This window comes from Bacillus sp. Bvel1 (assembly GCF_014872755.1).
Classification (GTDB): domain Bacteria; phylum Bacillota; class Bacilli; order Bacillales; family Bacillaceae; genus Bacillus; species Bacillus velezensis.
This window is the reverse complement of record NZ_JAAOBZ010000006.1, coordinates 284,425-340,756: the sequence shown is the minus strand read 5'-3', so window position 1 is coordinate 340,756 and position 56,332 is coordinate 284,425. Positions and strand designations below refer to the sequence as shown.

The following is a 56,332-nucleotide window of genomic DNA, read 5'->3' as shown; positions in this document are numbered from 1 at the left end:
CTCCGTTCACTTCAGAAAGCGTTTCCTTAATTGCCGCCAGCTCATTATTTTCACAGCCTAGCCCTAAAACCAGCACACCGCCCGCATTTGGATGGCGAATGGCGTTAATCAGCATTTGTTTCGTATTCTCATGATCATCGCCAAGCTGGGAGCAGCCGTATTGGTGCTTTAAAACCAGCACATTGTCAAAGGGGGCAATGTCTTTCGCCTCTTTTACGAAGCGCTGCAGGATTTTCTCAGCGACGCCGTTTACGCAGCCGACTGTAGGCACGATCCACAGTTCATTCCGGACGCCGGATGTACCGTTTTCTCTTTTGTAGCCTTTAAATGTCCGGTTCTCATTTGTAAAAGGATTGTCCTCGAAGCGCGGTGAATACGTGTATTCTTGCACATCGGATAAATTCGTTTGCAGATTATGGGTATGAATATGCTCGCCGGCCGAAATCCGCCTTGTCGCACGCCCGATTGAAAAACCGTATTTAATGATGCTGCCGTTTTCTTCAATGGTTTGCAGCGCGATTTTATGCCCCCGCTTTACAGGGTCCTTCACTTCAATCGCCAGTCCGTCTGTATACAGCCGCTCCCCTTTGTTAAAATGGCGCATAGCGAGAAGCACGTTATCGTTTTTATGGATTTTTATGACCTCTTTCATTCCACTTCCCCCTTATTGCCGCAGCATTCATGTAACGCATGCTTCATCCCCCGCTTATGAATGACAGAGAGAAAAAAAGCAGTTCGTTCAGTCAGCCCCGGAAGATGGTTCAGATTCTTTCCCCACAATCGCTCTTCTCCTAATATAGAAAATGCCGCTTGAAACATATCATCTTTGCAACGGGACCGCGCCATTTGAAAACGGTTCAGAACCTCCTCGCCGTCTGCCGGTTTGTTCGGCCCGTTCCAGTATGAATAGATCATGGCGCTGAATGAAAACACCAGCCTCTCAGGAAGCCTGCCCTCCTGTTCGATATAAGCCTTCAGCGTCGGCAGGTTTCTTGTTTTGAATTTCGCGGCGGCGTTAAGGGTGATGTTTTGCAGATAATGTTGGATATAAGGGTTTTTAAACCGCTGTAACACATCTGCCGCATACTGGGTGACACCCTCCATTTGCAGCACGGGAAGGATTTCTTCATTGATCAGCTCTTCGATGAATCTGCCCGTCACCTCGTGCTCAGCCGCTTCCCGGACGGTTTGGAGTCCGTATAATAAAGCCACTGGCGCCAATGCCGTATGAGCGCCGTTTAAGATTCTCACCTTTTTTGTCCTGTAAGGCGTAAGATCAGACGTGATCAGTGCGTTCAGCCCGGCATCAGCAAAAGGAAGCTCATTCTGTAGCTGTTCCGGCCCTTCTATCACCCACAAATAATAATGCTCTCCGACCACAAGCAGACGGTCTTCGTATCCGAGAAAATCGGTAAGTTCTTCCGCGGTATCAACAGGAAATCCCGGAACAATCCGATCCACGAGGGTATTGCAGAAGATGTTCGCATCATGAATCCATTGAGTAAAATCAGGCTCCAGCTCCCACAGCCCGGCATATTGAAGCACGGCAGCCTTCAGTTTCCGTCCGTTATCTTCGACCAGTTCACATGGAAGCACAATGCACCCTTTCTCGGCGTCACCCGCAAATGCCTTATAGCGGAAATAAAGGAACGCCGCTAATTTCCCGGGGAATGTTTTTTGAGGCCTATCCTCAAGCCGGTCGCCTTTCTCAAACGTAATTCCCGCTTCTGTCGTATTGGAGATGATAAAACGAAGATCCTCTTGTGCTGCCAGCCGTTTAAAGGAATCATAGTCAGAAAAAAGATCAATGCCGCGGCTGATGGATTTGACAATCGTGTGTTCTTCAGCCGGTTTTCCGTCCTTTATCCCCTGCAAAAAAAGCGTAAACAAACCGTCCTGTTCGTTTAAACGTTTTATTTTCTCAGAGCCTCTCGGCTGTACAGCGACAACGCTTCCGTTAAAATCCGTCAATTGATTCAATTGATCGATCTGCCAATCTGCAAAGGCCCGCAAAAAGTTGCCTTCGCCGAACTGAAGGACTTTTTCAGGATATTGAATGTATTCACCGCACATCTTTTTATTCAGCTGCCGCAAGCTGTCCGCCTCCTTCTGCATTTATGCACACGTTAACATTTTTCCGTACGAAAACCCGGATAGTCAGACGGGCCGTTATGTGAGTTTTTTAATTGAATCTCTTATCATCACCTCGGTGTTTTCGTATATTTTTTCCGCCGCCGTATCCGGGTCGGTGATAAGCGCCAAAATTTTCTCTGCGCCGAGTATGCTGATTTTTTCAACCGGGCGTTTTACTGTCGAAAGCCTCGGCGTCATGTATTGGGAAATGCCGATGTCATCAAACCCGATAACGGATATATCTTCCGGAACGTTCAGGCCTTTGGCGAAAATGGTATTCATCGCCCCGATCGCCATATCATCGTTTGAACAAAAAACAGCCGTAGGCGGTGATTGAAGCGCCAAAAGTTTTTCCATCGCCTGACTGCCGCTTTCCATATCATAGCGGCCTTTTACACTGTATTCATGCTTAATCGGGATAGAATGATCAATTAAAGATGTCAAATAGCCTTCTTTCCGCTGAGAAGCTGACCTGAATCCTTCCTTTCCCTCAATGATCGCGATATCTCTGTGTCCGTTTGCGATCAGGCAGTCGACCGCCTGTCTGGAGCCTTCTTTATCGTTTGACAGGATATTCGTGATGCTCCGGTCATCAATGTCCCGGTTCAGCACGACGAGCGGGATGTTTTTCTCGCGGATATGATAAATAAATGAATTATCACTGTCGCTTTGGCTCATTAAAATGATTCCGTCATATCTCATGGGCGTAATGGTTTCAAAGCTTTTCAGATCGTCAATCGCGCGGACGAACAAATTGTATTCCTCACTGATTGTGCGGTTTACACCTTTGATGGTATCGGAAAAAAAGCTGTGTGAGGTTCCGTTTGTGATGCTTGTAAAAAACAGTCCGATCGTATGGGACTTTTGCATGGCAAGGCTTTTTGCATTTACATTCGGTGTGTAATTCAGCTGTGAAGCGAGCTCTAATATTTTTTGTTTTGTATGCTCTTTAATGTAGGGGCTGCCGTTAAGTGCTCGGGATACGGTTGTGTGGGATACGTTGGCGAGTTTTGCGATATCTTTTATGGTTACCATCGTTTTTCCTTTCTTTCTGTATGCTGTCATTTATTTCTATTGTATCATTAACGGACAGTCCATAAAATCACTAAAGTTGAGGTTTTGCATGATGTAAGTCCTGAACGAGCTCGGCATGCTGCCGGTCCGTCAGTTTATACATTAAACCGATAATCAGCATGGCGCACGCTAAAGCGAAAGCCGGGTACAGCAGCAGAAGCCCTTTAATCCCGATTAACGTGCCTTTTGTCTGAGACGCATTCGGGATATAGCCGATAACGCTCAGCCCGATGCCTGAAAGAAAACCTGATAAAGATTGGGCGAGTTTTCTGGAGAAGTTGAAAAGCGAATATGTCGTCGCCTCCTTCCGTTCACCCGTCTTCCACTCTCCGTAATCAATAATGTCCGACACAAGCGCCCACGTAATGCCGTTTGGTATACTGATCCCGATAAAAGCAATGCTCGCTAACGCCGTAAAGATATATACATTTGACGGGAGACAGAAATTCAGCGCATCAGCCGCGGCGCTGACGGCAAAACCGATCATCACCGTTTGCTTTTTTCCGAAGCGTTTGACGAGTTTCGGCATAAACAACACACCTAAAAATGAAGAGCCGATGATGATAAAACTCATGTAGGACATCAGCTCCGCATTGTTGAGATTGTATTGGGCGAAGTAAACAAGCATAGCGGATTTAATGTTGTATGCCGATATTGAGAAAATCGTCATGAAAACGACAGTCAGAAGCGGTTTGTTGCCGATAAAGCATTTGAAAACCGACATGACGGACAGCTTTTCTTTCGGCGCTTCACGGACGATAATTCTTTCTTTGCAGTTTCGGTAGCAGATCATAAATCCCGCGATTCCGATTACGGCCATCATTCCCATGACTGCCGGGTAGCCGATGTGAACGTTATCAAAATGAACGAGAATCGGGATGACGATGACACTTGTAATGAGCAGCGCGCCGAGAGAGCCGATCTGGCGGAATGCGGAAAGCGCCGTTCTGTCCTCCGCATCCTGTGTAATGGCTGCGCCGAGGGAGCCGTACGGAATATTGACAAAAGAATAAGCGCCCCCCCACAGCATGTAAGAAGCATAGGCGTACACAAGTTTCCAGGTGACGCTCACGTCCGGTGACACAAAAATCAATACGGTCATGACCGCAAGAATAATACTTCCGAATAATAAGTACGGCCTGAATTTCCCTCGGGGTCCGATCTTTTTTCTGTAGTCAATGGCCGAGCCGACAATCGGATCAGTCAAAGCCGCAAACAGCTTGCTGACCAAAAAAATACTGCCGGCGAACGCTGCCGGAATGCCTGCGACATCTGTGAAAAACTTCAGCAAATAGATCTGCCCGAGATCAAACATAAATCCGTTCCCAAAATCTCCGAAACCATAGGATACTTTTTCTTTCAGACTCAGCTTATGCTCCTTCACTTTTGCGGCAGGTGCTGTCACGACAGGCACATTACTCATAGGCCACCTCTTTCATTCCATTTTTTAAAAGCGGAAATATTCCTCAGCATTCCGGTAACAAATTCCCTCGACAATCCTCCCTAAAAGCTCCATATCACAGGGCGCTTCGCCTTGTTCCGCCCAGCCGCCGATCAGCGTGCAGACAAGCCGCCTGAAGTATTCATGGCGGGGATAGGACAGGAAACTCCTTGAATCCGTCAGCATCCCGATAAACCGGCTGAACAGACCTGCGTTTGATAACGCTTTCATTTGTTGAAGCATTCCATCTTTCGTGTCATTAAACCACCAGGCTGTGCCGAATTGAATTTTCCCCGGTGTTTTCCCATCCTGAAAGCTGTTGATCATGCTGGCGATAGTATAGTTGTCATTCGGATTCAGAGAATACAAAATCGTTTTAGGCAATTGCCGCTTTTTTTCGGCGGAATCTAACAGCCGGGCAAGCGGTTTTGCGATACGTTCATCATTAATCGAGTCATATCCCGTATCAGGACCGAGGCTGCTGAACTTATTTGTATTGGTATTTCTTAACGCGTTAATATGGAACTGCATCGCCCAGTCCAGTTCGGCGTAAAGACCGCAAAGATATTGCAGCGTCCGTGTTTTGAATTTCTTTTCATCTTCAAAAGACACATGCTCTCCGCTTAATCCGGCGGCAAAAATCCGGGCCGCTTCCTCTTCGGTCGTCTCGGCATAAACCATTTGATCTAATGCGTGATCCGACACTCTTCCCCCGGCATTGTGAAAAAAGCGGACGCGGGATTCCAACGCATCCAAATACGATTGGTAGGTGGTGACAGCCATTCCGGAAGCGCTCTCCAGCGACCGGACCCAATCGGCAAAACCCGGGCTGCTGATGTCCAGACCTTTGTCAGGCCGAAATCCGGGCAGCACTTGAACCGGAAAATCACTTTCTTTCAACAGTTCATGGTATGTCAGCGCATCGGCAGGATCATCGGTTGTGCAAATGACTTTGACATTTGATTTCAGAATGAGATCCCTTGCGCCAAACCCGTCTCCCTGCAGGAGCTCATTCGTATTTTTCCAAATTGCCGCGGCCGTTTTTTCATTCAATACGTCATAAATGCCGAACCAGCGCTGCAGCTCTAAATGCGTCCAGCTGTACAGCGGATTGCCTATCGCCATCGGCACCGTTTTTGCCCAGGCGAAAAACTTCTCTTCATCTGAAGCGTTTCCGGTAATGCAGCGCTCTTCAATGCCGTTGGCCCTCATGATCCGCCACTTGTAGTGGTCACCGTAAAGCCATGCCTCCGTAATGGTTGCGAAGGTTTTATTTTCATAGATTTCCTTTGGGCTTAAGTGACAGTGATAATCAATGATCGGCATGTTTTCAGCGTATTCCCGGTACAGCTTTACGGCCGTTTTACTATCCAGTAAAAAGTCATCACCCATAAAAGCTTTCACACTCTCATCCTCCCTCTTAAAAAATGTTAACGTTAACAAAATGGTTCTTTTTTATTTTAGCTTCCTCTTTCTCACATATCAATCATTTTTATTTTATTTTTCAGAAAATTGTATCCATTGACATTTTTATGCAAAAAAAAAGACATTGCCGAGAAAAGTCCGGCAATGTCTTCTGTATGATCTTAAGGATTAGTAAGCGAGGCTGAATAATCCTTTGATATGTGTTAAATAACGTACGTTACTTGCTTCTTTCATTAAAGATGCCGGAAGGCCTTTCAGCGGAGTAGAGTTCGCTCCGATGATGGCAACCGCGTCTTTACGTCCGAGGCTTGCAAGCGTACCAGAGTTTACAGGCTTGAATGTTTCAAGCGTTTTTCCTTCTAAGTAAGCGAACAGGTTGTAACCGACAAGTTCACCCATCTGCCAAGCGATTTGCGCTGTCGGCGGGTACGGACGGCCGTCCGGCGCAAAGTATACAGCGCTGTCTCCGACAACGAATACATCTTCGTGAGAAGTAGATTGTAAGAAATCGTTAACCGTCGCACGGCCGCGGTTCACTTCAAGGCCGGATTCGCCGACTAACGGGTTGCCTTGTACGCCGCCTGTCCATACAAATGTGTTGGCAACGACTTTTGAACCGTCTTTCAGATCAATAACGTTTCCTTCAACATTTGTAACAGGAAGACCTGTTAAGAACTCAACGCCGCGTTTTTCAAGACTTTTTGTCGCGCGTTCGATAAGGTCATCAGGAAGAACAGGTAGAATTTTCGGACCTGCTTCTACTAATTTCAGTTTGATTTCTTTCGGGTCTACGCCGTATTTTTTCGTAAGGTTCGGCATGATGTCAGCAAGCTCACCGACAAGCTCTACGCCTGTTAAGCCACCGCCGCCGATAAGGATCGTTGCATCAGCTTCGTTTTTCGTTTTAGAGTATTCACGCACACGGTCTTCCACGTGTTTGTATACTTTGTTGGCATCAGCAGCAGATTTCAGCACCATGCTGTTTTCTTCGAGTCCAGGAATGCCGAAATAAGCCGTAACAGAACCAAGTCCGACAACAAGCGCGTCATAAGTCAGCTTAGAACCGTCAGAAAGGGCAACTTCTTTCTTATCAACTGAGAAAGAATTGACTTCTGCGATTTTAATGTCAACGTCTTTTCCTTTCAGAAGTTTTTCCAGCGGCATAGCAACAGCCTGTTCAGACACGTTGCCGGCTGCAAGGCGGTGCAGTTCCGTAATGATTTGGTGAGTCGGGTATTTGTTCACAACGGTTACGCGTGCTTCATCTTTACTGTAATGTTTGCGAACGGTTAAAGCAGAAAGAACTCCGCCGTAACCAGCGCCTAAAATGACAATATGTTTTGACATCGTATATCCTCCGTCCTTTATATCAATTTGAATCTGAGATTATTTTTGTTTTTCGTTCATGATTTCAAGATAGCTGTTAGCAAAACGGAACAGCTTTTGAGCTTGAGGATCTTTCAGCATGCGCAGCAGGCCGAAAAGTCCGATCGTTTCATTGCTTGCATCCGCGCGGTCTTTTGCTTCGATGGCAGTAGCCGCAACTTCTTTCGCTGTTTCTTTCACCGGCTCAAGAATTTCTGTAAGCGCACCCACTGTATCGCTCTTCAATACTTCGTCTGTCGCTACAGACTGTGCAAAATCATAAGACTTCGTTAAAATATTTACTAACTCAGTCAGTTTTGGAAGCTGATCCACTAAAACAGTCAGTGATTCTTGAACTTCAGGTTTTAGCAGCTGATCAATAAGATCGCGTTGGCCTTGGCTGACAGATGCATTTGTTTGATCGATTGTTTCTGGCATATCCGATTCTCCTTTACTATAAGCAGTATGCTGATTTTTTTTGGAAAGGGTAGCCTTTCCCCCTTCATGCAGAAAAGCACGAAAAAGCAAGATTGTGAATTCATGCACAATCATTTACAAAAATAAATGTTTACTACCCAGTTTTTCACTTTGCCATATCCAGTATTATTTTTATATCAACAAAAACAATTGAATAAGTCAAAATTTCTTTTTCCTCTCTGAAAATAGCAAACATAAAAAACCCCAATTTGATTTACTCTTATATAATAACACTTTTTGAACAAAATTTGAACGTGAATTGTTTCGTTTATGAAATTATTTATATGGCGGGGGTGTAATAACGTTTCTTTTAGGCTATTTTTTTACAGACCGTCCGCTTTTCCCCTGTCATTTTTCCCACAGTTTTAAAAGCGGGCCCGTTTTTCCCGTAAAGGGGTCACATTCCGGGAGCGGGACACGGCTGATTTCTTCTGAAGTTCTATCATTTTTCTCCGTTTTTGTATCGTACTGCCGGCCGCCCGGATAAGCCCCGATCACGGTAAAATCAGAACTGCCCGACAGTTTTTTATGTCCGGTGCCGGCCGGAATGACCGCTGCGTCTCCCGTTTGAAGAACGGCGTCCGCCCCTTGTTCCCCGCCGAACCTCAAAACCGCGGTTCCTTTTACCGCGACAAGAACTTCGTGCGTGGTGCTGTGAAAATGATGATACGGAAATACTCCGCCCGTCCAGCTGTTCGACCAATCGTGCCGGCTGAGGACGGACTCTGCTTTCTGTACCGTTTCTTCATTAAATACCGCTTTATAAATAACAAGCGGAAGATTCGGGTTATTCGGAATGCGGCCGTCATCTTCGAAATAAAGCACTTGAATATCTTCTTTCTGCATTGTGTTCACCTCCGTATATGTCTGTTTCCCATTCATCATTTATTAAAACGCTATTTTCTCATATTCCATTGCGAAGCCTGCCGGTGAATAGTATAGTATAAAAAAATATGTGTCAAAATGAGGGATTTAATGAAAGCCATCGTGATCGGAATATTGGCATCTCTGTTTTTTGCAGTCACATTTATTTTAAACAGGGCGATGGAGCTTTCCGGCGGAAGCTGGATGTGGAGCTCTTCCCTGCGTTTTCTTTTTATGATTCCGTTTTTATTTTTGATCGTTTATGCGAAAGGAAAATGGGCGCCGCTCTGGCATGAAATCCGGAAAAAACCGTTTTTTTGGCTGAAGTGGAGTTTTACCGGGTTCGTGCTTTTTTATGCCCCGATTACGTTTGCGGCGGCATATGGGCCTGGCTGGCTGATCGCCGGCACGTGGCAGATTACAATTGTCGCGGGTGTGCTTCTGTCGCCGTTTTTCTGCGAAACAAAAAATTCACCGGCGGGCCCGGTTTCCGTCAGACAAAAGATCCCGCTGATTTCGCTGGTTACTTCCGTCGTCATCCTGATCGGAGCCGGGCTGATTCAGCTTCAGCATGCGGGTTCTCTGTCCGGCCGCACGATACTATTCAGCGTGGCGCCGGTCGTCGTCGCGGCGTTTGCCTATCCGCTCGGCAACCGCAAAATGCTGGAACAATACGGCGGAAAACTCGATACGTTTCAGCGGGTGCTCGGCATGACGCTCGCAAGCCTTCCGTTTTGGCTTTTGATCGCCGCTTTCGGCTGGTATAGAGACGGGCTTCCCTCAATGGGACAGACATTCCAATCCTTTATCGTCGCACTCAGCTCGGGCGTTATCGCAACAGTATTATTTTTCCGCGCCACCGATATGGTGAGGAATGAGCCGCAGAAGCTCGCTGCTGTTGAAGCGACGCAATCCGGAGAGGTTCTTTTTGCACTGATCGGCGAAATCGTCTTTTTATCCGCGGCGTTTCCGTCACTTCTTTCATTTGCCGGACTGTTCATTATTATTGCGGGAATGGTCATGCATACATTCGCTTCCCGGCAGACAGACCAGAAAAAGGCGGAGCAAACGTCAGCCAATTTCACCGGTTCCTGATTTTTTACGAAAGGTGTCATCCTATATGAAAGAAGAAATTCCGGCAATATCTTTTCTGTCAGCCGGCAAACGCTTTGAACAAAACAATACGTCCTTTGATGTCCTAAGCCGTGTAACCGGACATATTCAAAAAGGTTCTATCACGGCGTTGATAGGGCCTTCCGGCGCGGGAAAAAGCACATTGCTGTCACTTTGCAATCTGATGAATACGCCTGATGAAGGGGAAGTGCTTGTATTCGGAAAAGAAATAAGGCGCTGGGATATCAGGGAGCTCAGAAAAACCGCGGGCCTTGCATTTCAATCAGCTCCCGTCACGGAGGGCACGGTGCGGGACAACCTTCTGCTCGCAGAAAAACTCCACGGGGCGCAGCACTATACCCCTGAAGAGCTCGCAGATTTTACAGACCTTCCGCGCGGGCTTCTGGATCGGAATGCGAAAGAATTATCCGGAGGTCAGCGGCAGAAACTCTCATTAGCGCGAACTCTCGCCGGACTGCCGTCCATCCTGCTGCTGGATGAAATCACCTCGGCGCTCGACCCCTCATCCGTTCTCACCATTGAGAAACTGATTACGAAACTCCATCGGCAAAAACAGCTGACGGTCCTGTGGATCACTCATAACCTTGAACAAGCGGAACGATTATCCGATACGGTATGGTTTATGGCTGAGGGACGGCTTTTAGAGACCGCGGAAACGAAAACGTTCTTTAAGGAACCGAAACACGAAAAAGCCCGGGCGCTTTTACAAGGGAGCGGGAGCGGGTGCTGATATGAATGATCTTTCACTGTTACTAACAAGTATATTTGTCATTATCGCTGTATTCCTGTCTAAATCTTTTAAAGCCGGCGTCGAAAAGGATATGACCGTCGCAACCGTCAGGGCCGTCATTCAGCTTCTCATCATCGGCTATGTGCTGTCGCTGATTTTTCGCGGTGATCACCCGATATTTATCATATTAATGGTGCTTCTCATGCTCACGGCCGCTTCGCACAATGTCGCCAAACGGAAAAAAATGCGGATCGGCTCATTTTGGCGCGTTTTTCTGACACTGGCAATCGCGGAAACCGTGACGCAGGGACTTTTACTGACCCTTCACATCATTCCGTTCACTTCAAGATATGTCATTCCGATAAGCGGCATGGTCATCGGAAACTCCATGGTGCTCTCAAGTCTGTTTTTAAGCCGGCTCAGTTCGGAAGCAGACCTGCGGAAAGAAGAAATCCAGCTGATTCTCTCTCTCGGAGGAACGCCTAAGCAGGCCGTCCGGCAGATATTGACGTCCAGTATGAAACTCAGTATGATCCCGACGCTAGAAAGCCAGAAAACATTGGGTCTCGTTCAGCTTCCCGGCATGATGACGGGGCAGATTTTAGCGGGGGCTGATCCGATACAGGCGGTGCGCTTTCAGCTGCTGATCGTTTTTACAACGATGGCCTCCGCTCTTCTTACATGCATCATACTCAGCGCCTTGACATATCCTTCCCTTTTCACGGAACACTGGCAATTAAAAAAATTCAGCAGGGAAGCGTAAGCTTTTTTCCCTGCTGAATGGTGGTTTATGACAAGGTCAGAGATTCATAGTAACGGGATAATTCAATTATCATCGCTCCCATCCGCTCAATGTCCGGAGCAAGGACCCTCTTTACCCCTTCATCCCGGATCGCTTCAGCCGTCACTTTGCCGACTGCGGCGGCAAGCACATGTTTTTCGAATGCCTGCTGCAATTCTTTTGCGGATCCTTTTTCTTTTGCATAATCAAAGAGAGAGCGCACTTGAATGGCTGTCGTAAAACATACGGCATCGACCTCTCCGTTTAACAGCTCTCCCATCAGTTTGTCGACCGTCTCCCTTTCAGGCGGAATATGCTGATACGGCAGAACAGGGAACACCTCCGCTCCGTTTTTCTCAAGGAACTCCGTTAAAACCGGCGCTTTTTCGCCATGAAGCTGTATCATGACTTTTTTATCTTTAAAGTCAAATCGTTCCAAGGAGCGGATCAGCCCTCTTGTTGTACCGTCTTCATCTGAGGCATGCGGCGTGATGCCGAGCTTTTTTAAGGCCGCATATGTTTTATAGCCTCTGCAGCCGATTTTCGCTTCATGAACGGCCGCTAAAAATTCTTCTTTCAGACCGATTTTTTCCGATACCGACAATAACGTTTCCGTACCGATGCCTGTGGTGAATATCACCCAGTCGGCTTTTTGCTCGGCAAATGTTCTTACGTCGGGTTCCATTTGATCCTCCGCCAGGTATACGGTTCCTTGGAGGGAACGGATGACCGCCGTTCCGCCCTGCTTTTCTATTAATTTTGTGATCTCTTCTGTTTTCCGCGAACCGCCGATGGCAATCCGTTTCCCGTTCAATCCTTTTCCCATCGCTGTTTTCTTCTTCCCTTCAGATGCCGGGCGCCCTATGGCAGGCCGTCATTTATTTCTATTATTGTTACGCAATCAGCCGGGAAAATCAAGCTATGCTCCCGTTGAATCCCCCGTGCAGTTGCTGTATCATTAACCGGGCAGAACGATTTGATTCGCGGAGGGACTTTCAATCATGGAAACAAAAAAAGAGTTCGAGACAAAAGGATACGATACTTCGGTCATTTATGAGTTCAATGAATATCCTGATGTTCACAGCGGCCGATGTGACAATTGCGACTACACGCTGTTTAAAAGCTCAGTGAAGGGCGGAAAATTTTTGAGGGAATGCCGGAGATGCGGCATGAAGAAAAACATATAACAAAACAGGCAGCCGTCCGGTGCTGCCTGTTTTCCTAATCAATTTTCGACGGACGCCTCTTTCAAAAATTCTTCAATGGCGCAAACAGCCTGTTTTGGACCGCCGGTTTCTTTTATTTTCTGCTGCATGCTTTTCACGCGGCTGAGAATGTTTTTATCGCCGTATACGTTCTGAACGTCTTTTTGCAGACGGGCCACAGTGACTTCTTTCGGCGGCAGATGCACGCCAAGCCCCAATTCATCCACACGCTTTGCGGTGACCTCTTGTTCGTGCATTTGCGGAACGACAACGAGCGGAACACCCGCATTCATCGCCTCCATTGTACTGTTCATCCCGCCGTGAGATACGAACAGCTTTGCTTTCTCCAGCACATCAAGCTGCGGAACGTGCTGGCGGATGATAAAGTGATCGGGGACATCCGAAAAACTTTCCGGATCAATTGTTGTGCCGACTGACATAATAACCCGCCAGTCCGAGTCCCGAAACGCGTCAATACACATCCGGTAAAATTCAGGCCAGGCGTTAAACGCCGTTCCCAGTGAGATGAGCATAAGCGGACGGTCATCGGCTGCATCAATTTCCAGACTTCCCGTATTTGTGCGTTCCCCAAGAGACGGACCCGCAAAACAGAATCGTTCATCAAAGGTTTCCTGTTTCGGCTGAAAGGCCCTTGGCATAAAGACGATATTCAATTTTTCAGGCATGAAAAATTCTTCCATTGTCATCCGTTTCACTTGTTCATTTTCAATTTTCTCCTGATATTCTTCTATCGCCTGTTTGGCCGCTTCCATCGTTTCTTCGTCTCTTCCTAATTGAAAATACTCATTCATCGCATAGCTCGGGCAGAACTTTACGGCCGGGATGCCGCCATTATCCGCAAACAATTTTCCGGCAAGCGCTAAAAAATCAAACAGGACGATGTCAGGAAGGTCGTCTTTGTACAGCTCTTCCAGCTGCGGAAGCACTTCAACCGCTTCTTCCAGAAACATCACAAACGCGTCACTTTTGTTTACCCGTTCTTTTATCGTCTTCGGGTCCGCCTTTATGCTTGTGCGGTATAAAACGGGAATGGCACCCGTTTTGGCAACGGAAGCTTCAAATTCCTCAGTCGTAGCGAATGTCACTTTATACCCGCGATTGACAAGTTCCTCGGCTACAGGCAGCGTGGGATTGACATGACCGTGAGCGGCCACATTAATAATGGCGATGTGTGTTTTTCTCATCTTTTTTCTTCTCCCTCATTTTCGTTTATCTCGGCTTCTAAAGACTCCAGCCCGTACATGACACTGTTTCGGATCGGCTCAATCCGGACGGGCTCAAGGTGTGAAAAGGCTTTTACAATTCCTTTCAGTGCGGCTTCCGCTTCAAGTCTGGCAAGCGGAGCGCCTAAGCAGAAGTGTACGCCGAATCCGAAGGAAAGGTGCGGATTCGATTGGCGATGAATATCAAATACGCCCGCCTTCTCAAATTTGTTTTCATCACGGTTGGCAGATGCAACGTAGCAGAGAACGATCTCTCCGCTTTTCAAGCGACGGCCGCGCAGTTCAGTGTCGTGCCGGACCGTCCTTCTGACAAACGGAGCGGGAGCGCGAAAACGCAGCGTTTCTTCCACTGTTTGCGCGATGAGAGAAGGGTCCTGTCTCAGCTCTTCATAAAGGCCGGGCGTCTCTAATATGCTGTAAACCGCATTTGAAATGAGATTAGTCGTTGTTTCATTTCCCGCCACTAAAAGCAGATTGCAAAACGGGATCAGATCTTCTGGCGTGAGCTTCTCCCCCTCTTCTTCCTCTTTTATCAAAATAGAAATAATATCTTGGCCGGGCTGTTTTCGTTTGCTTTCTATTATTCCCGCAAAAAACGCCGCCAGCTCCGCCTCACATTGGTCACGTTCCTGCTGATTTTTCTCCGCCGCTTCAGGACTCGCATCTTTCGGCATGCTGACGAGAATGTCCGACCATTTTTTAAACTGATCCATACGTTCGGACGGAACGCCTAATAATTCTGAAATCACCATGACCGGCAAAGGGTAAGAGAGATCTTTAACGATATCAATCCGCCCTTTGTTCTTTGCCTGTTTCAGGAGATGATCGGTAATGTCTTTAATTCTCGGCTCCCATTCCTTCAAGACGCGGGGAGTGAAAGCGCGATTGACGGCAGATCTGATTTGGGTATGTTTCGGCGGGTCCATATTCAGCATGGACTTTGCAATCGAGCTTTTCACATCAGTCATGCGGCTTGAGAACGTCTCTTTATCACTGATGACTTTTTTGACATCATCGTATAAAAACACACTCCAAACCTTCGTTTCTTCATCAAAGTATATAGGGCTTTCCCGTCTCATTTTTTCATACCAAGGAAAAGGGTTGTATACGTCCAGGCCGTTTTTTCCTTTCATCAGGGTTCTTTGGATGGCTTGTCTCGTGCTCCTCAGCTTACTCATGTTACATCACTCCTGATTGTTTCATATTTGAATAGTTGACGTACCTTGAATTTTATCCTAGCACATATTTTCAATTTTTTTCTATTCATAGCCTTAACTATTAACATAACACAACAAAAGTCATGAATCCGGAGGTGAAATTTCTCCCAAGAAAACAGCAGAAGCGCACAAAAAACCCGAGCCTTCAGCCAGGCTCGGGAGAAATGTTCACTCATTCGTCTGCGGTTTCTGATGCTGCTTTTGGTCTTCAGGAGGCTGCGTATTTCTTTCCATATCGTCCGTATCAGTGCCCATGCCTTTCAGGAAAGAAAACAGCAGAGTGACGGCCTTGTTGATTTCCGGGTCTTTTAAAGCGCGGACGATATCAAAATACCCTGTCTTCCTGCCGCTGTCTTTTTCTTCGACGGCCTTTGTGACGCCCGCATTGATTTTAACGATAAACGGCTCAAGCTGTTTTACATCGAGCATGCCGAGAACGCCGCTTAACAGCAGGAGATTTTTCAGCATATTGGCCGTTTCCGGCGTATTCGCCTTCTTCACGAGGATATCCATCACTTTGTCTCCTTGGCCGAAGAGCCCGCGCAGAAGCGCCAAAACGCCGCGCTCGTTCATGTGTTGAAGAATGTGCAGAGATTCCAAAATCGCGTCTTTATTTCGTAAAAGAGCCGTCTCGATCTCTTCTAAGTCCTTTTTTCGTTTGTCTTCTTCTGTGACGGTCTGTTTTCGGATGCCGCTGATTGCTTTAGCCATTCTGCTGTTTCCCCCTTTTTACGGCGTCTCCCGGAAATACATAATCTTGACGCGCCCATTTCCGATCAACCCGGACACCGATCTGCGGCTGCGGGTTTCCGTAACGGAAATTGATTTTCGGAAGCGGATTAACGCCTTCTTTTTTCAAAATCTCCATCTTCGCTGATGTTTCTTTATATGCCGGTGTATCGGTATCCTTATCCGCATAGCTGCTTGTCAAAAGGTTAATGGCAGCGTCTTTTGAATCGTTCATCGGGAGATAGACTTGTTTGCCTTTTACCCTGTCTGTGATGACGCATTTGACTTTCACATTTCCGTACGGTGATGTCAGACGGACAAGCGTTCCGTCTTCCAGCCCTCTTTCTTCGGCGAGTTCGGGAGAGACCTCAAGGAACACACTCGGTGTTTTTTCGGATATTCCTTTTGATCGGTAAGTCAGATTCCCTTCGTGAAAATGCTCGAGCAGCCGCCCGTTATTCACATGGATATCATATTCTTCATCAAATTCTTTCGGCTCGGTCCACTGAACGGGATATAGAATCGCTTTGCCGTCTGAAAACGGAAACTTGTCCGTAAATAAAAGCGGTGAATCGGTTCCGTCCGCTGCTACCGGCCATTGCAGTGAATTGTAGCCTTCGATACGTTCGTAAGTGACGCCTGCGTAGAGCGGCGAAAGCATTGCCGCTTCTTCCATAATGTCTGCCGGATGTTCATAGCGCCAATCAGCGCCCAGCCGGTTGGCGATGTCCGTAATGATCTGCCAATCAGGCTTTGAATCGCCCAGCGGTTCAAACACTTCGTAAAGGCGCTGCACCCTCCGTTCCGTATTCGTAAACGTCCCTTCTTTTTCAAGGCTCGGGCTTGCCGGGAGCACCACATCGGCGAACTCGGCCGTCCGCGAGAGAAAAATATCCTGCACAACGAAGAAATCAAGCTTTTCAAATGCGGCATGAACATGGTTGATATTGGAGTCGACAAGCCCCATTTCTTCCCCTTTTACATACATACACTTCAGTTTTCCCGAGTGGATGCCCTCGATCATTTCATGATTTGTCATTCCGATTTCTTTCGGCAGGTCTGTTCCCCAGCCCTGTTCATACTTTTTGCGGGCTTTTTCATCCGTTACTTTTTCATAGCCGGGGAAGCTGTCAGGCATACTGCCGAAATCACTGGCTCCCTGCACGTTATTATGGCCCCGAAGCGGATATGAGCCTGCGCCGGGCTTGCCGTAATTTCCGGTCACAAGAAGCATGTTGGAAATGGCCGTGCTCGTATCACTTCCTCCGATATGCTGGGTGACCCCCATCGCCCACAGTGCGCATACGCTTTTGGCTTCATGAATCATCCGGGCCACTTTAATTAAGGTATCCTTGTCCACACCGGTATGTTTTTCCGCATATTCCATCGTATAAGGTTCAAGGCTTTTCACGAATTCATCTAATCCGTTCACTCTCTCCTTCAGAAATGCAGTATCCGCCAAATCGTGATCAAGCAGATATTTCGATACGGCATTCAGCCAGACAATATCTGATCCGGCACGCGGCTGGAAAAACACGTCGGAGCGCTCGGCCATTTCATGTTTTCGCAAGTCAGCAACGACGAGCTTCTGTCCGTGCAGCTTATGAGAACGTTTAATGCGTGTGGACAGGACGGGGTGAGACTCAGATGTATTTGAACCGATAATCAGCACGAGCTCAGCTTTTTCTATATCTGTAATCGACCCTGAATCACCGCCGTATCCGACCGTTCTGAACAATCCGGCCGTGGCGGGAGACTGGCAGTAGCGTGAGCAGTTGTCGACATTATTTGTTCCGATAACGGCTCTTGCAAGCTTCTGCATCACGTATGATTCTTCATTCGTGCATTTGGAAGATGTGATAAAAGCAAGCGCGTCCGGGCCGAAATGTTCTTTTATATCGGTAAATTTATCAGCGATCAGCTGCAGCGCTTCATCCCATTCCGCCTCCCGAAACGAGTCTCCTTCCCGGATAAGCGGTTTGGTAAGGCGCTTTTCACTATTGACGAAATCCCAGCCGAATTTCCCTTTCACACACGTCGAAATTCCATTTGCGGGCGCCTCAGCCTGAGGCTCGACCTTTAAAATGTCTCTTCCTTTCGTCCATATATCAAAACTGCAGCCGACACCGCAGTATGTGCATACGGTTTTCGTTTTCTTGATTCTTTCATCCCGCATGGCCGATTCCATATCCGATATGGCTAAAATTGATCCGTATCCGGTTTCGACGCCTTTTGTGATATCAATCATCGGCCGAAGCGTCTCTTGGTTAATGCCTGTTAAATACCCAGCTTCGCCTTCCATGCCTTTTTCCATCATGGCATTGCACGGACATACCGTCGAACAATGTCCGCAGGAAACACATGATGATTCATTGATCGGCACATCCTGATCCCAAATGACCCGCGGGCGTTTCCGCTCCCAATCAATGCTTAACGTTTCGGTTACCTGTACGTCCTGACAGGCTTCGACGCAGCGTCCGCACAAAATGCACTGATCGGGATCATATCGGTAAAACGGATTTGATTCATCTTTAGGATACGGTTTTTGATCGAACGGAATGCTTTGATGATTGATTTTCATTTCCTTTACGGTATTATGTATTTCGCAGCTCCCATTGTTGTAATCACAGACCGTACAGTACAATTCATGGTTGTGCAAAATGTTGTCCATGCCGATAACCTGCGCTTTTTTTACATCGGACGAAAGCGTATCAATGACATCTCCGTCCTTTATTTGCGCGGAACACGAACGCACCAGTTCCCCGTTAACATTGACGATACAGGTATCGCACGTTTCAATCGGCCCGAGACTCGGGTGATAACACACGTGCGGCACGTCAATTGAACTATTGTTCAAAAGCTGCAAAACGGTTTGGCCGTCCGGCGCTTCCATTTCAACCCCATTGATTGTAACTTTCTTTGTATCAGCCATTTTCTTTCCCCTTTCTGTACCCCTCTATACATCCTCTATGATTCCCAACCGGCCTTTCACTAAAACATCTCGTTTATCTCAGGAAACATACGGGTATGAGCGGTAAAAAGGAGGCGTTCACATGTTGAAGAAAAAAACACTCGTCACGGGATTATCGGCAGTGATGCTCACGGGATGCGCTTTCGGAGCAGAAGCATTTTCGGATACACAGCCCGTCCATGCCGCAGCCGCTTCAAAAACGGAAAACCAGCGTGCACAAGAACTGGTGAACAGCCTTTACCAATCGGCATTTAAAGGGGAAATGCCGCAAAATGTGAAAGGCCTGAAAATCAACCAAAGCACAAGACAGGACGTTTACAATAAAATCGGCGAGCCGGAACAAAAAGCAGACAGCCGCAATCCATTTGATTTATACAGCTGGAACATGGGAAACCCCGGGTATGGATTTTCCTATCATAAAAACGGAAAAATCTCGGAAATACGCTATTTCGGAACGGGGGTCGAGCGGCGCTTAAACCTCGGCAGCGTCACACCTGACGTCTTAAGCAAACAAATCGGCAGCGCTGACAAAATCCTGACAGTGCCAGAAACGGGCGAAACAGATTACGTCTACCATACGGGGCAGTATGAGCTCCGCTTCGTCATCGGCAGTGATCAAAGAGCAGATCATGTCAACCTAAAAGCCAGATAACGCAAAAAAGCGGCCTCCCGGGCCGTTTTTTTCATAGACAGCTTCTCCGTCGTTCCTTACAATACATGGGAGTACAAAAAAAGGGGAACAGTGTGAAGTGAATAGACATCCATTGACATACGGAATATGTACCGTTTTTATCATCGCCCTCGGTTTGCTGTCCAGAACCGCATACATCACCGCCCTATTACCCGGCATCATAAACGCTTATTTAGGAGATGCCTTGTGGGCGGCCATGATTTTTACAGGATTCGGGCTTTTATTTCGGCACATCCGGACGGAAACAGCCGCAATTTTGAGCCTCTCGTTTTGCTGTCTGATTGAATGCAGCCAGCTGTATCACGCGCCGTGGATTGACGCGGTCAGAAGCAGCACGCTCGGCGGGCTGATCCTCGGCTGGCAATTTGTCTGGAGTGACATTTTCGCCTATACCCTCGGGGTATGCGCTGCCGCACTTTTAGAATGGGCCGTAAAAAGAAACCGCCAGCCCTCTTCATAATCGGAGCACGCCGCCGATATGAAGGGATAAGGAGGTGGAAGCTATGGATATCCCTGCGTTATCAATCGCAATGCATCAGGCATCTCTGGCGCAGAATGTAAATATCGCTTTAACAAAAACGGTCCTGCAGCATGCACAGACTGCGGCGGAAGAAACAGTGAAAATGCTGCCGTCCCAGCACCCGACTGCCGGACATTCAATTGATGTGAAAGTGTAAAAAAGATGCCGGATGATAACCGGCGTCTTTTTTTTGCCCATTGTACATACACCGTACCGGGCATACAGGAATAAGGTAAACGGAACCAACATTTGAAAAGGAGGTTTTCCTCTTGTACGATCCTTTCGATCATGAATACACAGCCGAGAGCCACGAACGGGTGCCATATCATTATCCGCGGCCGCCTTATTATTACCCCAGACCATATCCATACTATCCGCGGCCGCCTTATTATTACCCCAGACCATACCCATACTATCCGCGGCCGTATATCCCGTTCTATCCTTGGTATTAATGTTTGAAAAGAAATGACTGCAGACAGGAGGCTTCCCCTGTCTGCTATTCAACTTTGACCGACAGGATATACGGGAGGGCTTGAACTTTCTCCATTACCGCTGCTTTCCCGCTTTTGCTTTTCACCCTTCCCTTCACTTCAAGCACCGCCTTATTCAATTCATAGGACGTAATCAGAATTCCTTTTTCCTCAAGAGAAGTTAAAATATCATGCATGACGGCTTTCTCTTCAATCCTGAAACTGACAGACAAAGAATGCGCCGCCGGTTTAAACAGAAAATTTAACAGTTCAAGCCCGATTAACGCCAAAATCGTGCCGCTGATGCCGATGACATACATACCTGCCCCGATCGTCAGCCCGATCCCCGACGTAGCCCAAATCCCCGCGGCCGTCGTAAGCCCCCGCACGACATGCCGCTGCAAAATAATCGTGCCGGCTCCTAAAAATCCGACGCCGCTGACGACCTGCGCCGCCACCCGGCTCGGATCAAAGGACGTATGGCTGTTGGATAACAAATCAAAAAAGCCGTATTTGGAAACGATCATCATCAAGGCGCTGCCGACGGCCACTAAAAAATGCGTCCTCAAACCGGCTTCCTTCGCCCTGAATTCTCTCTCCAATCCAATAAGAGCCCCAAGCAGACCCGCAACCGCCAGACGAATCACAAAATCAAGTTCCATCCGTCTCTCTCCTTTCCTTATCTTCTTACCCGCTTTTATAACCCAATCATGCGGTGTATCTTTTTTTAAAATGCACCGACTAATTGACATAAGGAGGTTTTATGAAATATATTCTGTGGTTTTTTATATTATTGTTATTTAGCTTATTTATTTTGGGAGGATATAAAGCAGCTGTTTCTCACCCTGATTTCCCGGTGCCATTATTCGCTATGCACACTAAAACAAAGGAATATGAAAGAGGAAAATACGTTTCAAACTATACATACCGTTTCGCAAAAGAAGAAGAAGGTCCGAGCGGTTTATACCAATTGGAAATAGCCGAAAAAGGCTGGAAACTTAAAGGGCAGGAAGGACTTATCAAAACCTATGAAAAGCGAGGAGAACGTGTTTCACTTTTTTTCGGTACGGGGGAAATAAGCGTCATTGAAGAATGATCCTTCTCAAAAGACAGGCTGAAATCCGCAAACGGCATATCTTTTACGACTCCCTTATCTCTGCGAATCTATAAATTCAGCCAATATTTCAATTAAGGCGAACACCTTTCGGATGCAAAAAATGCCGCCTTCAATGAGAAAATCATTATACAAAAACAAAAGCGCAACTGAAAAAGAATAAGCACCTCATAAAAAAAGCCCTCTTTTTAAAAAAGAGGGCTTGCTAAATAGGACTTTTTCTACCTTCAACACTGTAAACCCTTTTATTAAGAACAGCTGTTGAAATGTTTTGCAAAGCTCCTAAATTTTTTTGCGATTCCACCTATCCAAATCAGATTCTTATTCTAAATATATTCATTTAGCACTCCTTCTGTTATGTCCTTGAACCACTTCTTTAGTTTGACCGCCAACTAAAGAATACCCCATCAAAAACTTCGGTTTCTGTTGCATATATGAATAGGGAGCGTTTTTTAACATCCTAATTTTCGGGTATAGCATCAAAAGATCTTACATAAAGCACTCTCAATCCAACTGCATCTCTCAAACAGAATGTCCGGCAATCACCTCAAAAAACGAGGTGAAATCTGTCAGTATCCCGTCACCCGCCAGCTGTTTTTCTTCAAATAGCGCGCGGTTTTTTCCGTGCGGGTCAATGGCCATAATCTTGCCCGCACCTGCTTTTTTCGCCGCCGTGAGCCCCGAAAAGGCATCTTCAATGACCAAGCATTCTTCAGGTCTGAGGCCTAACTTTTCCGATGCGATGAGAAAAATATCCGGCGCCGGTTTTCCGGGGAAGCTCCCGTCATCAAACGTGACTTTGTCAAAATCAAACCACTGATCCAAGTGAAAGACGTCAAAGTAAAACTCGACATTTTCCTTTACCGTAGCCGTGGCGATGGTCATCGGCGTTTCAGATTTTTTCAGATGATTCAATACGCCGGTCAGTCCCTTCGTCAGCTTTAATTCATCTTTGTTTTCAAGGCATAATTCTCTGTAGTAAGCTTCTTTTTCAAAAGACAGCTTCTTGATTTCTTCATTTGTTAAATCGCCGGAAATAAAATACGTCAGGATTTCACTGTTTGTTCTCCCGTGAATGTTAACGAAAATGTCATCATCAGAAATGGTTTTCGGCGCGTATTTTTTCACCATGAAAAACCATGCTTTTTCGTGCAGATGCGAATCTTGAAACATCGTGCCGTTGAAATCAAAAATAACCCCTTTCATCGAACCGCCCGCCTTTTTTATTTTTTTGCGATTTTGACATCTACATATTGCTCGTAATGAATTTGAACATCTTTCATGACTTTATCATCCGTAATCAGATAGTCCATATCGTGCAAGTTATAGAACACGTAAAAATCTTCCCGGTTGAATTTTTTATTATCCGCCAGCAAAAATTTCGTCCGCGAATTATTCAGCGCGATTTGGTGAGCTTCCCCTTCTTCAATGCTGTAAGAAGAAATCTCATCATTATGTATGCCGTTGGCGCTGATGAAAGCCTTCGTAAAATTGAATTTCTGCAGATTGCCGTTCACGATGGGGCCGACGAAGGCACCGGTATTTTTTCGGAAGTCGCCTCCAATCAGGATGGTATCCGCAGTGTCGCCATGTTTCAAAATATCAAATACGGGATAGTTGTTTGTGATAATCCTGATTCGCTTATGCAGCAGGTGTTTCGCTAAAAGTTCAATCGTCGTGCCGGGCCCTAAAAAAACGGTATCGCCGTCATTTACATAGGAAGCTGCGAGTTCCGCGATCTTCCCCTTCTCCTCCATTTGAACACCGAGTTTTTCATTATGCGATAATTCGTGATCAATGGAATAAGATATGCTCTGTGCGCCTCCGTGAATACGTACGATTTTTCCGGCCTTATCCAGCTCGTCCAGATCTCTTCTCACTGTCATATCAGAAACTTCCAGTTCATCGATAATATCACTCACCGTAATAAACCCCCGCGAGTTTACGATATCGATGATTTTTAAAAGTCGCTCTTTTTTTAACATGTTCAATCATCCCCTCAACTTTACACACAATCTAACATACTGCGGCAATCCGGTCAACAAAAATAAACATTAACAAACAACATAATCAACATGTAAAACAACGAAAAACTTATATAACCTCTATAAACACAGATGTTATTTCTTTATGAAGCTATTGACAACAAAAATGTATGCGTTTACTATTAAACAAAAGATAACAATTACAAACATTAACAAACTCCAATTCACACATTGGCGAAGGAGGATTCAGTAATGCTCAAATTACCTCATGACTTTATTTTCGGCGGGGCGACTGCGGCATATCAAGCGGAAGGCGCCACAAAAGAAGGCGGCAAAGGGCCTGTGGCCTGGGATGAATTTCTTGAAAAACAGGGAAGATTCAGCCCTGATCCGGCAAGTGATTTTTACCGCCAGTTTCCGGAAGATATTAAACTATGTGAAAAATTCGGAATAAACGGCATCCGCCTTTCTATAGCCTGGACGAGAATTTTCCCTGACGGCACGGGCAAAATCAATCAGGAAGGTGTTGATTACTATCATCGTATTTTCTCAGAGTGCCATAAACGCAACGTCACCCCTTTTGTCACGCTGCATCATTTCGATACACCGAAAGGATTATTTGATCAGGGAGATTTCCTCAACCGCGCTGCAATAGAAGCGTTCGTCAGCTATGCGGAGTTTTGCTTTAAAGAATTCAGCGAAATCAGATATTGGAGCACGTTTAACGAAATTTATCCCACAGCCACCAACCAGTATTTACTCGGGGTTTTCCCGCCATCTGTTAAAAGTGATATCACAAAAGTCATTCAATGCCTCCATCACATGATGGTAGCGCATGCGATGACCGTCAACCTTTTTAAAGACGGCGGTTATCCGGGAGAAATCGGGGTCGTCCACTCATTGGAAACAAAATATCCCGCCAGCGGCACAGAAGAAGACCGCCACGCCTGTTTTCTGGATGACGCGTTATCAGTGAGATTCCTCCTCGATGCCACCTACCTTGGCTATTATTCTGAGGAAACCATGCGTGCTCTGGATGAAATCTGTGAGGCAAACGGCGCTTCATACGAGTTTTCAGACAGTGACTTTGACGTGATGAAAAAAGCCTCAACGCGCAATGATTATCTCGGCATCAATCATTATCAATGCCATTTCGTCAAAGCGTACGACGGAGAAACCGTTATTCACCATAACGGAACGGGCGATAAGGGCACTTCGGTCTATAAAGTAAAAGGAATCGGCGAACGAATTTACAAAGAAGGCCTGAAGCGGACCGATTGGGACTGGCTCATTTACCCTGAAGGCATGTATGACATGCTGATGCGCATCAAACGGGACTATCCGCAATATAACAAAATTTACATTACCGAAAACGGCATGGGCTATAAAGATGAGTTTGAAGACGGCATCATTATGGATAAGGCAAGAATCGACTATTTAAAAGTATATTTAGAAGCCGTCAGTAAAGCGATTACCGACGGAGTCAATGTAAAGGGGTACTTCTTATGGTCCTTAATGGATTTATTTTCATGGACCAACGGCTACAACAAACGTTACGGTCTTTTTTACGTCGACTTCGACACCCAAAAACGGTATCCGAAAGAATCGGCCTACTGGTACAAACTTGTAAGTGAAACAAAAACAATCATTTAACGATCATACATGATGAAAAGAATCTCTTTTCATCATGTGTGCCGTCTTTAGGAGGTTTTTTTCATGACAAAGGAAGAATTGCAGATGCTCGGTTTTGAAATCGTCGCCTATGCCGGCGACGCCAGGAGCACTTTATTGAAAGTCCTGAAAGAAGTCCGTGCCGGAAACTTCGAAAACACGGAAGCAGCATTGAAAAGCGCCGATGAAAATTTAACCCTCGCCCACAATGCGCAAACGAAAATGTTAGCTGAAGAAGCTGACGGCAAGGACATGGAATTAGGGTTTATTTTCGTTCACGGCCAGGACCACTTGATGACAACCCTTTTGCTCCGTGATCTTATTCAGGATTTTATAGAACTCTACCGAAGCCGCCGATAAGGAGTGGAAAAATGAACGGTATCATCAAGCAAATCGAAAAGGGAAAACCGTTTTTCGAAAAAATCTCAAGAAACATTTATTTAGGCGCGATCCGCGACGGCTTCTTAACTGCCATGCCTGTTATTTTATTCGCCAGCATTTTCATCCTCACCGCCGCTGTGCCGGAAGTGTTGGGTTTCACTTGGCCTAAAAGTGTTTCTGAATGGCTTTGGAAAGTTTATAACTATTCAATGGGCGCCCTCGGTCTGATCGTTGCGGCAACAAGTGCGAAATGCCTGAGTGAATCAATGAACCGAAAAATGCCGAAAAACAAAGGGATCAACCCCGTTTCAGCGATGCTTGCTTCAGTCGTCGGGTTTCTCATTTTAAGCGTCACTCAAATCGACGGCGGGTTCTCCACGGAATATCTCGGCACAAAAGGTCTTTTAGCCGCTTTTGTATCCGCTTTCATAACGGTGAACGTTTACAGATTCTGCGTGCTGAAAAATATTACGATTAAAATGCCTAAAGAAGTACCGGGTACCATTTCACAAACATTTAAAGATGTTTTTCCGTTCGCTTTTTCCGTTTTGGCCATGGTGATCGTTGATTTATTGATCAGGAATACGCTGAATGTATCGTTTGCAGAGGCTCTCTCCTCTCTCTTATCGCCGTTTTTTACCGCCGCAGACGGTTATCTCGGGATTTGTGTCATTTGGGGAATGATGGCGCTGTTCTGGTTTGTCGGCGTTCACGGGCCTTCTATTGTAGAGCCGGCCATCGCAGCTATTATTTACGCAAATGTGGAGGCGAACCTTCAGCTTCATAATGCCGGCGAGCAGGCGTCCAACGTGCTGACCGTCGGACTCGGGAACTTCGTCGGCACAATGGGAGGAACCGGCGCAACCCTTGTTGTTCCGTTTATCTTTCTGCTTTTCGCGAAATCCCAGCAATTGAAAGCAGTCGGAAAAGCATCCGCGGTTCCGGTGTCTTTCGCAGTAAACGAACCTCTTCTCTTTGCTGCGCCGATCATTTTAAATCCTTATTTTTTCATTCCGTTTGTTGTAACGCCGATGGTGAATGTCTGTCTGTTTAAATTTTTCGTGGATGTCATCGGAATGAACAGTTTTATGTATGTTCTTCCGTGGGCCACCCCGGCGCCCGCCGGCTTGATTCTCGGAACCGGCATGGGGCTCTCGGCTTTTGTGCTGACGGCTGTATTAATCATTGTCGATTTCCTGATATACCTGCCATTCTGTAAAGCTTATGACAAAGTATTAGCGGCGGAAGAAGCCCAACATACCGAACCTGAAACCGCGCCGCAAAAATCCCGGGAGATACAGCCAGCCATGGCCGGCGCCTCAGAAGACGCGGCCACCGTCATCAGCACAAATCTTCAGGAATTCTCATCCGCCTTGGAACACGGCACCAATGTGTTAGTGCTGTGCGCCGGAGCGGGAACGAGCGCTATGCTTGCGAACGCACTGACAGAAGGAGCCGAAGAATACAACGTGCCGATCACCGCCTCAGCAGGCGCCTACGGATCCCATTACGACATCATGAAAGACTTCGATATGATCATTTTGGCTCCGCAAGTCGGCTCTTATTATGATGACATTAAAGAAGATGCGGACCGCCTGCATGTGAAACTCATCGCAACGAAAGGAGCGGAATATATCAGTCTCACCAGAAATTCACAAAAAGCCATTCAGTTCATACTGGAGCATACCTCAAAATAGAATCGGAGGTTTACCATGGATGCCAAACTTTTGAAATCAAGATTCGAAGACATTTTCAAGAGAAGTAACGGAGAACTGTTTTTCGCACCCGGCCGGATCAACCTGATCGGGGAACATACGGATTATATAGGCGGTCACGTTCTTCCATGCGCGATCACGATCGGAACATATGCCGTATGCGCAAAACGCGAAGATCACCAGATCCGGTTATACTCAGAAAACTTTCCTGACAGCGGCATTGTCTGCCTTGATCTTTCCGCCACTGCATACAAAAAAGAAGACGGCTGGGCCAATTATCCGAAGGGGATGATCCATTACCTTCTTGAAGCCGGCGGCCAAATAGACAGCGGAATGGATATTCTTTTTCACGGTACGATTCCAAACGGAGCCGGTTTAAGCTCCTCTGCTTCCATTGAAATGTTAACCGGTTCCATTTTAAGAAAGTTATTCAGCCTGAATGTTTCCGATACTGAACTGGCGCTTATCGGAAAAAGAGTCGAAAATGAATTTATGGGCGTGAATTCAGGGATTATGGATCAATTCGCAGTGCAAAAAGGCAAAAAGAACATGGCCATTCTGTTAAACTGCGATAAGCTTGAGCACGAAATGATTCCGGCTGCTTTTAACGGATATAAAATCGTCATTATGAATACGAACAAGCGCCGGGAGCTGGCGGCTTCAAAGTATAATGAACGCCGCAGCGAATGCGACGCGGCTCTCACGGAACTGCGGCAATATCAAAATATCGCATCACTTGCGGAATTGACGGGAGAAGAATTCAACGAACTCGAACCTCTTCTCTCCCGTGAAACTTTGCGTAAAAGAGCCCGGCACGCGGTCAATGAAAACGAGCGGACCCTCTCAGCGGCGGAAGCTCTCAAATCGAATGATTTGAAAACGTTCGGGGAGCTGATGAATGCGTCGCACCGTTCGTTACGTGATGACTACGAAGTGACCGGTGACGAATTAGACGCGCTGGCTGAAGCAGCCTGGAAAGAAGGAGCACTCGGAGCGCGGATGACAGGCGCGGGGTTCGGCGGCTGCGCCATAGCCATTGTGGAAAGTGAAGAAACCGCCGGCTTTATCCGGGCCGTTTCATCTCACTACCGCGGCAGAACAGGTCTTGAAGCTTCTTTCTACATCGCGGATATAAGCGATGGCGCGGCTGAATGGAGGGAAAAATAAATCATGGCGATTCTCGTTCTCGGCGGAGCCGGCTATATCGGTTCTCATGCGGTTGATCAATTAGTAAACAAAGGATTTGAAACGATAGCTGTGGATAATCTCCAGACAGGCCACCGGAAAGCCGTTCATGAAAAAGCCGTTTTTTACCATGGAGATATCCGTGACAAACCGTTTCTTCGCTCTGTATTTGCGAAGGAGAACGTAACAGGCGTTCTCCATTTTGCCGCTCAATCCCTTGTCGGCGAATCAATGAAAGACCCTCTTTCATATTTCAATAATAATGTGTACGGTACGCAAATTACGCTGGAGGTCATGCAGGAATTCGAAGTGAAACACATTGTGTTTTCTTCATCCGCCGCTGTTTACGGCGAACCTGAAAAAGCGCCCATCACAGAAGACATGCCGGAAAAGCCGGAAAGCGCATACGGCGAATCAAAACTCATGGCAGAAAAAATGCTGAAGTGGTGCGATACCGCTTGCGGCATAAAATATGTCTCGCTCCGGTATTTTAACGTTGCCGGCGCGAAAACGGACGGTTCCATCGGAGAAGATCATCATCCGGAAACCCACCTTATCCCTATCCTTTTACAAACCGCGCTCGGTCAGCGCGAGGAGGTTTTGATATTCGGCACTGACTATGATACAAAAGACGGCACGTGCATCCGCGATTATGTTCATGTTTCCGATTTAATCGATGCCCATATTCTCGCTCTGGAATATTTGCAAAACGGCGGAGACAGCGGCATTTTCAATTTAGGATCAAGCAGCGGGTTTTCCGTATCAGAAATGGCGGAAGCGGCCCGGCAAGTGACCGAAAGAGACATAAAAGTAAGAGCGGCCGCAAGAAGACCCGGTGATCCAAGCGCCCTCATCGCTTCCAGCGATAAAGCGCGGAACATTCTCGGCTGGAATCCGAAACAAACGGACATATCGGAAATCATTGCGTCAGCATGGAATTGGCATTGGCATCATCCTAACGGATACAAGGACAAATGAAATGGAGGCGGCGGTCATTGACGTTTTTGAATCAGTGGCAGGGTTTCTGAAAGAAAGCACTGTCTTAGGCGACATAAATGAAACAGATGTGATTTATACAAGAAACAGACTTCTCGATCTGCTCGGACTGACGGATTATGCAGAACCGAAACGTATCAAGAAACAAAACAGGCTTCACTATTTGGACGAAATGGTGAAAGACGCGGTAAAACGGTCAATCATAAACGATACGCCGGCTGAAAGAGACATGCTGGGAAGCAGAATCATGGACGTAATCACACCGGCCCCTTCTCTGATCAATGCCGCATTCAGCGAATTGTTATCAGATTGCCCGAAAAAAGCAACGGATTATTTTTATAGATTGAGTCAAAACAACGACTATATTAAGACGCGGGCCATTCGAAAAAATATCGTGTACCGCTCAATAACACCTTTTGGGGAATTGGACATCACCATTAATCTATCAAAACCGGAAAAAGACCCTAAAGACATCGCCGCGGTAAAAAACAGTCCGGAAAACCGGTATCCGAAATGTCTGCTCTGTATGGAAAACGAGGGGTATGCCGGAACACCGCATCACCCCGCCCGTTCAAACCACCGCATCATCAGGCTTGACTTAGCGGGAGAACAGTGGGGTTTTCAATACTCTCCTTATGCGTATTACAGCGAGCATGCCATCTTTCTTTCAAGCGTGCACAAGCCGATGAACATCAGCCGCGACAGCTTCAGAAGGCTTCTGGCCATTACGGAAATTTTCCCGCATTATTTCGCCGGATCAAACGCAGACTTGCCGATCGTAGGAGGTTCCATTCTTTCACACGATCATTATCAAGGCGGCGCCCATGAGTTTCCCATGGCAAAAGCGGGTTCCCTCTACCCTTTTCATATGCGTCATTTTCCAGACGTTCAGGCCGAAGCCGTAAAGTGGCCGGTATCAGTGATCCGCCTTCGCGCAAAAGATCCGGATTTGCTGACAGATGCCGCTGCGTATGTTTTTGAAAAGTGGCGGGAATATTCAGATGAAACCGTCAGCATCATCGCGAAGACAAATGAACCCCATAATACCGTCACCCCGATTGCCAGACGCAGGGGAACGGATTTTGAAATCGATCTCGCTCTCAGAAACAACCGTACCTCCGAAGATCATCCGGATGGCATTTTTCACCCGCACCAAGACGTCCATCACATCAAAAAAGAAAATATCGGTCTGATTGAAGTGATGGGGCTCGCCGTTTTACCTCCCCGTCTGAAAGATGAGCTGGCAGAAGTGAAAAAGTATTTACTGAAAGAACATCATGACATCAAGGACATTCATCTTCCGTGGGCTGAAAACATCAAAGCGGATAAAGACGTGACACCGGAAAATGCAGCCGCTGTTTTACAAAGAGAAACCGCGAATGTATTTTTACGCGCGCTGACCGATGCAGGCGTTTTTAAAATGACACCCGAAGGAATTCAGGCGTTTCAGCGTTTCACGACGTTATTGGAGAATGGCAGCTGAAACATTCAGAGTGAAATCAATCAACAATCTTTTTTATCAGGAGGTATTGTGATGTTCAAAAACCGATTGAAACGTGTATTTGTAAACACAATCTGTCTTTCTCTCATTTTCACCGCTTTTACATTCTTTGAGAAGTCTCCTAAAGCAAAAGCGGATGCCCCGTTTGCCTATGGCGCGGATATAGGATGGCTGAAACAAATGGAGGATGAAGGTGTGCGCTGGCTGGATGACGGCGGGAAACAGAAAGATGCCTTGCAGATTCTTAAAGATCACGGAATAAATGCCGTGAGACTGAGAGTGTTTGTGAATCCGCCAAGCAGCTATTATTGGCTGAAAGACGGCACAACATGGACGATGCTCGGCTATAGTGACAAAGCGGGCGTACTTGCGGCAGCCAAAAGGGCAAAAGCGTTAGGAATGAAAGTAATGGTTGACTTCCATTACAGTGATGTGTTCGCTGATCCCGGCCACCAGATCAAGCCGAACCAATGGACCGGCTATTCAAACAGCCAGCTGCAGGCAGCCGTGTATAACCATACGTACGATGTCATGAAAGAACTTAAAAATCACGGCATCTCTCCTGATTGGGTGCAAGTAGGAAATGAAATGAATTCAGGAATTTTACTGCCCGACGGCAGCACGAGCGATTTCAGCAAATTGACCGGCTTACTGAACAAAGGCTATGACGCCGTGAAATCCGTCAGCCCGGCCACCAAGGTAATCAGCCATTTGGCACACGGCACGGACAACAGCCTATTCAGATGGTGGTTTGATCAATTCTTTAAAAACGGAGGGAAAACCGACATCATCGGCGTTTCATTCTATCCCTATTGGGAAGGTAAGCCGTACTGGGAGCTCACCGGCCATTTATCATCTAATTTGAATGACATCGCCTCACGCTACAACAAGGAAGTCATGGTGGTTGAACTGGGCGGAGATGAAAATAATCCGAAAGATTCCTACTGGACCATAAAAGACACCATAAAACTGGTGAAAGCCGTTCCGAACGGCAAAGGAACCGGCGTATTTTACTGGGAACCCGAAGCTCACTCCAGCGTTCTGTCAGATGCGTATCCACTAGGCGCAACCGCAAAAGTGTCTAAAAACGTCTTGAAATACACAACCGCAATTGACGCTTTTTATGATGCCGCAACAGGAAAATGATTGATGCAATTCTAAAGCAGGCTCTTTTCGCAGCCTGCTTTTTTGTAAGGCTGCAGAGTTAGCCTGTTATGAAGAGCTAATAACGAATACGGAAAGAAACATACTCGAAAAACCACATTTCGGTTAAAAATAGGATACTTCTTCTGTTCCCCCTCCTTCTTATTTCTGCGCACTATCTCTCAGTTCCTAAATAATAACTTTACGATTGTTGAAAAAGAAACAAACATTTTATAATATTGTGTAAGCACCACCGAGCAGGAGGACGGGTCATGGACAAAAAAGAACAGCTCCTCACGGATTTCAGGGACTTTTTTAACAAGATGGTGTGGCTGAATAGGCTGAAGATGGAAGAAAGCCTTAAGGGGCATAAACCTTCTGAAGTGCATTGCATCGAATTCATCGAAAAAATTGAAGACGCCAATGTGACAAAACTTGCGGAGTCCCTTTATATGACAAGAGGCGCTATAAGTAAATTAACGAAGAAGCTTATCAATAAAGGCCTTATCGAAAGCTATCAGAAGCCGCTTAATAAGAAAGAAATCTATTTCAGGCTTACCGAGCAAGGAAAAGTCATTTATAAAATTCACGAGGAATTGCACAAAGAGTTTCAAGAACGGGACAAAATCGTGTTTGAACAAGTAACTGATGAACAATTTGACACGATGCTGAGCTTCGTGGAAACATACAGCAGGCATTTGGATTCAGAAATAAAGAAACTTGGTGCAGACATGAAATCGGAATAAATATGAATAAAACCATAGGCAGCCCCGCTCCATGAAAACGGGCTGCCTTTTCATATCCTTCTTATTGTTGAAAAAGAAACAAAATCACTCTATTATTTTGTTGACAAGGAAACAAAGACAGCGATTTTGAGAGGAGAATAATATGTCAACACATAAAAGAAAGGAACTTCAGCTGCCAAAAGAAGTTCTCACAGCTGCCTGGGCTATTGCACTGGGAGCAATCGCTCCCATGCTTGACTCTACGATGGTAAACATCGCCATCGACAAACTGACCAAAGACTTCAACACGACATTGGATACCATTCAGTGGTCCGTTACAGGCTATATGTTAGCACTTGCGATTGCAGTACCCGTATCCGGCTGGCTTATGAATAAATATAACGGTAAGAAAATCTTCATCGGCTCAGTCATCGCCTTTGGTGTCATTTCTGTTTTTGCGGGAATGAGCCGTGACGTTTCCAGCTTCATCTTCTTCCGTTTGCTTCAAGGATTCAGCGCCGGCATTATCACTCCGCTTATGTCAACACTCTTGGTTAAAACGGCAGGTCCGGAAAACCTGGGAAAAGTGATGGCAATTGTCAGCACCCCTATGATCTTCGGCCCGATCTTAGGACCTGTCATCGGAGGCTTCATCGTCCAAGGTGCTTCATGGCATTGGATTTTTTACATCAACGTGTTCATCACTTTGATTGCCGCACCGCTTATGATGAAAACCATTCCAGACTTTGAACCATTCAACAAAGATCGTAAACTCGATATTTTCGGGATTATCAATTTGTCATTAATGAGCGCGGCATTGATGTACGGTATTACGAAAGCGGCGGATCATGCATCATTTAACAATAGCGACACCATTTTATGGGCGGGCATCGGTCTTGTTTCAGCAGTCATTTATCTTGTATATAATCTGATCAAGAAAAACCAAACCGTGCTGCCTATGAATTTGTTTGCAAACAAGAGCTTCTTAGCATCTTCGATCGGGTTGTTCTTAGCGAATGTTGCCATCATGGGGCCGATGTTAATACTTCCGCTGTTTTTTCAAGACATTCGTCATTTCACGGCAGTCGGAGCAGCACTCGCTTTAATCCCTCAAGGAGTCGGAATGCTCGTGACTCGTCCGCTGATCGGAAAAATGATTGATAAGATCGGTGCGAAATACGTGGTTACGGTCAGTCTTGTTCTTTCGCTGATCGGATCTATCCCGCTTATTTTTATCACCGATAACACAAGTATGATTTGGATTTCCGTCGTATTATTTATCCGCGGCACCAGTTTTGGAGGAATTATGCTCCCATTAATGAGTGACGCTTATACAGGTCTTGACAGCAAACAGCTTCCGGAAGCAGGTGTCGGTATTCATATGATTGAAAACCTCGGTTCCAGCTTTGGGTCAGCTGTGATCGCAACCGTTACCGCAACTGTCATACAAGGATTAAAGCCAACGATTCCGAACAGTTTAAAAGGCTACCATGCCGGATTCTTAGTATCCGTCATCATCCTTGCGGCCATCTTCATTCCAAGTCTGTTCCTTACCCATAAAAAGACTGCGATATAAAGAACTTTTCAAAGTAAAAAACCCTTGCGCAGCAAGGGTTTTAATGAATGAAACTGATGATTGTTGCCGGCAGAGTCAGCCAACAACATACAAAGCCTTTTACTCATTCACATTGCTTTTCATTAACCATTCTACTTCCGTTAATTCTTGTTTTTGAACGTCTTTTGTGTGCTTTTTCGTAAAATGGACTTTAACAGCTTCTTCGTTTTCCCAAATCTCCCAAAGCATAATTTTGCGTTCTGATGGTTCGAGCGGATGAGCATGGAACTGAATACAGCCTTCTTCTTTGTTCGTTTCTTCCTCAAGTTTTTTGAATTCCTTCATTATTTCATTAAGGTCTTTATCACTGATGATTTTTAAGCATGCCGTTATGTAATGCATCGAAACTCCCCCTCTTCCCATCATTTTATGGCTTTACATTATAACATCGAAACCGGCATACCGCATTCTCAACATATAAAAAACCGTCCATAAAAAATGAACGGCAATGTTTATTTAAGATCATGAAGAGCGACTTTTGCAGCCTCAGCGATAAGAGCATTATGATAATCGGCATCTTCCGTAAATCGGTTTGACAGGATTGCCAAAACAATCGGAGCTCTGTCAGGCGGCCACACGATCGCAATGTCGTTTCGCGTCCCGTAACTTCCGGCTCCGGATTTATCGCCGACTTCCCATCCTGCAGGAGCGCCTGCCCGAATCAGTTCGTCGCCGGTAGCGTTGCCCCGCATCCAATCCGTTAAGATCGTGCGCTTGTCAGTCGTGAGAGTGTTACCCAAAGTGAACGCTTTAAGATCGGTTGCCAGTGCCTTTGCTGTGCTTGTGTCACGACGATCCTCGGGAATCGCAGAGTTTAGATCCGTCTCGAATCGATCCGCTTTCGTTACATGATCCCCAATCTGTTTCAGTGATTTTTCGAAACCTTTAGGGCCGCCAAGCTGCTGCAGTAATAGGTTCCCGGCGGTATTATCGCTGTAACGGACAGCGGCTTCTGAGATTTCTTTCAGGCTCATGCCTGTATCCAGGTGTTTTTCTGTGATTGGAGAATATGTAACTAAATCGTCTTTGCTGTAGCGGATGATGGCATTAAGTTTTTCATTTGAGCTTTTCTTCAGAACAGCAGCTGCGGCCAAAACTTTATAAGTTGATGCGTAAGCAAACCGTTCATTCGGCCGATAGGCGATTGTCTTGTTTGACCCCGTATCAATCGCATAAACCCCAAGCCTGGCATCAAATTTTTTCTCAAGCTGAACAAATTTTTGATCCGTTATACAGCTTGTCATTTTTGTGTTTTCTATGGATTTTGCTTCAGCGTGCGTAGAGCCGAATAAAGGGCTGAAACCGGTAAAGCTTAAACATAAAAGCCCAATGCATATTCCAACTTGTATTCCCGCTTTATTTTTCACATCCAGACCTCCTCATTATAATGTTTTTGTATACATCTTCTAATTAACATTACAAACAGGATGAAAGTCAATATATTTCCTGTGAATGATTAAATCCTGCATTCTGATTCCTCCCCTTATTAAATGCGCCGCCCTTGCCGCGTCTGAATGTTTGCATGTCTGCTTCGTGTTCATCATCTATTTGTTATCCCTCCGTGCAAATAAAAACGGACACCAATCAGAGCATAGTGAGCTGTGCAATGATCAGTGTCCGCAGGCTTTCCGTCTTGGATCTATATATGTTTCTCTTGCAGACTATAAAAATCATAAGGTAAGTTAACAAACGCATTACCTTAATCTCGCGGTCAAAATTATATCATTTTATATATTTCAATAAGATTATTATCTGGATCTCTGAAATGAGCAACTCGTGCACGCCATTCCTGACGATCATGTGGTTCATTGACGCATGTAATCCCTTGCTTGTGCAAATTGTCATACGTTTTATCAACATCTTCTACCTTAAATTGAAGCAAAAATCTCGATTGCGCATCTCCGTCTAAAGATTTTCTTTCTTCTCCAACTATTTCAGCCATATTTTCTTGAGATAAAAGCTCTATTTTCGTTTCTCCATTATCGAAAAGTGCATATTCCATTTCCTTCTCTAACCAACTTATTGGAAGTCCTAATGAATCTCTGTAAAACTCGACGCTTTTTTTAAAGTCATTAACCAATAGTCTAATTTGCAGCAGCTTCATATTGAACGCCTCCTATCATTTTACTGGCCATTCATTTAATCATACAATAGGGACCTGACAGCATTATGTCAAGTTTCCACAAAAAAATTTCCCATACTGCACCCAAATTTCGGATGGAAAGCCTTCGAAGATTCATGAAACTGCGTTTGATCAATTCACAGTCTTAGTTTGAATTCTCCTCCTCTCCACCGTGGAGGCTCCGGCCGTGTAAGTCGCGCACCCGTAAACATCCGGCCCCCGCTCCCATAAGTAACACAACTGATAAATAATTGACTGAATAATTTTTCACCGTCATCGCTTCCCCTGCTTTTTATACTCTGCGATTTCCTTAGGGGTAGCCTTCCGGACTCCGTCTGTGTCTGTCCTGTTTGCCACTTGAGCGCCTTCCAGGTTTTTTATCTCGCTGACGACTCCCAAATGCTCTAAATACACATGATCACCAATCTTGAAACGATTCAGTTTGGCCCGCTCCTCGGTCATGCTCCTGTATTCAGTCGCGGCTTTCATTTTTAATTCAGCCAGACACATTTGACAAAGGGTTACTGTTACAGAATTGCCGTTAAAATCAGTAAACGAAACTGATCTGACAGATTCCTTTTCCGGGTGCATCGTACATGTTTTCTTCATAGGTGAAGGCCGTGTAAATTTAATCATTCCGCTTCCTCCTCAAAAAGTCGCTTCGTCCCTCTGACATATCTCCGGATGAATGGGAAGTTCCATACCCCCGCATTCGAACTGTCACAACACAGGGAGATTGCCTTTCCTTCGCCGTCTGACGGATTTTCATCCATCCTGCATAGCTGTAAGCCTATATTCCTTTATATTCCCAATGCCCGCCACACTTCCCTGTTATGATGAAGTTTTTAAAGCTATTGACCAGTTGCCCAGGTTGATTCCATGCGGAAAGCAGTTTGGGCCGCCGTATCCTAATTCATTCGGGTAAATTTCAGCCCTCTAATATGTGTGTGTATGCTTTTTAAAGGAAGTGCGTCACATGATGTTCTAACAACCGATTCAACCTAAAGCTAACTCTACCCCAATTCCCGATCATAAAATAAGTAAATTTACCCAGAACAAATTAATCATTTTGCACTTTCAAAATACTTATTTGGCTTTTCCTTCATTCTTCCATGGTAATATCTTGTTGAAGTATTTCGCATGAAAGGATATGGTCATGAAAGTTTTCGAAGCAACCACCCTCCTCGCCGCCGCCAAACAGCGTGCGGGTGAATATAAAAAACTGCGCGGTCAGATGGTCAACCTAAAAAAAGCGTTTCAAGGTATGGCTGATCTTGGTGACAATGATTTCTCAGGCCGGGGCGCTGACAACATCAAAGCCTTTTTCAAAGACCACGCCGGCGTCACAGACAGCTGGCTTGATCTGATCGACATGAAAATCGCATTTCTCACAAGCCTTCCCGGCAAGGTCGAAGATGCCGGACTTTCCAGTTCGCATGTGGAGGAATCTTTCCTGGAGCATGAACTCACCCACGCCCTCAGTAAATCAAAGGCGATTATGGAAGAGCAGAAAAAAGACATGCGCTCCATCCTCGGAGAGATCGAAGACATCATCTCGCTTGATCTCTTTTCCACCGAAAGCGTGGATCACAAGCTCCAATCAGCCGACAAAAAAAGAAGCGAAACCATACATAAACTCGGCAAGCTTGATCACGATCTAACGAAAGAATACGCAGAAACCGAAGCAAACGAACAGTTTATCCAAGCCGACTTTCAGCAGCTCCAAAACGCCACAGGCAAAGGAAAAAGCGCCACGCCGCTTCACTATAACGCCAAGGCATACCGAGAAAGCGACATCCATAAGAAGAAAGGCGAGATTGCAAGACATTCGGACGCTTATTTGGCGATTAAAAAGGAAGAAGCGAAAGAGCGTGAAATCAAGGATCTAAAGAAAAAGCTGGCTGATGGCTTCACCGACCCGGATGAGTATTTGGAAATCGCGAAGAAGATCGGCTATGAAAACCTTGAACCCGCTCAGGTGGAATATGTGCTGCAGCTCGAACAAGCAAAGCAGCTCGAAGAAGTCGGAGAAACAGCTTGGGATATCGTCAAAGGAATAGGCGTCGGCCTTTATGATGTTGGAAAAGACACAATAACCGGCGTCAAAGATCTCGCTGTCGGCGCATGGGATTTTTACCATCTCTCTGATGAACAAAAAGTCGCTAAAACCATATCGGCTGTATTGAACACGCCCTCCTACGCAAAAATCATATGGACAAACCTGGCGGATTCGTGGAATGATAAAATGGTTAACGGGGATGCGTATTCAAGATCCCATTACATCACCTACGCCATCGGGAGCATCGTCGGACTAAAAGGTTCCGGCTCAGCTGTAAAAGTAACAAGCAAGCTCGCTAAAACAGGCGCCGCCAAAGTGGATAACGTCTTGGAAGCCGGTGAAAAAGCAGCTGCAAAACATGTAAAAACCGGGATTGAAAAAGGAAAAGACTATATCAATTCTGTTTCGAAAAACAAGTACGAACCCGCGCTTGCCGGAATAGCACAGGATATTGAAAATACTCACAATGTGAAGAATACGCCTTTGTTGAAAAGTATTATTGAAGAGCAGAAAGAGAGTGTTCTCAGGCAATCTGTCAATTCAAATGGTATTAATAAGAAAACGATAAAGCACGTATATCATGGTGAAGTTAATAGGAAAAATAAAGCTGTAGGTTATCATCATGAGAGTATGATGGGTGGCAATATAATACCTGGAACAGAAGAAGTACCTGATATAAATGGGGTATATAGAGCTAAAGTAGAAGTAAAAGGAATAAAAAAAGTAGCAAGGTCAACTTTCTTTCCAAAAGAATGGGATAGAATAAAAGTTTACAATACAATTTCCGAAGCTTACAAAAACAAAAAACAAGTACGAGATAATAAGTATATCGGCAAAACATCATCAGGGATTGATGTAGAGATGTATATTAATAAAGATGGCTCAATAGCTACTGCATATCCTTTATATAAAAAACCAAGGGAATGATTGATTTTATTATGGAATATTCATTTGAATGTAAAAGAGACCATTTAGGATACTTACGAGTAGTTCTCCCCGCAGAGTTAGAATACTTTTCTGATTTCATTGAAGACATTGTTTCGGTAGATGAAGCTGATGAATACTTGAAAATGATTCAAGACGTATTGGATGGTTCCTCTGAAGAATATGAGATTCAACTAAATACCACCGTTGCATATATAAAAGAAGATCAAACGGTCATAGAACACCTTTATACAGAAAATGAAAACGATAGAAACTCCATGGAGACAGAAAAATTCAAAAAACTTATACTCGACTGGAGAGACAAGATCCCCCAAAGGTATAAGAGTGATGATTAAACTTTAGGTCCCTTGAAATTCAAGGGACCTTTTTATTACCTTAATCCCGCTTCAAGTTTCACTTTGTTTTCGATCCGCAGTTACTATCTGGAGAACTCATAAGGAACGGTCTGGCAAATTTTCGATTTTCAGTGCATAATAGCTATCAATGCCATTTCCTTGCCCTTCTTACTGGAATAATGTAAGCCTCTAGAGCCGTTTCAATAAAAAGTAAAAAACCCTTGCTACGCAAGGGTTTTGGCTATGATTCCGACTGGGCTCGAACCAGCGACCTCTACCCTGTCAAGGTATCCGCAAGTGATCCGATAAGTCAGTCGGTAAGTCAAACGTTGGTATATCAGCGTTAAGTCATGCAACTAACATTGAACGTCCTTATTCTATTATCTCCGATTATAAACTATAGCCCCTCAACCACGCAAGGTAAAGAAGAGTATAATTTTAACACTCAGTCAATCTCGAAAGAAACTTTGTTTTACGGTTGCTCTTGTAATTCGTCGTCAGCTAATTCCGCAAGCTTTTGAAAAGCTACGTTATTTTCTAACGGTCCTGCCTCGCATTCATACCCGCAGCTCTTAAGTTGTTCAACGATTTCATTTAGCGTTTTAAATTCAGACAATTTCCTCATCCTTTCGTCTAGTTTTTGAAGGTATTTTGATCTTATATGCAGAAATATATACCAAATGGAGGTGATAAAATGAACCTAGTCCCAGTTAACTCTTCAAATTTAAGCGCTGTTGGATACAATTCTCAATCCAAGGTGCTACGGATTGTTTTTAACAGCGGCACTTACGATTATTTTGATGTGCCCCAAGGTGTGTATGATGGTCTAATGTCGGCTCCTTCTAAGGGAAGATACCATCATGCTTTTATTAAAAACAGCTATAGATATGCAAGAGTTTAGAAAATTTCCTTATATTTTATAGTTGGCAAACGTATGACGAATGAAACTAAAAGGCGGCATTAGCCGCCCTGCTTCGTCAACTCCGGTATTACCACCCATCCAACAACTCCGCCGTGTTGATTTCATCCATCATTTCCCGATCAGAGTATGGAAAAGTAGCGTCGGCAACCTTCTGACTGTCTCTGTTTACTCCTGATTCAATCGCTTTCAAAACACTTCACCCCACACCACGGCAAGGCCGCTAGTCCCGTAGGCACTTTCTAAGCACCCTTGCGCGATTACAAGACTGGCGAGAATTTTATAATTCACGTATATTTTCTGCGCATCCGGGGCGATTTTCTTTATGAAGTCCGTATTTCCCATTCATAATCACCTCCCGCTCCTTAGACTTTCTATATCGAGGCCATCTTGCTGGATCGCGCTTATATGCGGCTCAATGACGTGGCCTAGTTCGTATCCATCTACGATTATGGAAGCGCCACCCTTCGTCTTAATCGCCTGCTCAATCGAACTGAGCGCGCGTAGCATATCCGACGATAAGCCGGAATCTCCTCCGAGGCCCGTCGTGTGGCCTGCGTCAATCATTCGCATAAGATTCGCTTGCTGCGCTTCAGTAAGCACCATTTCGTTACGCAGGGCCCGGATATCGACTTCGTGACTCATCGGATTAGCGAATTGAGACGCTAGGCCGCCGATGTGAAGTTTATTGATCTGTCCGAGGCCGATGACGCCGCCAGTGTGGTAAGTACCTTCGTTCCCTTTTCCACGACTTACGGCACGCTCCGTCTTCATAGAAACATCCGAAGTAATTGTCGTGATTCGTTTCGTGATGTCCTTACTTAGAGTAGCGTTCATTCTTTGGGCTTCCGACGTAATATCCGCGACCCGACCTCTTGCGGTACGAAGGTTTGCTATCTCGTCGTCAATTGCTTTAACAGACTTCCGATACTCATCCGTTTTACGATCGGCTGCTGTCGTGTTGTTTTTCAGATTCGCCTTCGCATCTTGTAAGCGCCCAATCTCCTTATCGATCACTCTCACGCCTTCGCCCTTTTTGGCGTTTAATCCAACTTGACGGAGCTCAAGGTCGATCATCTTCTGACGAATAGTATCCAGCTTAGATATTTCTTCGTTTACCTTATCAAGTTCGGTCTTTTTAGCTGAAATTTTCTGTAAGCTGGTGTCTAATTGGCTTCTTAGTGTCTTTAAGGTCCCTTTCTGAACTTCAAGGACAGTCTCTTGTGAAGCTACTTCTTTCGTGTTTCCTTCGAGTTTAGCGTCTCTTATATTCCCTTCAGTTTCTTCAATTAGAGCAAGCTGATCTGCTATCTCACTCTCGCTTTTGTGCCTCTCTTTTGTCAGATCTTTTATTTCTCCTGTAAGCTGCTTCTGCTTACTTAGGTTGTCTTCATAATTTTTATCTGCGAGGTTTTTCTGTTTTTCCAGATCAAGTCGCAAATCTTCCGCCTTTTCCTCAGTCAGCCGCTTTAACGCCTTAGTATTTTTTGCGAACGCATTACCTTGATCGGTGATCGCAGCGCTTGTTTGCGGTGCCTTCTCTAAAACCTTGTCGTTAAGCGAAAGGTAGCGATCAAATTCACTGTTTGTCAGTCCGGATTTCTTACGCAGTCCTTCCTGCTCTTCCTTCATACGCTTAATTGCGTCGGAATCCGTTTCCGTTTTAATTCGATCATTCAAATCGAGATAATGAGCAAATTCATCCGCGGTCAATTTCGTCTTAGTCTGAAGTTTGTCAAACTCCGCAGATAAATGGTTTAGCGATTCAACTTCCTTCTGTTTCGACTCGGCCGCCTCTAAACTAACGGTGTTCATCTGATCGTACCCCGCTTTCACCCCGACAAGCGCTCCCGCTAATAAAGAGAGCCCGGTGATCACCCATCCGGCCGGACCCATCGCAACGAACAAACCGCGCACTGCGATTCCGAGTTTCATCATGGAAGACGCAACTAGCGCCACCGCTGCCGCCGCACCCGCCATTTCGAGACCTGTCGTAATGATTCCCGGATTCAGCTCGCTAAGGAACTCGACCACCTTCGTACCGGTATCGACAATTTTTCGGAAAGTAGGTAAAAACTCGTTACCGATCGCGATTCCGAGGCCGTCGAGCGCAGACGTAAACTGTTCGAACGACCCTTTGAGGTTATCCATCTGCGTTTTCGCTACTTTGTCCGCAGTCCCGCCGGCTTCCTTCAGCGTCTTCGAATAGTTGCGCAGTCCCTTTTCTCCGACGCCCAAGAGCGTAACGAATCCGGAAGCCGCTTCAACTCCGACGAGCTGTGCCGCCGCGGCCGTTTTCTGCGCCGACGTCATCCCTTCGAACTGCTTCGAAATATGGCCGACGAGTTCCGGTATCGGCTTTAGATTTCCGTGCGTGTCCTTTACTTCGATGCCGTACTTTTTCATCGCCTTGGCCGACTGGCCGACCGGATTCGTAAGGTGCAAGAGTGACGCACGAAGAGCCGTACCCGCCATCGATCCTTGAATACCAGCGTCTGACATTTTCGCAACGGCCGTCGCAGTGTCTTCGATAGAATATCCGAGAGAATGCGCGACAGGAGCGACAAATTTCATTGCATCGCCTAATTGCGGCAGATCCGTGTTGGCCGTCGTCATCGCTTTTACGAGTACGTCAACGGCATGCCCGGAGTCTTCCGCTTTAATGCCGAAGCCGGTCATGATGTTCGAAACGATATCCGCGGAACGTCCGAGCCCTTCGCCTGAAGCTGCCGCCAAGTTGAGCACGGCCGGCAACGATCCGACTTGCGCTTTTACGCTGAAGCCCGCCATCGCAAGATATTGAAGACCCTCGGCCGCTTCGACCGCGGTATATTTTGTTTCGGCGCCCATCTTAGCCGCGATATTCTTCAGATCTTCGAAGTCCTGACCGGTCGCACCGCTGATCGCTTTAACTCGCGACATGGCCTCCTCGAAGTCAGCCGCTTTCTTAACAGAAACGCCGATGCCGGCCACGACTGCACCTCCGACCGCAAGCGAAGCCTTTTGGATGAGGCCCATTTGCTTCGACAAGTTTTCGGCTGATCGTCCCATTCTCGTCATATCGCCCCTGACTTGCGTCTGTCTCCGCGACCAATCATTCATATCAAGTACAAGGCGCGCCCGGATCTCACCTACCGTCGCTCCGCTCATTCTTTACCGCCTTCTTGTGAGCGATTGAAGAAAAGCACAATCTCCTCTGCGCTGTATTGATCTAAGACCTTAGTTGCTTCAACTATTTTTTCTCCCTGCTCGTCTGTAAAATTCCCGTTGCCTTTAAGGACTTTTTCTGTCACCCATTCGATAACACCAACTGCATATGCGACTCTGTCTGCTTCTTCTTTCGTTACAAAAGGAATTACTTCTCCCATCTCATTCGCTCCCTTTAGGTAAAATAAAAAAGGGCGCCCATTTCGGACACCCTTGCTTTTCGTGCTCTATTAAATTACTCTTGGCTGGAATACGCTTCTGGATTACGGAGATAGTCAGCCACCTGATGGCCAAACGTTTTAGTCGCAACATTATAATACTGATCATATTCCGGAATAAGTGGCTGATCTTTTTTACTCAATGCGGACTCCTTAATCTGTTGAGCTTGTTTTTGTTCTTCGGTAGACGCCACGTTTGTCAGCTTCGTATTTATATGGCCGAGCTTGAGTTGGCTTGATACATCTTTATCAACAAAAGAAGCTGCCAACGCCGGAAACTCAGCCATCATTTTCCGAGCAAAATACGGGTTATCAATCGTGTTGACGAAAGCTTCTAGTTTACTCAATCCTGTTTTAGTATTTGCCGCCAGTACAGTATCCGTTTTAAGGGCGGTAAGACGTCGCTCAAATTCCGCTTCTACTGCTGCGGACGGTTTTTCAGGCTCGGCGAGAAGGATTTCATCCGCAAAAGCGACCGCACTATCGGAAATCTTATCGAATTCCTTTTTAGCACTCTTAAGTTGGCCTAATAGTTGGTTTAAATATTGAGCGCGCACCTTATCTAGTTGCTGTTTTTGGCCTACATGTGTAAGGGTAACGTCTCGAAGGATTTCTGTTTCGCGCCTCTCAAAACCCTGTTTAGCCTCCCTAACCAAGCCTTTGACTGATTCACGAATTTGTTCCATTTGCGCGTAACTCTGGCTCATCTTTTCAAATCTATTCATTATAAAGTCCTCCTTTATTTTGTCTTACTGGTTGTTTATTCAGCGGGGATTTCTCCTTTTAACCATGCCCGGTGTATTTCCGGCTCAATGATCCCGTATGGGTTTGTCCCGTTAGGTCTATACGTGAAGGTCGGCTCTGTGACGTAAATTCTCGGTTTGTGCCTTTCGAATAGCCCATCGTAGGTAGCGAATTGCGCTTCGCCTATCTGTCGGCCTACATCGAAGTACGTTTGACGGCATTGAATATTAATTAAATCGTGGTAACTGGCTGCGGCTTCTAAGTATTCCATCTTAGCTTTACGTACGCGGTCAAGCGCTGCCTGCTCATGTTTGCTCTTATGTGCGGTTACTTCATCTGATAACTTCCGGAGGATGTCTCCTTTGACCGCATGTATCATTTGTTCGTGCGCCTGCTTAACGGACGTTTTCCTCTCGTATCCGCCCGAAACTTCCAGCCGCAACGATGCAACGGTTTCCCTCGCCTTACGCTCTTTCGTTCTCTTTGCTGAAGATGCGTCGAGCGCTAGTTCCATTGTGGCCGCTTTCAAATCTTCCTCAGCCTTTTGAAGCTCCTTCGCTAACTTTTCGTCGTGTTCCTGAAGCCTTTCGAGTGCTTTTTTCTTCTGCTCCTCTAGGCCCTCAAGCTCCGACAATTTTTCTTTGAGTTCATCTGAATACTTAAACTTCATCGTACCCCTCCTAAGAAATGATAATTTTATTGTTGAAAAGGCAATTTTTCAGCAGTATTAAACGCCCCTTAAACGTCCGGCAATTACCCAGAACCTCCATCGCATCATCCATTACGGAAACTTCTTCCGGACATGCTCCCATTTCGTTAAAATCTGTCGACGCAAATTCATGCGACTGGAACCGGCCGGTCAAACGTACAGAATTCTGATAGATGGTTGGGTATTTCGGACGCTCAACCTCGACCATTTCGAATGCCAAGTCAATGAGCGAATGGTCAAAGACGATCGTTAGGTCGACAACGCCCGCTAAAGCCGATGCAGCTCGTAAAGCGCGCTGAAAAGCGATATGATCGGTCATCTGGCCGTCGTGCCTGTGCTTGCCCGCAGTGATGAAATGGCCGGCGGCCTGTATGCCCTCGTAATTTGTAACGATGTAAGCGTAGGCCGCCCGTTTCTCGTCGCCCACCTTCGCGATATAGAGTGTATGCTTCATATGTCCGCCTTCTCTTCCGCAAATAATTCCGCCTCATACTCATCTAACGGCACTCTTTCCGATCCGCGTAGCACAAACGCATTCTTGGCGCCGAAGTGTATTGCGGCATCGGTGGCCGCTTCGAGGAGTACACGTCGGAAATCGGTGTCACTGGCCTTCTCATTCCTTTTGATGGTCGACATCGCTATGATTCCGCCATCGCGACCGGTTACAATATAGGTTCCTCTTTCTGTATCCAGTTCAATAAGAGCGATACGACCGGGCAGCAATCCCGTAAAGCTCCCGCCTTTTGCCTCTCGGATGTATGAGCCGCCTGATTCTCCGTAACTACCCCAAAACTCGGTCATTCTTGATACGCAATACATGCGGAATCCCCCTTTTGATAAACGATTTTCGGTAATTCATCGACACTTTGACTGTAAAGAATGGCCTGTGAAACTAGTAAATCTCGATGACAGCCGGTCACACGCCGCAAAATTTCACCCGTTTCCGCGTCTACCGTGAGCACTTCTTCGGGTTTTACATAGATGAAAACTTCATACAAGCGAAGGCCTCCTTATTAGTGGTTATAATGAACAGATTTTTGTTGTAAAACGCACGAAATTAGACGTCGTATTCACTTTCGAATAGGAACAGTAATGGCACTTTAATAAAGGCTAGTAGCCGTTTATTTTGTTAAGAATTTGATAACCGCGTCTCGAACATTCTTTCCGCCGGCCGCCGCTGCTCAATCGGTATTTTGAAGTGTACGCCGATCAGCCGTCCGTACTTGATGTAATCCGCAATAATCTTCCAGTCCTTCTTATGTCGCTTCACGCGTCGTATAAGATCTTTGTCCTCCATATATCCGGCGATCCACCCTTTATCCAGCTTCCAAAGCTCATTCACCGAGGCACCTCCGTTTCCTCGTAGAACTGAACTAGTTTGATAATCTTCTCCGGAGTGAGCTGTAACGCTTCCGTAAATCGAGTAGCAACCTTTTCAGGAAGCCGCCGGTGGCCGGATTCGATCATGGAAACCATTGGTACAGACACCCCGGTAATCTTGGCGACGTCATATTGCGATAGCCGATAAACTTTTCGAATTTGATACAGTGAAGTCTCAGTTAGCACCTTGCCTCCCCCTCGTTTTCCTAGTTAGTGAATAAAACTTCACTAAATGGCATAAAAAAGAGCACCAAGCGCCAGCCTAGTGCTTTGCCTTCATATATACTTTTTTACTGCGGCTAAAACGTACCGCCTAACGTTTTGGGGCCCGCTTGCCACCGAACTCCTTATCTCTCTGTTTAGCAGCGTCATGCATCGCCAACTTTTCGCTGGGTACGGGCTTCTCGTGCTTCCAAGACCGGTTTATCATTTCTCGCTCACTAATCCAAAAAGGGTAATCCAACCACCACACGTAAAGTTTTTCCATTTTCTTCAACGACTTATCCGAAGTAAGTAACGCCTTATCTGCGTTTTTCTTCTTTCTTCTTAAAGTATCCAGATCTGTTTTACAGAACTGTGAGCACGTCTTGCTGTTATTTGGCTTTGTTTGATCCCTATAGTAGTAGCCGCAGTACGCGCACCGTTTAATCCGCTTGTCACCCGCGTCGTGTACGTCACCTTGAAGCAAACGCTTTATTATCGGCAGAGCTTCTGCTCTCGTTTTATTTTTGACAAACCCTATCGCAAATTCGATGGCTCCTTCTCCTGGGTTTTTAAAATTTTGGCTGATATTTTTCGGCTGCCCCAATTGATTCGCCCCTTATGAAGTTATTTTCTACTGAATGCTTTGAATTCCTCATCTAGTTGCGGCGTGTTTTTGAAGATGAACACAAGTTTTTCCTTATATTTTATACTCGGCTCTATATCAATCAGCTCGTACCCTTTCTTTATTAAGCACCGTGCAATTTTCATACTCAGTACAGCTTTTGTCGGGCGTACGTCCACTTTCTCGCCTCCTATCAAATTTCGTACGAAGCCCATGCTTCCAACAACGAACGCATTCGAGAAGAAGGTAAGTATAGGCTGATGGGCTGCCCGTTTCTGATACGTGACCTCCAAACCCACTGAAGTAAGTCAGAAACCGCGAGCAGATCGTCGTCCACAGCGATGTTTCTCCCCTGCCCCTCAAAAAACTTCTTTTCTTCCGGTCGAATAAACCGGTTATACATAAACGCAAGCACTGACCTATCTGAATATTCATTGGTGGCCCGGATATTCCATTCTACGAAACTTTTTGTAAACCCCGGACCCTTCAGCGAATCTCTTTTCTGTTTTAAAGTAGTCCAAAGGATTTCCTTTCCTTTTGCCCCCATGATGTTTCTTAGGTAGTTATTAAGGTTGTTTTTTATCTCTTTTATGACACTCGGAGAATAGTTTTTAAGTCTGTTCGAACTTAGTGCGTTCCTAGACTCCCCGATATTATTTAAAGGGCCTTCATACAAGTTTATGAGATTGTAAATATCTTCGCGCTTCTCGGTTAGCCGATCATAAGTCACTAATTCCCCACCATTTAAAGACTGCTTTGAGTAAGGTATATCGAAAAGGTCAAAGTAGCATCTTTGTATCTGCGCGTCGAATAAGTACGTCATAACATACGTAGTGCTGAACGCTTTGAAGACGTGGGGCGGAAAAGTCCATACCAACATCCCCTCGCCAAACTTATAGAGGTTCCCCGCGTTGGCCAGCATCTTAATATCATTGAATCTTCCAGAATCGTATCCGCTGTCTATCCAGACGACACGGTTCGAGTCTTTCTCGATTTTTATTAGCCCACTTGTCATGAGCGCAGATATATCCGCCTTCCCGATCTCGGCCCGCTCAACCACATTCATGACCTCATCCAAAATCAGTGTATAGTCCTCTTCTTCAATCAAAGAGATCAATTCATCATCGGCCGATCTGAAGAGAGCATGCGTAGACGCTATGTCGTACCCATCCGCGATTAATTCCTTTAATGACCGGAGCTTCGATCCTTCTCCGTTCCGATTATTGGGTTCGTACATCTTCCTGCCGGTGACGCACTCTTTAATACGATCTACTTCGTTAAGGAATGGCGTAATGTAAATGAACTTCTGGTCAGCGGGAGCCTTGTTCATGTAATCGATAGCCCATGTTGTTTTTCCGCTTCCCATTATCGAGTCAATTACTGTTATGTTCATGATACACCTCTTTTTCTTTAGTGAATTAAAGCGACGATGCAGAGCTACTTATTACCGCTTTTTATCGTTTCTCTCTTTACGGAAAAAACGCGCAAACCCTTACGTATCAAGGCTTGCAGCGTTCGTTTATCACATTTGTTCTGATAAACATAGCAACTCCTTTAAGGACAGTCGTTGCGGATACATTAATCGCGGTAAAGGTATTAGAATAAATATCTGCGGACGGCGGAGCCGGGCGCCATGTTTTACTTTCGCCTTCGTTCCTCTTCTAAACATCCTCGTCGACCTCCCTCTTATTAACTGCGAATAAATTTCCAGAACAGGACGCACTTAATTAGATGCAGCCGCCGACACTTTCGCGCAATTTTTAAAACCGGCTTTTATTGCGGAACCTTAATCAATTAACTTTTCTGGAACATCGTGAACGGTTCCCGACTGTCCCTCGATCTTATAACTCCCTTTTTCGGGCTGCCGGCCGATTATCTTACCCGTCATTATTTCCGATGAGAACCACGTAAGACCGCCCGACCGCGTTCCCCAATAACGAACAGTTTCGCCCACTTTATACACGGTTTTCTCCTCCCGTGAAAAACATCCGCATGAACTGCGCGACACTCATATCTGCTATTTTGCGGCCGTCGAGCTTCTTTAGGGCCGCCGTAGCCTTAGCGAACTCAAATGAGAATGATTCCGGGTGCGCATCGTCATACAAGTGGTATCCGTCATTCTTACGCGTTAGGCCGCCCGTGTCGTAAAACGCAAACCTGCCGCCACCCCACGCATCAAAGTCGCACAATGCTACCGTATCCGCTGCGATTAAATAGGCGTCGTGGGTTTCTTCATATGGAAAATCCGCCGATCCGTGTCGGACCAAATGCACCTTCTGCGCTTGGAACTCGCTCATGCCGGCAGCACCTCCTGCTCACCAAAAAGTTCAAGTGCTCCAGTGGCAGTAATTTCTCCGCAGCCAGAACGTGCCAACTGAGACACTTGCGGTAAAAGAGTGAAAAAGTCCTCCGGCTTCAAATTGACATAACGGTCAGTTCCTGCCGGATACACGTTAAACCATCCGACAATTGTGCGTACATAGCGAACTTGCATTTACGCCGCCTCCTTTCCGTACTTACCTGCCAAGAACAACATAAGCTCGACTGCGGACATGGCTGCGATCTCCTCTAAGCTCGGAACAGATCCGCTTTCCGACACCGTATACGCTAGATCTTCGTGAACTTCCGAAAACCATCCAATCTCTGGTCCGTTTAAGCCTTCATACAGTGAGTAGAGACAGACTAGTTGCTCGTTTTCCTCAGCATTTGTCATGGTGATTACGTGACCATTCCCGATATTAACTGCTTCAATTTCTTCTTCAAAACGCTTCCCGTCCTCGACCAACCAAAGATGATTTACTTTTACTTTTTCCATTTCGTTTCCCCCTCGATTTTAGTTCCATCCACAATCTTAAATATAAGGTACAAGAGCACGCTCTAATTCAGTCCGTTCTTTTCTGAATGCTGATCTATCTTCGTGCAGTCGCTTATTATCTGTGCAAAGGTTCGCTAAACGACTGTTTAACGTCGCGGCTTCTTCGACGCTTGCGTCAATTAATTCGAAGCGCACTTTAGCGATTTCGTAACTATTTTTGTGGAAAGCGAGTTCAGCTTCGCACCACTTGCGGTGAATCTCGTCTCTTCTCGCAAACAGGGTCTTTTTAGTCGAATCCTTAAGCGATTGACGTACTTCTTCCGATAAGTTGTGCGGTGACTGTAGCGCGTAATCAATGGGGAAAACGTCCAAGACGGTGCCATTCTCAGCTATAACAAGACGGACTTTTTCTTTGTAGTTGTCATATACCGCTTGGCTGCCGCTTGTTGATTCGAGCGACCAAACGAACGCTGCGCCTTGAACATATTTCGGCAATATGTTCTGTGCTTGCGTTTTTGTAAAACCGAGACGAGCTGCCGCATTTTTTACCGCTGGTTTAGAAACACTGTATTTATTCATCGTGAACCCTCCCTTTCTATTGAGAAACCAATCCGAGTGAAATCCATAAATGACATATTTGCGAGTTCTGGAAAAAATTTTAGAAATTTCCGCACCTGAGTTCATCGACTCCCATATATTTTCCGATGATGTCGTGCCTCATTAACCAGGCGTCAGATACCTCATGTATCGGCAGCCCCGTACCAAAAGCGACTCCGTGCCAGTGAAGTTTCACCTTCTTCGGACTAAACTTTTCCGTCATGCCGACTGCACCTCCTCACCGAATAATTCTCGTGCTAACTCGGGCTTGATTTCTGTGCAACCAGCAACTGCTTTTCGGGATACTTGAGGCAATAGCGTAAAGAATTCCTCTGGTGAAAGATTTACGAACTTTGCGACCGAGCCTGCCGGATAAATATTCCACCATCCAACAACAGTTTTTCTATAGTAAATGTTCATTTCCAATTACCTCCTTTAATTTCTCATCAAGACACAACACTGCAATAAGAAGCAAATCGTGCAAAAAGTAACTTAGGGTTAGTAGACTAGAAAATTTTCGCTTCTGATCTGATTGTCTATGCCTTCACTTTTTTTACTACTGAAGTATAACTTGTTGAGTTAATAATATTACTCCTGAAGTAATACGTCAAGAGTTTTTTCCAAATTTAAAAAACACATTTTACTTCTGGCGTTTTACTTGTATAATATGGTTAAAATAAAATTACGGAGGATTAGAGAAAATGCCTTTTGAATTTAAGTTGAACGATATACTAGACGAGCTAGGAATTACTAAAAACAAACTAGCTGTTGAAGCAAAAGTAAGGCCGGCAACCATCGGGGATCTTTGCGAAGGGAAAACCAAACGGATAGAACTCGAAACAATCGAGAAAATCTTATATGTATTAAATAATCTCTCACCAACTAAGACATACACCATCGATGACATTATTCTTTACAACTTGGATATTGAGGATTGATCATAAAATGTTATTTGAAGGCGAAAAACAAGAATGGCTACTCTTTAAGGAGAGGGATCTATCGGTTAGAGTTTTTGAAGGCAATAATACATACGAAGCATACGCGACAATAGCAGGCAAAGGTACGCATGTAGCTCGCGGACTAGAAAAATGGTCCACGATATCCGACGCAATAAAAGGTATTATTCAAAAATAAGGGGGAGTTTTTTGGATACTATTATTAAACAAATAACAGATGTCTTTGATGGAGATCCGGTAACAACTTTAATAGCAACTTCAATATTTGTAGTTTCAATTTGGCTATACAAACAAATCAAAGACGGTGAAGACTCTGAATTATTATTGCACAAGGAAGGTATTAAACAATCTGAAGCAGCCTGTGCCGATATTTTAAAACATTTAGAATTAGCACTCGGAAATAAAATTAGCGACTCAGAGTTTTATGCTACGGTTAGTGGGTACCTGTCAACTCTAGATCAGAACACCTCTAAAGAGTTTCAAAATTTACTTTCTAAGGATGAACGCTCTATTACAGATTTTAAGCCAATTGCTCTTAACAACCTAATTAGACTAAAAACAGAGCATACTCCCACAAAACCTACAAAAATGAGTGAACAGTTTTCTAGGTTTCTAGAAAACTTGTTATTAATATTTAAACCTGTATGGAAAACAGCAATCATTATGTATTTCATTTTATTTGGAATAGTCTATACTACCACTCCAACAGATGCCGCAGCATTTTTCTGCACAATATCTCTTATAATGATGGTTGTAGGATTAGTTTTTAATTTCTTTGATAAAAGAATTTCTTTCAAAATATTTTTATTATGCCTAGTTATTTTAATAACCTTGTTTTTAATTTCATTTATTGTTCATAATATTATAGTCTCAGTTATTCTAATTATTTTAATTTATATCATTATTACACTTATCATGAGGAAATATATTAATAATTGATGTGTAAAAGGTTATTCAATGTAAAGACACGGAGGCGCTGACGAATAGTTGGCGTCTTTTTTCGTGGGTTCGTTTAGTCTGCGATTCTCAATTACGATAATCTAAATGATAATGAACACGACTTTATTCGTACAAATCGGGCAAAAACACGACTTTATTCGTACACCCGAAAAGTGGGTTCACGCTTAGAGCCGCAAGGGATACAGCCGTTTTAGTCCGGCAATCACTTCTTAGTCTTGTGAGTCACAAGCCTCCGGAACTACGGCTCCGCCTTCGTCCGGGGTTAACGCAATCAATATATCTATTAATATCTGCGCGTATGTAGGGAACGAAGTGACCGGAATTAGCGCTATGTTTAAGTACAAGCGGACGCACTACACCGCAAGTCCGGACTGGTGCACGTCGACCTAAAATGATTCACCACGATTTAACCGCGACTTCCAAGCCGCCTCCTAATCGGTCTAACCCACCGAGTTTAAAAATTTATGCGCTAATTAAAAACAGCAGTTGCGGGGGCCATGTTTGGGGGCTTTGGGGGGTCGGGTGATTGAAAGTATTCTTTTCGGATGATTCTGCATACTTAATTCATATAATTGAATAACGAATTTAACAGAATGAACTTGAGTTACATTCGCAATCATCGACAATCATTGATACAACAACGTTTAAAGACGTTTCGAACGCGCATTGTTTCTTACGTATTTTATGCAACGCTTAAACCGCGCCGTATCAACGTCATGCCGGATGCCCTATGCCGCATACAATGTATAAGATACTGCATACTGGTTATGCGTTAGTGTTACATGCAGTAATACACATGGACGCAATATGTCCCGAATATACTGCGGCCTATTATCCGTCTAATCGTTGATCTGACGCGGTTTGTTGCGCCTTCATTCCTGTGCTACCTACCGCATGCCTACGACTCTGTGCCGTATTGCTGGCGTAACATGCCGCCACCCCATGAGTTCGGGGCGGCCGTCCTCGGTAGGTGCGGCTGGTTACTGTAACTCCTATACTTCGATAGCCTCGTAAGCTGCTTCGGATTCTTCCGCAGTAATGCCGATATACCTCAACGTCTGGGACGTCGTATTAAACTATAATTTTCAAGGTAATTGTCTAAAATTTTTATCCGTATCGTTGTTAACTTTTCTCTTACGACCAGCCTTACTACTGATTTGCACAAGAGGCGAGAATTTATCGTGCTGTTCTTTCAACGATTTTCCGGATAAATGCGTATACCTCTTGATCATTCGAAGATCATTATGTCCAAGTATCATCTGTAAATGCCGAATGTCCCCTCCGGCTTCTAAAAACATTGTCGCTCCTGTATGACGCAACAAATGAGGATGCACGCGCTTTTTGATGCCGGCCCGATCAGCATAGTTGTTCAAACGCTGCCTAAAGTTATTGGTCGTCATCTTCTCACCGTAGTTTGCTAGAAAAACATACTCACTATCGAATTCTTCGTTCTCTTTAATTAGTTCTTTTATAAGCCTCACTGTCCTACCTTGTAAAGGTATTAGTCTTCCTTTTCTGGTTTTCGTATTTGTCCCTTCTAATATTAAAAAGTTTGAAGAAAAGTCTACATTTTCAATTTTCAACGAAAGTACCTCGCCTACCCTACACAAAGAATCGATTAAACAAGTCATAATTACGAAGTCTCGGAATTCTGGATAGGACCTTAGGTATGGTGCAGCTAGTAATTGTCTAAGTTCTGATTTGGTCAATATCTCAATAACATCTTGCGGTTCCGTAAGGAGTTTCAACTTCAAAAAAGGATTTTCCATAGCCAAATCCTCATCGATCAAAAAACGAAAGAAAGTCCGTATGGTCTTTATATAGTCGTTAACTGACCGCGGTGATAACCCTTGAGTCTTATGCTCGTCCAATTTGAAATTATGGCCGTCGAACTTTATTTTATCGTTGATCAGCCACGCGACAAACCCGCGCGCAAAGTCAACGTCAATATGACGTATGTCTGCGGACACTCCGATCTCTTCAGCATAATCCGACAAATACCGACAAGCACGCGTGTACTTATCAATCGTTTCCTGAACGACATTCTCAGCGCGTTTGGCATCGCACAGTCTATCGAATATGTATTCGAGATCGTACGTACCTTTTCGCGTTGTCTTTACTGAGGCCCTTCCGGCCTTCACACGCTTACCTTTTCGATTTTCTGAATGCATAAAAAATCGCCTCCCATTTTGAGATTACCGAAAACAGGCATTAAACATAAGAGTAATAACGAAAAACAACCCTATTTAACTAAATAAAAACAAACATATCCCAATAAAACCCGAACTATAATAGGTAATTAATCCTTAAATACCAACGAAACACGAACGAAAATATCCGCTAACAAAACGACGAATTAACGCACGAAGACGTTAACAAGGCGTTAACGAGGCGTTAACGAATCAAATCGTGCAGCAAATAGCCCATCGAGCATCCGATCCAGTACGCCGTTAAAATAGCCGGCCAAGTTGCGGATAGGCTTCCGTTTAGTCGCTATAAACGTTTGACGAACGGATTCCAGTCCGATTCCTTGAAGAATATCGGCAGCATACACGCCTTTTAAATACGACGTATGCGCAAGGTATATGCCGTACAGCTTGCTCGTTAATTTCCGATCGCTAACAAACGTATTGACCGCAGATTTAAACGCAGCATACGTATTCTGTAAGAACTTTAATTTGCTTTGAGAAATAACAGCTTCGTTTTCCGTTTTCGGTGCCTCGGTCGTTGTCTCCGTTGGCTTTTCGGCTTCTTGGCGGGGTAACACAGACGGAGTAACATCGGCCGCCGGCTGGATGACGTACATATTGGCGCCGTTGCCGCCGGATATCGGTCGGTATTTAATTTCTTTGCGGATAATTCCGAGATCGACTAAACGCTTAATGGCCCGAATCACAGTAACGCGGTGCCGGCCGATTAATTCCGCGATAGATGCGAGCTTCAGGTACGCCACGCCCGGCGTTTTGACGGCATGACGAGACAACACCTTTAGAACCTCGATTGCGGCAGGCGTTAGATCGGACTTATTGTGGTATATG

Annotated in this window: 64 protein-coding genes and 1 pseudogene (2 of these 65 running past the window's edge); 23 read left to right on the top strand and 42 right to left on the bottom strand. The window is 45.4% G+C overall.

The features are described from left to right. From HAP68_RS05880 to HAP68_RS05845, 8 genes are all read right to left on the bottom strand, one after another. Positions 1-652: the 5' portion of a UxaA family hydrolase gene (locus HAP68_RS05880; protein ID WP_003154902.1), read on the bottom strand. Its footprint begins 842 nt before the window's first position; 652 of the gene's 1,494 nt are visible here — the first part of the coding sequence; the start codon lies at positions 650-652; its stop codon lies off the left edge, out of view. Further along, complete coding sequence (locus HAP68_RS05875; RefSeq protein ID WP_015388365.1) at positions 649-2,094, bottom strand: tagaturonate reductase; 1,446 nt, start codon at positions 2,092-2,094, stop codon at positions 649-651. Before HAP68_RS05875 ends, HAP68_RS05880 begins: the two co-directional genes overlap by 4 nt. A 75-nt stretch (positions 2,095-2,169) precedes the next feature. Then, on the bottom strand, positions 2,170-3,168 hold the full coding sequence (locus HAP68_RS05870) for a LacI family DNA-binding transcriptional regulator (protein ID WP_003154904.1): 999 nt from the start codon (positions 3,166-3,168) through the stop codon (positions 2,170-2,172). Between the two features lie 70 nt (positions 3,169-3,238). Then, positions 3,239-4,630, bottom strand: coding sequence for an MFS transporter (locus tag HAP68_RS05865; RefSeq protein WP_015388366.1), 1,392 nt, complete (start codon positions 4,628-4,630; stop codon positions 3,239-3,241). Between the two features lie 24 nt (positions 4,631-4,654). Continuing rightward, positions 4,655-6,052, bottom strand: coding sequence for a glucuronate isomerase (gene uxaC, locus HAP68_RS05860; RefSeq protein ID WP_024085184.1), 1,398 nt, complete (start codon positions 6,050-6,052; stop codon positions 4,655-4,657). Positions 6,053-6,241: 189 nt separating this feature from the next. Next, entirely contained in the window at positions 6,242-7,420 is a 1,179-nt protein-coding gene (locus tag HAP68_RS05855) for an NAD(P)/FAD-dependent oxidoreductase (protein WP_003154907.1), read from the bottom strand. A 39-nt stretch (positions 7,421-7,459) separates the two neighbouring features. After that, positions 7,460-7,876 carry a DUF1641 domain-containing protein gene (locus tag HAP68_RS05850; protein WP_003154908.1) on the bottom strand — a complete coding sequence of 139 codons (417 nt, stop codon included), beginning with the start codon at positions 7,874-7,876 and terminating at the stop codon, positions 7,460-7,462. A 387-nt stretch (positions 7,877-8,263) separates the two neighbouring features. Beyond that, on the bottom strand, positions 8,264-8,761 hold the full coding sequence (locus HAP68_RS05845; protein ID WP_024085183.1) for a cupin domain-containing protein: 498 nt from the start codon (positions 8,759-8,761) through the stop codon (positions 8,264-8,266). 129 nt (positions 8,762-8,890) lie between these two features. Here HAP68_RS05845 and HAP68_RS05840 point away from each other — a divergent pair, with 129 nt between their 5' ends. Genes HAP68_RS05840 through HAP68_RS05830 form a run of 3 tightly spaced genes read left to right on the top strand, consistent with a single transcriptional unit; the run spans position 8,891 to position 11,406 of the window. Next, positions 8,891-9,874: a DMT family transporter gene (locus HAP68_RS05840; RefSeq protein ID WP_024085182.1), complete on the top strand. Its 984-nt coding sequence runs from the start codon at positions 8,891-8,893 to the stop codon at positions 9,872-9,874. A gap of 25 nt (positions 9,875-9,899) precedes the next feature. Then, positions 9,900-10,643: an ABC transporter ATP-binding protein gene (locus HAP68_RS05835; RefSeq protein ID WP_041482360.1), complete on the top strand. Its 744-nt coding sequence runs from the start codon at positions 9,900-9,902 to the stop codon at positions 10,641-10,643. 1 nt (position 10,644) lies between these two features. Continuing rightward, complete coding sequence (locus HAP68_RS05830) at positions 10,645-11,406, top strand: ABC transporter permease (RefSeq protein WP_024085180.1); 762 nt, start codon at positions 10,645-10,647, stop codon at positions 11,404-11,406. 25 nt (positions 11,407-11,431) lie between these two features. Here HAP68_RS05830 and HAP68_RS05825 read toward each other — a convergent pair whose 3' ends face one another. Further along, positions 11,432-12,250, bottom strand: a complete 819-nt coding sequence (locus HAP68_RS05825; RefSeq protein WP_003154917.1) for a uroporphyrinogen-III synthase — start codon at positions 12,248-12,250, stop codon at positions 11,432-11,434. A 175-nt stretch (positions 12,251-12,425) separates the two neighbouring features. Here HAP68_RS05825 and HAP68_RS05820 point away from each other — a divergent pair, with 175 nt between their 5' ends. Next, positions 12,426-12,611, top strand: a complete 186-nt coding sequence (locus HAP68_RS05820) for a DUF8096 family protein (protein WP_003154919.1) — start codon at positions 12,426-12,428, stop codon at positions 12,609-12,611. Positions 12,612-12,649: 38 nt separating this feature from the next. Here the strand turns inward: HAP68_RS05820 and HAP68_RS05815 are convergent, their stop codons facing one another. The 4 genes from HAP68_RS05815 to fdhF all read right to left on the bottom strand — a co-directional run bounded on the left by HAP68_RS05815 (position 12,650) and on the right by fdhF (position 18,751). Further along, positions 12,650-13,834 carry a macrolide family glycosyltransferase gene (locus HAP68_RS05815; RefSeq protein WP_024085179.1) on the bottom strand — a complete coding sequence of 395 codons (1,185 nt, stop codon included), beginning with the start codon at positions 13,832-13,834 and terminating at the stop codon, positions 12,650-12,652. After that, positions 13,831-15,051 carry a cytochrome P450 gene (locus HAP68_RS05810; RefSeq protein ID WP_024085178.1) on the bottom strand — a complete coding sequence of 407 codons (1,221 nt, stop codon included), beginning with the start codon at positions 15,049-15,051 and terminating at the stop codon, positions 13,831-13,833. Before HAP68_RS05810 ends, HAP68_RS05815 begins: the two co-directional genes overlap by 4 nt. 207 nt (positions 15,052-15,258) lie before the next feature. Next, positions 15,259-15,801, bottom strand: a complete 543-nt coding sequence (locus HAP68_RS05805) for a helical membrane plugin domain-containing protein (protein ID WP_003154925.1) — start codon at positions 15,799-15,801, stop codon at positions 15,259-15,261. After that, positions 15,794-18,751, bottom strand: coding sequence for a formate dehydrogenase subunit alpha (fdhF, locus tag HAP68_RS05800; protein ID WP_024085177.1), 2,958 nt, complete (start codon positions 18,749-18,751; stop codon positions 15,794-15,796). Before fdhF ends, HAP68_RS05805 begins: the two co-directional genes overlap by 8 nt. Positions 18,752-18,872: 121 nt before the next feature. Here fdhF and HAP68_RS05795 point away from each other — a divergent pair, with 121 nt between their 5' ends. From HAP68_RS05795 to HAP68_RS19785, 4 genes are all read left to right on the top strand, one after another. Next, positions 18,873-19,442: a YjgB family protein gene (locus tag HAP68_RS05795; RefSeq protein ID WP_014304826.1), complete on the top strand. Its 570-nt coding sequence runs from the start codon at positions 18,873-18,875 to the stop codon at positions 19,440-19,442. 97 nt (positions 19,443-19,539) lie between these two features. Beyond that, on the top strand, positions 19,540-19,941 hold the full coding sequence (locus HAP68_RS05790; RefSeq protein ID WP_014304825.1) for a ribosomal maturation YjgA family protein: 402 nt from the start codon (positions 19,540-19,542) through the stop codon (positions 19,939-19,941). A gap of 43 nt (positions 19,942-19,984) precedes the next feature. Then, positions 19,985-20,158: a YjfB family protein gene (locus tag HAP68_RS05785; protein ID WP_003154933.1), complete on the top strand. Its 174-nt coding sequence runs from the start codon at positions 19,985-19,987 to the stop codon at positions 20,156-20,158. A 112-nt stretch (positions 20,159-20,270) separates the two neighbouring features. Next, positions 20,271-20,453: a hypothetical protein gene (locus HAP68_RS19785; protein ID WP_071543315.1), complete on the top strand. Its 183-nt coding sequence runs from the start codon at positions 20,271-20,273 to the stop codon at positions 20,451-20,453. A 283-nt stretch (positions 20,454-20,736) separates the two neighbouring features. Here HAP68_RS19785 and HAP68_RS19780 read toward each other — a convergent pair. Then, positions 20,737-21,133 (bottom strand): annotated as a pseudogene (locus HAP68_RS19780) (MgtC/SapB family protein); the annotation flags it as partial. A 101-nt stretch (positions 21,134-21,234) separates the two neighbouring features. Between HAP68_RS19780 and HAP68_RS05775 the strand changes: the two are divergent. Continuing rightward, positions 21,235-21,567 carry a hypothetical protein gene (locus HAP68_RS05775; protein ID WP_024085176.1) on the top strand — a complete coding sequence of 111 codons (333 nt, stop codon included), beginning with the start codon at positions 21,235-21,237 and terminating at the stop codon, positions 21,565-21,567. A gap of 540 nt (positions 21,568-22,107) precedes the next feature. Here the strand turns inward: HAP68_RS05775 and HAP68_RS05770 are convergent. Further along, positions 22,108-22,791 (bottom strand): HAD family hydrolase, encoded by a 684-nt coding sequence (locus tag HAP68_RS05770; protein WP_024085175.1) that lies wholly within the window; start codon positions 22,789-22,791, stop codon positions 22,108-22,110. A 17-nt stretch (positions 22,792-22,808) separates the two neighbouring features. Next, complete coding sequence (locus HAP68_RS05765; protein WP_003154937.1) at positions 22,809-23,570, bottom strand: DeoR/GlpR family DNA-binding transcription regulator; 762 nt, start codon at positions 23,568-23,570, stop codon at positions 22,809-22,811. Positions 23,571-23,822: 252 nt separating this feature from the next. Here HAP68_RS05765 and lacG point away from each other — a divergent pair, with 252 nt between their 5' ends. The 9 genes from lacG (at position 23,823) to HAP68_RS05720 (ending at position 34,463) form a co-directional block, all read left to right on the top strand. Beyond that, positions 23,823-25,223 carry a 6-phospho-beta-galactosidase gene (gene lacG, locus HAP68_RS05760; protein ID WP_003154938.1) on the top strand — a complete coding sequence of 467 codons (1,401 nt, stop codon included), beginning with the start codon at positions 23,823-23,825 and terminating at the stop codon, positions 25,221-25,223. A 63-nt stretch (positions 25,224-25,286) separates the two neighbouring features. Then, positions 25,287-25,601, top strand: a complete 315-nt coding sequence (locus HAP68_RS05755; RefSeq protein ID WP_007407323.1) for a PTS sugar transporter subunit IIA — start codon at positions 25,287-25,289, stop codon at positions 25,599-25,601. An 11-nt stretch (positions 25,602-25,612) separates the two neighbouring features. Then, complete coding sequence (locus tag HAP68_RS05750; protein ID WP_024085174.1) at positions 25,613-27,319, top strand: PTS lactose transporter subunit IIBC; 1,707 nt, start codon at positions 25,613-25,615, stop codon at positions 27,317-27,319. Between the two features lie 15 nt (positions 27,320-27,334). Next, the gene (locus tag HAP68_RS05745) at positions 27,335-28,504 is read left to right on the top strand and encodes a galactokinase (protein ID WP_024085173.1); all 1,170 of its coding nucleotides are present in this window, start codon (positions 27,335-27,337) and stop codon (positions 28,502-28,504) included. 3 nt (positions 28,505-28,507) lie between these two features. Then, positions 28,508-29,500 (top strand): UDP-glucose 4-epimerase GalE, encoded by a 993-nt coding sequence (gene galE / locus HAP68_RS05740; protein WP_024085172.1) that lies wholly within the window; start codon positions 28,508-28,510, stop codon positions 29,498-29,500. Position 29,501: 1 nt separating this feature from the next. Then, the gene (gene galT, locus HAP68_RS05735; protein ID WP_051401526.1) at positions 29,502-31,001 is read left to right on the top strand and encodes a UDP-glucose--hexose-1-phosphate uridylyltransferase; all 1,500 of its coding nucleotides are present in this window, start codon (positions 29,502-29,504) and stop codon (positions 30,999-31,001) included. Positions 31,002-31,052: 51 nt separating this feature from the next. Continuing rightward, positions 31,053-32,165, top strand: coding sequence for a glycoside hydrolase family 53 protein (locus HAP68_RS05730; RefSeq protein WP_015388382.1), 1,113 nt, complete (start codon positions 31,053-31,055; stop codon positions 32,163-32,165). Positions 32,166-32,434: 269 nt separating this feature from the next. Next, a complete protein-coding gene (locus tag HAP68_RS05725) occupies positions 32,435-32,908 on the top strand; it encodes a MarR family transcriptional regulator (protein ID WP_003154948.1) in 474 nt (157 codons plus the stop codon). A gap of 142 nt (positions 32,909-33,050) precedes the next feature. Beyond that, complete coding sequence (locus tag HAP68_RS05720; RefSeq protein WP_024085170.1) at positions 33,051-34,463, top strand: MDR family MFS transporter; 1,413 nt, start codon at positions 33,051-33,053, stop codon at positions 34,461-34,463. Positions 34,464-34,562: 99 nt separating this feature from the next. Here the strand turns inward: HAP68_RS05720 and HAP68_RS05715 are convergent, their stop codons facing one another. From HAP68_RS05715 to HAP68_RS05700, 4 genes are all read right to left on the bottom strand, one after another. After that, positions 34,563-34,844, bottom strand: coding sequence for a putative quinol monooxygenase (locus HAP68_RS05715; RefSeq protein ID WP_003154950.1), 282 nt, complete (start codon positions 34,842-34,844; stop codon positions 34,563-34,565). A 110-nt stretch (positions 34,845-34,954) separates the two neighbouring features. Then, on the bottom strand, positions 34,955-35,875 hold the full coding sequence (gene bla / locus HAP68_RS05710; RefSeq protein ID WP_131242007.1) for a class A beta-lactamase: 921 nt from the start codon (positions 35,873-35,875) through the stop codon (positions 34,955-34,957). A gap of 344 nt (positions 35,876-36,219) precedes the next feature. Next, positions 36,220-36,606: a VOC family protein gene (locus tag HAP68_RS05705; RefSeq protein ID WP_014304814.1), complete on the bottom strand. Its 387-nt coding sequence runs from the start codon at positions 36,604-36,606 to the stop codon at positions 36,220-36,222. Between the two features lie 291 nt (positions 36,607-36,897). Further along, positions 36,898-37,260 (bottom strand): hypothetical protein, encoded by a 363-nt coding sequence (locus HAP68_RS05700; protein WP_024085166.1) that lies wholly within the window; start codon positions 37,258-37,260, stop codon positions 36,898-36,900. A gap of 520 nt (positions 37,261-37,780) precedes the next feature. Here HAP68_RS05700 and HAP68_RS05695 point away from each other — a divergent pair. Both HAP68_RS05695 and HAP68_RS05690 read left to right on the top strand, forming a co-directional pair. After that, complete coding sequence (locus HAP68_RS05695) at positions 37,781-39,610, top strand: T7SS effector LXG polymorphic toxin (protein WP_024085165.1); 1,830 nt, start codon at positions 37,781-37,783, stop codon at positions 39,608-39,610. Further along, positions 39,607-39,963 (top strand): hypothetical protein, encoded by a 357-nt coding sequence (locus HAP68_RS05690; RefSeq protein ID WP_015388387.1) that lies wholly within the window; start codon positions 39,607-39,609, stop codon positions 39,961-39,963. The genes HAP68_RS05695 and HAP68_RS05690 overlap by 4 nt, the downstream gene beginning before the upstream one ends. A gap of 472 nt (positions 39,964-40,435) precedes the next feature. Here the strand turns inward: HAP68_RS05690 and HAP68_RS05685 are convergent, their stop codons facing one another. Then, on the bottom strand, positions 40,436-40,579 hold the full coding sequence (locus HAP68_RS05685; RefSeq protein WP_024085163.1) for a hypothetical protein: 144 nt from the start codon (positions 40,577-40,579) through the stop codon (positions 40,436-40,438). Between the two features lie 45 nt (positions 40,580-40,624). Here HAP68_RS05685 and HAP68_RS05680 point away from each other — a divergent pair, with 45 nt between their 5' ends. Further along, a complete protein-coding gene (locus HAP68_RS05680; RefSeq protein ID WP_375804999.1) occupies positions 40,625-40,864 on the top strand; it encodes a KTSC domain-containing protein in 240 nt (79 codons plus the stop codon). A gap of 207 nt (positions 40,865-41,071) precedes the next feature. On the opposite strand, the gene HAP68_RS05675 is transcribed toward HAP68_RS05680, so the two are convergent. The 19 genes from HAP68_RS05675 to HAP68_RS05590 form a co-directional block, all read right to left on the bottom strand. Next, positions 41,072-41,227, bottom strand: a complete 156-nt coding sequence (locus tag HAP68_RS05675; RefSeq protein ID WP_024085160.1) for a glucosaminidase domain-containing protein — start codon at positions 41,225-41,227, stop codon at positions 41,072-41,074. A gap of 6 nt (positions 41,228-41,233) precedes the next feature. Continuing rightward, the gene (locus tag HAP68_RS05670; protein ID WP_041482359.1) at positions 41,234-44,032 is read right to left on the bottom strand and encodes a phage tail tape measure protein; all 2,799 of its coding nucleotides are present in this window, start codon (positions 44,030-44,032) and stop codon (positions 41,234-41,236) included. Beyond that, positions 44,029-44,250: a hypothetical protein gene (locus HAP68_RS05665; RefSeq protein ID WP_041482358.1), complete on the bottom strand. Its 222-nt coding sequence runs from the start codon at positions 44,248-44,250 to the stop codon at positions 44,029-44,031. Before HAP68_RS05665 ends, HAP68_RS05670 begins: the two co-directional genes overlap by 4 nt. A 74-nt stretch (positions 44,251-44,324) precedes the next feature. Continuing rightward, complete coding sequence (locus HAP68_RS05660) at positions 44,325-45,032, bottom strand: hypothetical protein (protein WP_024085159.1); 708 nt, start codon at positions 45,030-45,032, stop codon at positions 44,325-44,327. A gap of 35 nt (positions 45,033-45,067) precedes the next feature. After that, complete coding sequence (locus HAP68_RS05655; RefSeq protein ID WP_024085158.1) at positions 45,068-45,721, bottom strand: hypothetical protein; 654 nt, start codon at positions 45,719-45,721, stop codon at positions 45,068-45,070. 10 nt (positions 45,722-45,731) lie between these two features. Continuing rightward, positions 45,732-46,214 (bottom strand): hypothetical protein, encoded by a 483-nt coding sequence (locus tag HAP68_RS05650; RefSeq protein WP_024085157.1) that lies wholly within the window; start codon positions 46,212-46,214, stop codon positions 45,732-45,734. Next, a complete protein-coding gene (locus HAP68_RS05645; protein ID WP_039063551.1) occupies positions 46,211-46,579 on the bottom strand; it encodes a hypothetical protein in 369 nt (122 codons plus the stop codon). The genes HAP68_RS05650 and HAP68_RS05645 overlap by 4 nt, the downstream gene beginning before the upstream one ends. Continuing rightward, complete coding sequence (locus HAP68_RS05640) at positions 46,558-46,758, bottom strand: hypothetical protein (RefSeq protein WP_024085155.1); 201 nt, start codon at positions 46,756-46,758, stop codon at positions 46,558-46,560. The genes HAP68_RS05645 and HAP68_RS05640 overlap by 22 nt, the downstream gene beginning before the upstream one ends. Before the next feature lie 131 nt (positions 46,759-46,889). Then, positions 46,890-47,102 (bottom strand): hypothetical protein, encoded by a 213-nt coding sequence (locus HAP68_RS05635; RefSeq protein WP_024085154.1) that lies wholly within the window; start codon positions 47,100-47,102, stop codon positions 46,890-46,892. After that, the gene (locus HAP68_RS05630) at positions 47,099-47,326 is read right to left on the bottom strand and encodes a helix-turn-helix domain-containing protein (protein WP_025853904.1); all 228 of its coding nucleotides are present in this window, start codon (positions 47,324-47,326) and stop codon (positions 47,099-47,101) included. Before HAP68_RS05630 ends, HAP68_RS05635 begins: the two co-directional genes overlap by 4 nt. 127 nt (positions 47,327-47,453) lie before the next feature. Beyond that, the gene (locus HAP68_RS05625; protein ID WP_024085152.1) at positions 47,454-47,948 is read right to left on the bottom strand and encodes a hypothetical protein; all 495 of its coding nucleotides are present in this window, start codon (positions 47,946-47,948) and stop codon (positions 47,454-47,456) included. 20 nt (positions 47,949-47,968) lie between these two features. Next, positions 47,969-48,112 carry a DUF5659 domain-containing protein gene (locus tag HAP68_RS19775; RefSeq protein WP_223203794.1) on the bottom strand — a complete coding sequence of 48 codons (144 nt, stop codon included), beginning with the start codon at positions 48,110-48,112 and terminating at the stop codon, positions 47,969-47,971. Between the two features lie 47 nt (positions 48,113-48,159). Further along, positions 48,160-49,359: a hypothetical protein gene (locus tag HAP68_RS05620; protein ID WP_024085150.1), complete on the bottom strand. Its 1,200-nt coding sequence runs from the start codon at positions 49,357-49,359 to the stop codon at positions 48,160-48,162. Between the two features lie 562 nt (positions 49,360-49,921). Continuing rightward, positions 49,922-50,263 (bottom strand): hypothetical protein, encoded by a 342-nt coding sequence (locus tag HAP68_RS05615; protein WP_024085148.1) that lies wholly within the window; start codon positions 50,261-50,263, stop codon positions 49,922-49,924. Next, positions 50,260-50,460 carry a hypothetical protein gene (locus tag HAP68_RS05610; RefSeq protein WP_024085147.1) on the bottom strand — a complete coding sequence of 67 codons (201 nt, stop codon included), beginning with the start codon at positions 50,458-50,460 and terminating at the stop codon, positions 50,260-50,262. Before HAP68_RS05610 ends, HAP68_RS05615 begins: the two co-directional genes overlap by 4 nt. Continuing rightward, a complete protein-coding gene (locus tag HAP68_RS05605) occupies positions 50,461-50,781 on the bottom strand; it encodes a hypothetical protein (RefSeq protein ID WP_024085146.1) in 321 nt (106 codons plus the stop codon). Between the two features lie 36 nt (positions 50,782-50,817). Then, positions 50,818-51,360: a hypothetical protein gene (locus tag HAP68_RS05600; protein WP_024085145.1), complete on the bottom strand. Its 543-nt coding sequence runs from the start codon at positions 51,358-51,360 to the stop codon at positions 50,818-50,820. A 79-nt stretch (positions 51,361-51,439) separates the two neighbouring features. Then, complete coding sequence (locus HAP68_RS05595; RefSeq protein WP_024085144.1) at positions 51,440-51,601, bottom strand: hypothetical protein; 162 nt, start codon at positions 51,599-51,601, stop codon at positions 51,440-51,442. After that, positions 51,598-51,798 carry a hypothetical protein gene (locus HAP68_RS05590; RefSeq protein ID WP_024085143.1) on the bottom strand — a complete coding sequence of 67 codons (201 nt, stop codon included), beginning with the start codon at positions 51,796-51,798 and terminating at the stop codon, positions 51,598-51,600. Before HAP68_RS05590 ends, HAP68_RS05595 begins: the two co-directional genes overlap by 4 nt. Before the next feature lie 281 nt (positions 51,799-52,079). Between HAP68_RS05590 and HAP68_RS05585 the strand changes: the two genes are divergently transcribed. Together HAP68_RS05585 and HAP68_RS05580 are read left to right on the top strand one after the other, a co-directional pair. Next, entirely contained in the window at positions 52,080-52,316 is a 237-nt protein-coding gene (locus tag HAP68_RS05585; protein WP_024085142.1) for a helix-turn-helix domain-containing protein, read from the top strand. Between the two features lie 207 nt (positions 52,317-52,523). Next, a complete protein-coding gene (locus tag HAP68_RS05580) occupies positions 52,524-53,273 on the top strand; it encodes a hypothetical protein (RefSeq protein WP_024085140.1) in 750 nt (249 codons plus the stop codon). A 1,106-nt stretch (positions 53,274-54,379) separates the two neighbouring features. On the opposite strand, the gene HAP68_RS05575 is transcribed toward HAP68_RS05580, so the two are convergent. Beyond that, on the bottom strand, positions 54,380-55,465 hold the full coding sequence (locus HAP68_RS05575) for a tyrosine-type recombinase/integrase (RefSeq protein ID WP_024085139.1): 1,086 nt from the start codon (positions 55,463-55,465) through the stop codon (positions 54,380-54,382). Between the two features lie 212 nt (positions 55,466-55,677). Further along, on the bottom strand, positions 55,678-56,332 hold the 3' portion of the coding sequence (locus HAP68_RS05570; RefSeq protein WP_024085138.1) for a helix-turn-helix domain-containing protein. 74 nt of this gene lie beyond the right edge of the window; the window shows 655 of its 729 coding nt (coding positions 75-729); its start codon lies off the right edge, out of view; it ends in the stop codon at positions 55,678-55,680.

Coding starts and splice junctions, on each gene's coding strand:
- lacG (WP_003154938.1), top strand. CDS start 23,823: ATGCTCAAATTACCTCATGACTTTATTTTCGGCGGGGCGACTGCGGCA.
- galE (WP_024085172.1), top strand. CDS start 28,508: ATGGCGATTCTCGTTCTCGGCGGAGCCGGCTATATCGGTTCTCATGCG.
- HAP68_RS05700 (WP_024085166.1), bottom strand. CDS start 37,260: ATGATTAAATTTACACGGCCTTCACCTATGAAGAAAACATGTACGATG.
- HAP68_RS05755 (WP_007407323.1), top strand. CDS start 25,287: ATGACAAAGGAAGAATTGCAGATGCTCGGTTTTGAAATCGTCGCCTAT.
- HAP68_RS05620 (WP_024085150.1), bottom strand. CDS start 49,359: ATGAACATAACAGTAATTGACTCGATAATGGGAAGCGGAAAAACAACA.
- HAP68_RS05715 (WP_003154950.1), bottom strand. CDS start 34,844: ATGCATTACATAACGGCATGCTTAAAAATCATCAGTGATAAAGACCTT.
- HAP68_RS05590 (WP_024085143.1), bottom strand. CDS start 51,798: ATGAACATTTACTATAGAAAAACTGTTGTTGGATGGTGGAATATTTAT.
- HAP68_RS05845 (WP_024085183.1), bottom strand. CDS start 8,761: ATGCAGAAAGAAGATATTCAAGTGCTTTATTTCGAAGATGACGGCCGC.
- HAP68_RS05730 (WP_015388382.1), top strand. CDS start 31,053: ATGTTCAAAAACCGATTGAAACGTGTATTTGTAAACACAATCTGTCTT.
- HAP68_RS05830 (WP_024085180.1), top strand. CDS start 10,645: ATGAATGATCTTTCACTGTTACTAACAAGTATATTTGTCATTATCGCT.
- galT (WP_051401526.1), top strand. CDS start 29,502: ATGGAGGCGGCGGTCATTGACGTTTTTGAATCAGTGGCAGGGTTTCTG.
- HAP68_RS05695 (WP_024085165.1), top strand. CDS start 37,781: ATGAAAGTTTTCGAAGCAACCACCCTCCTCGCCGCCGCCAAACAGCGT.
- HAP68_RS05575 (WP_024085139.1), bottom strand. CDS start 55,465: ATGCATTCAGAAAATCGAAAAGGTAAGCGTGTGAAGGCCGGAAGGGCC.
- HAP68_RS05805 (WP_003154925.1), bottom strand. CDS start 15,801: ATGGCTAAAGCAATCAGCGGCATCCGAAAACAGACCGTCACAGAAGAA.
- HAP68_RS05650 (WP_024085157.1), bottom strand. CDS start 46,214: ATGAAGCATACACTCTATATCGCGAAGGTGGGCGACGAGAAACGGGCG.
- HAP68_RS05820 (WP_003154919.1), top strand. CDS start 12,426: ATGGAAACAAAAAAAGAGTTCGAGACAAAAGGATACGATACTTCGGTC.
- HAP68_RS05645 (WP_039063551.1), bottom strand. CDS start 46,579: ATGTATTGCGTATCAAGAATGACCGAGTTTTGGGGTAGTTACGGAGAA.
- HAP68_RS05655 (WP_024085158.1), bottom strand. CDS start 45,721: ATGAAGTTTAAGTATTCAGATGAACTCAAAGAAAAATTGTCGGAGCTT.
- HAP68_RS05705 (WP_014304814.1), bottom strand. CDS start 36,606: ATGAAGCTGCTGCAAATTAGACTATTGGTTAATGACTTTAAAAAAAGC.
- HAP68_RS19775 (WP_223203794.1), bottom strand. CDS start 48,112: ATGAAAATTGCACGGTGCTTAATAAAGAAAGGGTACGAGCTGATTGAT.
- HAP68_RS05770 (WP_024085175.1), bottom strand. CDS start 22,791: ATGAAAGGGGTTATTTTTGATTTCAACGGCACGATGTTTCAAGATTCG.
- HAP68_RS05750 (WP_024085174.1), top strand. CDS start 25,613: ATGAACGGTATCATCAAGCAAATCGAAAAGGGAAAACCGTTTTTCGAA.
- HAP68_RS05835 (WP_041482360.1), top strand. CDS start 9,900: ATGAAAGAAGAAATTCCGGCAATATCTTTTCTGTCAGCCGGCAAACGC.
- HAP68_RS05665 (WP_041482358.1), bottom strand. CDS start 44,250: ATGGGAGAAGTAATTCCTTTTGTAACGAAAGAAGAAGCAGACAGAGTC.
- HAP68_RS05865 (WP_015388366.1), bottom strand. CDS start 4,630: ATGAGTAATGTGCCTGTCGTGACAGCACCTGCCGCAAAAGTGAAGGAG.
- HAP68_RS05605 (WP_024085146.1), bottom strand. CDS start 50,781: ATGGAAAAAGTAAAAGTAAATCATCTTTGGTTGGTCGAGGACGGGAAG.
- HAP68_RS05825 (WP_003154917.1), bottom strand. CDS start 12,250: ATGGGAAAAGGATTGAACGGGAAACGGATTGCCATCGGCGGTTCGCGG.
- HAP68_RS05600 (WP_024085145.1), bottom strand. CDS start 51,360: ATGAATAAATACAGTGTTTCTAAACCAGCGGTAAAAAATGCGGCAGCT.
- HAP68_RS05585 (WP_024085142.1), top strand. CDS start 52,080: ATGCCTTTTGAATTTAAGTTGAACGATATACTAGACGAGCTAGGAATT.
- HAP68_RS05660 (WP_024085159.1), bottom strand. CDS start 45,032: ATGAATAGATTTGAAAAGATGAGCCAGAGTTACGCGCAAATGGAACAA.
- HAP68_RS05615 (WP_024085148.1), bottom strand. CDS start 50,263: ATGAGCGAGTTCCAAGCGCAGAAGGTGCATTTGGTCCGACACGGATCG.
- HAP68_RS05725 (WP_003154948.1), top strand. CDS start 32,435: ATGGACAAAAAAGAACAGCTCCTCACGGATTTCAGGGACTTTTTTAAC.
- HAP68_RS05815 (WP_024085179.1), bottom strand. CDS start 13,834: ATGAGAAAAACACACATCGCCATTATTAATGTGGCCGCTCACGGTCAT.
- HAP68_RS05745 (WP_024085173.1), top strand. CDS start 27,335: ATGGATGCCAAACTTTTGAAATCAAGATTCGAAGACATTTTCAAGAGA.
- HAP68_RS05855 (WP_003154907.1), bottom strand. CDS start 7,420: ATGTCAAAACATATTGTCATTTTAGGCGCTGGTTACGGCGGAGTTCTT.
- HAP68_RS05690 (WP_015388387.1), top strand. CDS start 39,607: ATGATTGATTTTATTATGGAATATTCATTTGAATGTAAAAGAGACCAT.
- fdhF (WP_024085177.1), bottom strand. CDS start 18,751: ATGGCTGATACAAAGAAAGTTACAATCAATGGGGTTGAAATGGAAGCG.
- HAP68_RS05810 (WP_024085178.1), bottom strand. CDS start 15,051: ATGAGTAAGCTGAGGAGCACGAGACAAGCCATCCAAAGAACCCTGATG.
- HAP68_RS05850 (WP_003154908.1), bottom strand. CDS start 7,876: ATGCCAGAAACAATCGATCAAACAAATGCATCTGTCAGCCAAGGCCAA.
- HAP68_RS05840 (WP_024085182.1), top strand. CDS start 8,891: ATGAAAGCCATCGTGATCGGAATATTGGCATCTCTGTTTTTTGCAGTC.
- HAP68_RS05670 (WP_041482359.1), bottom strand. CDS start 44,032: ATGAGCGGAGCGACGGTAGGTGAGATCCGGGCGCGCCTTGTACTTGAT.
- HAP68_RS05680 (WP_375804999.1), top strand. CDS start 40,625: ATGCAGAAATATATACCAAATGGAGGTGATAAAATGAACCTAGTCCCA.
- HAP68_RS05595 (WP_024085144.1), bottom strand. CDS start 51,601: ATGACGGAAAAGTTTAGTCCGAAGAAGGTGAAACTTCACTGGCACGGA.
- HAP68_RS05870 (WP_003154904.1), bottom strand. CDS start 3,168: ATGGTAACCATAAAAGATATCGCAAAACTCGCCAACGTATCCCACACA.
- HAP68_RS05610 (WP_024085147.1), bottom strand. CDS start 50,460: ATGCAAGTTCGCTATGTACGCACAATTGTCGGATGGTTTAACGTGTAT.
- HAP68_RS05795 (WP_014304826.1), top strand. CDS start 18,873: ATGTTGAAGAAAAAAACACTCGTCACGGGATTATCGGCAGTGATGCTC.
- HAP68_RS05765 (WP_003154937.1), bottom strand. CDS start 23,570: ATGTTAAAAAAAGAGCGACTTTTAAAAATCATCGATATCGTAAACTCG.
- HAP68_RS05785 (WP_003154933.1), top strand. CDS start 19,985: ATGGATATCCCTGCGTTATCAATCGCAATGCATCAGGCATCTCTGGCG.
- HAP68_RS05675 (WP_024085160.1), bottom strand. CDS start 41,227: ATGGGAAATACGGACTTCATAAAGAAAATCGCCCCGGATGCGCAGAAA.
- HAP68_RS05775 (WP_024085176.1), top strand. CDS start 21,235: ATGAAATATATTCTGTGGTTTTTTATATTATTGTTATTTAGCTTATTT.
- HAP68_RS05720 (WP_024085170.1), top strand. CDS start 33,051: ATGTCAACACATAAAAGAAAGGAACTTCAGCTGCCAAAAGAAGTTCTC.